Source organism: Cyanobacteria bacterium FACHB-DQ100 (assembly GCA_014695195.1).
In the GTDB taxonomy this organism is placed as follows: Bacteria; Cyanobacteriota; Cyanobacteriia; order Leptolyngbyales; family Leptolyngbyaceae; genus Leptolyngbya.
Genome location: JACJNW010000041.1, coordinates 57672 through 115342 on the forward strand (window position 1 = coordinate 57672; position 57671 = coordinate 115342).

Sequence of the window (57671 nt, forward strand, 5' to 3'; positions counted from 1 at the left end):
TTTGCTTCGTTATTATCGACGCAAATCACATGATGACCAATGTGAGAGAGGCACGCACCCGTGACCAACCCAACGTAACCCGTTCCAATAACGCAGACACGCATAGTCTTAAACTCCTCAATCAAACAACTTGTAACCGGACTCGATATTCTTCCTTTCGTTTAGCATTCCCACCTGCAACGCCCTTTATTAATGCGTCACGATGCTTGCACCGCCCTCCGAGTTGACTCTAGCGGGGCTTCAGACACTTCCATCCGGCTGCGAAAATCAGCGATCGTGCGCTCTAGTCCTTCCTTCAGCGGGATCGTCGGTTGCCAGCCGAGATGCGTTTGAGCGCGAGTGATGTCGGGCTTGCGGCGGCGGGGATCGTCTTGGGGTAAGGGTTCAAATTTCAAAGCTGCATCAGGGTTGACCATTTCTTGCACGGCTTGAGCCAGTTGCAGAATGGTGTATTCTCCGGGATTTCCTAAGTTGACTGGGCCAATAAAATCGCCGTTCATCAAGCGATAAAGACCGTCAACCAAGTCAGAAACATAGCAGAAACTCCGCGTTTGAGAACCATCACCGTATACCGTTAGGGGATGACCTTTGAGCGCTTGCACAACAAAGTTGCTGACCACGCGACCATCGTTTTCGAGCATTCGCGGGCCGTAGGTGTTGAAAATGCGAGCAACGCGAATATCGACATCGTTTTGACGGTGATAGTCAAACGCGAGGGTTTCAGCGACTCGTTTGCCTTCGTCATAGCAACTGCGAATTCCGATCGGGTTGACATTGCCCCGATATTCTTCAGACTGGGGATGTACTTCGGGATCGCCATACACTTCGGAGGTCGAGGCAAGAAGGAATCTGGCTTTGATTCGCTTGGCTAAACCGAGCATGTTCAGCGTTCCCATCACGTTGATTTTGATTGTTTTGACGGGATTGTACTGATAGTGTACAGGCGATGCAGGACAGGCAAGGTGATAAATCTGATCGACTTCAAGCCGAATGGGTTCTGTAATGTCGTGGCGAATTAGTTCAAAATTGGGATTTCCTAGCCAGTGTTGAATATTGCGTTTGTGTCCGGTGTAGAAGTTATCGAGACAGAGAACTTCATGCCCCGTATTCATTAGACGATCGATCAAGTGGGAGCCAATAAAGCCCGCACCACCAGTAACAAGAATTCGCATAAGTCCAAAATTCGCGTAGATTGCAAACGAGCAAGGGTAGGAGTAGCTGTTACTCAAGAGATGAGTTGAGCAAATCCCCGTTTGCCAGAAGTGTACCCATTAAATTAACAGGCAGCACGACAGCAATCCGACCTGGAAAGGGGTGAGCTACGTCCGGGCTTTTCCCAGAAAGATAACAGAAACTTCCGGGATAGCACGCTTTATTAGATAGAGTTCATCGAATCTTCAACCGTTAAAACAAAAATTGCCCCTATTTCTGCGTAGGGGCAATCCGAAATTATGCTGAAACGTTTAGCTCTGTTCGTTTGACAACCGTAAAACCGCCATGAACGCTTCTTGGGGCACATCGACGGTTCCAATCGCCTTCATGCGTTTTTTACCTTTTGCTTGCTTTTGCAGCAGTTTTTTCTTTCGGGAGATGTCACCACCGTAGCATTTCGCCAAGACATCTTTCCGCAGAGCGGGAATATGTTCGCTGGCGATGACTTTGCTGCCGATCGCGGCTTGAATCGGAATTTTAAACTGATGACGGGGGATCAATTCGCGTAGCTTTTCAGTGAGAGCGCGCCCGACTCCGTAGGCTTTATCGCGGTGAACGATCGTGGCAAGTGAATCGACGGGATCACCGTTAATCAGAATGTCTAGCTTCACTAGAGCATTTTCGCGGTAGCCGATCAGTTGATACTCCATGCTGGCGTAACCGCGCGATCGCGACTTCATCTGATCAAAGAAATCGGTGACAACCTCTGCCAGTGGTAGTTCATAAATCAGCGTAGTGCGTCCGGGCGTGAGATACTTCATATCCTTGAAGACACCACGGCGATTTTGGCAGAGTTCCATCAATGTCCCAACATAGGTTTCGGGCGTGATGATATCGACTTGAACATAGGGTTCTTCGATTTTTTCGCGCTCTGTGGGAGAAGGCAGCTTACCAGGGTTATCAATCAGCAGAATCTCACCTTTTATGGTTGTAACTCGATAAACCACCGAAGGGGCGGTAATAATCAGGTCAAGATTGTATTCGCGCTCTAGCCGTTCTTGCACAATTTCCATGTGTAGCAAGCCCAAAAAGCCACAGCGGAACCCGAATCCCATCGCGCTTGAGGTTTCCGGCTCGAAATTGAGGGCAGCATCATTGAGCTTTAATCTATCGAGGGCTTCGCGCAGTTCCGGGAATTGGTCGGCATCGGTCGGGAACATGCCGCAGAAGACCATCGGTTTCGCCTCAATGTAGCCCGGTAAGGGTTCGGGAGCTTTTTTGGCAGATAGCGTAATCGTGTCTCCCACTCGTGCATCCTCTACGGCTTTAATCGAAGCAGCAAAGTATCCCACTTCGCCAGCGTGTAGGGATTCGACTTGGACTTGAGTGGGAGAGAGAACGCCAAGTTCATCGACTTGGTATTCCTTGCCGGATGCCATCAGGTAGACTTTATCGCCCCGCTTCACCTGCCCATCCATCACCCGGAAGTAGACAATCACGCCGCGATAAGCGTCGTAGTAACTATCGAAAATTAGCGCTCGTAACGGTTCTTTGGTCGTGTCTTTGGGCGGCGGGACTCGTTTAACGATCGCTTCTAAAATATCCGGGACACCAATTCCTTCTTTTGCCGATGCCATAATCGCTTCAGAGCAATCGAGACCAATCACCTCTTCGATTTCTTGCTTGACGCGATCGGGTTCTGCACCCGGCAAATCAATTTTGTTCAGGACTGGAATAATTTCGAGATCGTGTTCGAGTGCCAGATAAACGTTAGCAAGCGTTTGTGCTTCTACACCTTGAGAGGCATCGACAACTAGCAACGCGCCTTCACACGCCGCGAGTGATCGCGATACTTCGTAGGAAAAATCGACGTGTCCAGGGGTGTCGATTAAATTTAGTACATATTGCTGCCCATCTTTTGCGGTGTAGTTCATTCGAGCCGCTTGGAGCTTAATAGTGATCCCGCGTTCCCGCTCCAGATCCATATTGTCGAGGAACTGTTCTTTCATGTCCCGCGCAGTTACGGTTCCCGTTTCTTGAAGTAAACGGTCGGCAAGCGTGGATTTGCCATGATCAATGTGAGCAATGATGGAAAAATTTCGGATGCGGTTGACGGGTACGTCAGTCATAAACTTCAGGGGGATTGGCGGCACTGTAGGACAGGCATTCTCAGAAATTTGACTCTTGATGAGGATAGATTTCTGAATCAGAACGCTTAAGATATTTTAAACCTTTCTTCACGGAGTTCGAGAGTTTGAGACGCTAAGAAGAAGAAATGTCCCGGTTTGGGGCAGAACGAATTTCAGCTTACTTAAACTCACCTGTGAAAAAATGTTAAAACTTTGTTGAATCGATGCAAAAACGGTACATCCATAGTTTACAGGCAGGATTTCTCAAAGCGCAGGTGAATTTTAACTCTCGATCCGATTCCTTTTCAGATTTAGCCACTGACCTTCATGCTGAAGGTTGACCGACACTATGAACGATCCTAAACTTCAAACGCCCGATCGATACAAAACCGAGCTTGCGATTCAGATTGATTCTGATTTGTTGGAGCAAATCCAACATCTGACGAACGATCCGAGCAAGGTGGTTGAAGTGGCATTGCGGCAATGGCTGAGAAGCGAACTTTACCGCGATGAGGATAATGCCCGCACCTTGCCGAGAAACCCGCCTCTTCCTCCGAGGGGCGAGTGGAACGATTAGGTGCTGTAATCTAGGCACGGTTGCTTGATGTCTGCTTTTTTCCCCGGTCAAATGGTCACTTCCGTGAATCTTTCTAGCTCTTTGTCTGACTCGATTGACTCGTCTGTATCTTCTGATTCGATTGCGATCGCTGATATCGCAGAGCTGATGATGACGCAAGATGCAGCAGGAGTGCTGCTGGCGTTTCACTGGCGTGAAGTGAGTGAGGCTGAGGCAAAACAGTGGATTGGTAAGCCGATGGGCGCAAGATTTGCGCCGGTTTCTTGTGCACCGTATTTGGAGCGATTAAAGCGGGTACTGACTTCTCAAAAGCCGGAGCAATTTCGCTGCTTGTTTGAGTGGGGCGATCAGACGATTCTGTTTGATCTGGTGATGAGTCCAGTGATTCTACCTAATGGGACAGCGGCGCTAGTCATCGTCACCGGAGAGCAGGTGAATGACCTGGATGAAGCGCAGTCGCCCTTACAGGCGGTAGAAGTCTCGCGAGAAACAAATCTCGATCGCTACCAGCAGCTTTTAACTCAGATTGTGTGGAATGCCCGTCAGAATTTGGAGCTTCCAACCATTTGGCAGGCGACAGTAGACGGGTTAGGAGCAGCGCTTGATGTCAGCCGCTGCATTATTTGTCCGTATGATCCGAAGCGATCGGCGATTGAAGCTGTAGCGGAATTTCGCCAAGATTGTCTGAGTTCGCTGAAAGGTACGGTGTTTCAGCTTCAAGACGATCCGCTGCTTCAGAAAGCTTTGGCGACTTTAAAGCCGATTCGAGCCGTGCGGCAGGTTCCCGAAGAGGTGAATCCTGCTCCAGAAGCCGATGTTCCGCAAACGCGACTGTTGGTGGCAACGCACTATCAGGAGCAGCCGAACGGGGTGATTATTCTTGATCAGTGCGATCGCGATCGCGTTTGGACGCAGGCGGAATTGGAGTTTGTTCAGGAATTGGCGGATCAGGTGGGTACTTCGATCGCTCATGCGGCTTTGCTGATCGAGCTTCAACGAGCGAACGATAGTTTGATGCAGAAGCACCGCGAATTAGAGGAAGCGCGACACCAAGCTGAAGAAGCATCTCGGCGCAAAAGTGAGTTTTTGGCGAATACGTCGCATGAATTGAGAACGCCGCTGAACGGGATGATCGGCTTTTTGAAGCTCATTCTCGACGGGATGGCAGAAGATCCCCAAGAGCAGCGGGAATTTATTGAAGAAGCGCATCGATCGGCAATTCACCTGTTTAATGTCATCAACGACGTTTTAGATATCGCCAAAATCGAAGCTGGAAAAATGCAGATTGAATGCAGTCCGGTGAGCTTGCAAGAGTTGCTAGATCAAGTGGAGAACATGACTCGCACTCAAATTCGCCAAAAGAATCTCAGCTTTGAGGTGCAGAAACCTCAAACTCATGATGAAATTGTATTGTTTGGGAATTATCAGCGATTACTTCAGGTACTGCTCAATTTAATGGGTAATGCAATTAAGTTCACCAACGAAGGTGGCATTACCGTGAGTGCAGAAGTGATCAAAAAGCGGATTGTTGTTCAGGACGAAGAACTACCTGGACTGGTGAAGATTCGAGTTGCGGATACTGGCATTGGTGTATCGCTGGATAAGCAAGATAAGCTTTTTCAGTCATTTAGTCAGGTGGACGGCTCGTTGACGCGGCAGTATGGGGGCACTGGGCTAGGGCTAGCAATTTCCCAAAAGCTGGTCGAGGCTATGGGAGGCGTCGTAAATTTCTACAGCATGGGTGAGGGTCTGGGATCAACTGTTACTTTTACCATTCCGCTCTATCAAGAGCCTGTGATGATTGCAGCGAATTGAATTGACGATCGCTGACATGAAATTTTTGCCCTGCTCGATTCACGCATTGAAAAGATGCAGTAACAGCCTGTACAAATGATTTAAAGAAACGTAGAAATTTACATCACCCAAGCTGCTTTGTTAGCCGATAATCATCGTGGAGGGAATGGAGGTCGTTCACTCTGCCAGGTTTTTCCGCTATCGAAACTGGTAAATACAGCTTTAGGAAGATAATCTTTCCTTGCCCATCCTTCTGATACTTCAGCCCTTAAAGCGTTTTCTTGAAGAAAAAAGTTCACACAGACATCAGTTTCTGGCTTAAACAATTTTCTAGCAAAATCCCTAGTTTCCGTAAAACTGTTACCTCCATCAGAACTGTAAAGAGTGCCTGCAATCAAAACCTGTTGCCCTATTTGCTGAAATGATTGTTCACAGCTAGATCCACAACCTCCGATGCCGTCGCCCTCAACTACCAAGGTCGGAAATTTGAAAATTGGAGAGATCTTGAGTATTCGAGCATGGCACGCCCAGTGGTAATCTATGAAGCCAACTCTATATTCACGAGTCACCAGTCTCAAATGAAGACCTTGCAGGGTTCTGAAGTTGCAATGATTGCTGAAAGAGCCGTTGGTTGAGCAGAGGAAAATAATGCAGCCCACAAGAGCAAGAAGAATAGACCAGCTAAATCTTTTTACATGCTCAAGCATTTGAAAGCCTAGTACAGGATGCTGTTTTAATAATACTTTTGAACTCCAGAATTAGATGATTTTTCCTGTAAAAATCCCCCACCCGAAGGCGAGGGATTTTCTTATTTACCTACCACATTCAGTTCGATCAACCGAACTTACCTGCGGTCGCTGCAATCACGAAGGCTGCATACGTCAGTACGTAACCTGCGGTGAAGTGAACCAGACCGACTAACCGACCTTGAACGATCGACAGAGCAACTGGCTTATCCTTGAATCGAATCAAGTTTGCCAACGGAGTGCGCTCATGGGCCCACACCAAGGTCTCGATCAATTCTTGCCAGTAACCACGCCACGAGATCAAGAACATGAATCCGGTCGCCCAAACCAGGTGTCCTAAGAGGAACATCCAAGCCCAAACTGCCAGGTTATTCATGCCATACGGGTTGTAACCGTTGATTAGTGGAGCCGAATACTGCCACAGGTAGTCACGCAGCCAACCCATCAGATAGGTCGAACTTTCGTTGAACTGAGCCACGTTACCAGACCAGATTGCGAGATGCTTCCAGTGCCAGTAGAACGTTACCCAACCGATCGTATTCAACATCCAGAACATCGCCAGATAGAAGGAGTCCCATGCAGAGATATCGCAGGTACCGCCACGACCCGGACCATCGCAAGGGAATGCGTAGCCAAAGTCTTTCTTATCGGGCATCAGCTTCGATCCACGAGCATCCAACGCGCCCTTAACCAAGATCAAGGTGGTGGTGTGCAGACCGAGCGCGATCGCGTGGTGAACTAAGAAGTCACCAGGTCCAATGGTCAAGAACAGCGAGTTCACGCCGCTATTGATTCCATCCAACCAACCGGGCAGGTAAGCTGCACCAGTGTTAGACGCAATGCTATCCGCGTTCGACAGTAGGGTGTTGAAACCATACAGTGCCTTACCGTGGGAGGCTTGGATGAACTGAGCGAACACAGGCTCGATCAGGATCTGCTTCTCAGGAGTTCCGAAAGCAACTACCACATCGTTGTGGACATAAAGACCCAAGGTGTGGAAGCCAAGGAACAACGATACCCAGCTTAGGTGCGAGATAATCGCTTCCTTGTGACCCAGAATCCGTGCAAGCACGTTGTTCTTGTTTTGGTCTGGATCGTAGTCACGAACCCAGAAGATTGCGCCGTGTGCGAAAGCTCCAACCATCAGGAAGCCTGCAATGTACTGGTGATGGGTGTACAGCGCAGCTTGTGTGGTGAAGTCCTTCGACATGAAGGCATAGGGCGGCATCGAGTACATATGCTGTGCCACCACGGAAGTCACCGTACCCAAAGCACCCAGGGCAAGACCCAATTGGAAGTGCAGCGAGTTATTTACGGTGTCATACAGACCTCTGTGACCTTCGCCCAATCCACCAGCAGGGGGGATGTGCGCGTTCAAGATGTCTCTGATGCTGTGACCGATACCAAAGTTGGTGCGGTACATATGACCAGCCACGATGAAGATCACCGCGATCGCGAGGTGGTGATGAGCCATGTCGGTCAGCCACAGCGATTCGGTTTGCGGATGGAATCCACCGAGGAAAGTCAAGATTGCAGAACCCGAACCTTGAGCCGTTCCGAAAATGTGGTTCGCAGTATCAGGGTTTTCTGCGTACACGCTCCAGTTGCCTGTGAAGAACGGTGCAAGACCTGCAGGGTGCGGCATCGTGGACAAGAAGTTGTTCCAGCCCACGTGCTGACCGCGAGATTCGGGAATTGCAACGTGAATCAAGTGACCTGCCCAAGCCAAGGAGCTAACTCCAAACAGACCCGCCAAGTGGTGGTTCAGACGCGATTCAGCGTTTTTGAACCAAGCCAAGCTTGGACGGAACTTCGGCTGGAGATGCAGCCAACCTGCGAACAGGAGAACTGCGGACAGAATCAGCAAGAAGATCGAACCTTGGTATAAATCACCGTTGGTTCTCATACCGATCGTGTACCACCAGTGGTACAGACCAGAGTAGGAAATATCAACCGGATAGTTCGCGCCGCCTTGCGTAAACGCTTCGACTGCGGGTTTACCGAATTGAGGATCCCAAATCGCGTGAGCGATCGGGCGGACATTTAGAGGATCTTTGATCCACTGAGGGAAGTTGCCTTGCCAAGCAACGTGAAAGAGACTACCAGATGCCCAGAGGAAGATGATCGCCAGATGTCCGAAGTGAGTTGCAAAAAGCTTTTGGTAAAGCTTTTCTTCTGTCATTCCGTCGTGGCTTTCAAAGTCGTGAGCAGTAGCGATTCCGTACCAAATCCGACGAGTTGTAGGATCTTGGGCAAGGTCTTGACTAAATTTTGGGAACTTAGTTGCCATAGCTGTTTGTTAATCCTCGCTCATCGTCATCCGATGGAAATTGACCGAGCTAGGAAGAATGCCCATGTGGTGACAATTCCGCCTAAGAGGTAGTGAGCAACGCCCACAGCCCGTCCTTGAATAATACTCAATGCACGCGGTTGGATAGAGGGTGCAACTTTGAGTTTGTTGTGCGCCCAAACGATCGACTCGATCAGTTCTTGCCAGTAGCCACGTCCGCTAAACAGGAACATCAAGCTGAATGCCCAAACAAAGTGAGCGCCCAGGAAGAGAAGTCCGTAAGCCGACAGTGCTGAACCGTAGGATCCAATCACTTGCGCCGCTTGTGCCCACAAGAAGTCGCGCAACCAACCGTTGATTGTGATTGCACTTTGAGCGAAATTACCGCCCGTTACGTGATCAACTGTTCCATCCGGCGCAACTGTACCCCAGACATCGGATTGCATTTTCCACGAGAAGTGGAAGATTGCGATCGACAGGGAGTTGTACATCCAGAACAGACCGAGGAACACGTGATCCCAACCAGACACTTGGCAGGTGCCGCCACGACCCGGGCCATCGCACGGGAAGCGGAAACCAAGGTTGGCTTTATCAGGAATCAAGCGTGAGCTACGTGCAAACAGTACGCCCTTCAAGAGGATCAATACCGTGACGTGAATCGTGAAGGCGTGGATATGGTGAACCATGAAGTCCGCCGTACCCAGTGCGATCGGCATCATGGCAACTTTGCCACCGACCGCGATTGTTCCACCACCAAACGCATAGCTAGCAGGAGCCAAAGCGTTGGGAGCGGTTCCACCCGGAGCCAGCGTGTGGAGGTTTTGAATCCACTGCGCAAACACAGGTTGGAGTTGAATTGCGGTATCCGAGAACATATCTTGCGGACGACCCAAAGCGCGCATCGTGTCGTTGTGAACGTAAAGACCGAAGCTATGGAAGCCGAGGAAGATACAAACCCAGTTCAAGTGGGAAATGATGGCATCCCGGTGACGCAGAACGCGATCGAGGTTGTTGTTTTGGTTCACAACCGGATCGTAGTCGCGCACCATGAAGATTGCCGCGTGAGCCGCACCACCGACGATGAAGAATCCACCGATCCACATATGGTGCGTGAAGATCGACAACTGAGTTGCGTAGTCAGTTGCGAGGTAGGGGTAAGGCGGCATCGCATACATATGCTGTGCAACGATGATGCTCAAGGAGCCAACCATTGCCAGGTTGATTGCCAGTTGCGCGTGCCAGGAGGTCGTCAGGTTTTCATAAAGACCTTTGTGACCTTCTCCAGTAAACGGACCTTTGTGTGCCTCAAGGATTTCCTTGATGCTGTGACCGATACCCCAGTTCGTGCGGTACTGGTGTCCAGCAATCAGGAACAACACAGCGATCGCCAAGTGGTGATGTGCGCTATCCGTCAGCCAGAGTCCGCCTGTAACCGGATTCAGTCCACCTTTGAAGGTGAGGAAGTCTGCGTACTCGCCCCAGTTGAGGGTAAAGAAAGGAATTAGACCTTTAGCAAAGCTGGGGTAGATGTCTGCCATCAATTGGGTGTTCAGGATGAACTCATGAGGCAGAGGGATCTTGTCCGCAGGAACTCCGCGATCGAGGAGTTCGTTAATCGGCAACGCCACGTGGATCTGGTGACCCGCCCAAGCGAGTGAACCGAGTCCGAACAGACCCGACAAGTGGTGGTTCAGCATCGACTCCACATTCTGGAACCATTCCAGTTTGGGTGCGCGCTTGTGGTAGTGGAACCAACCTGCAAACAACATCAAACCAGCCATGACCAAACCGCCGATCGCGGTGACATAAAGCTGGAAGGTGTTTGTAAAGCCAGCCGCTCTCCACAGTTGGAAGAATCCAGAGGTGATCTGAATTCCGTGGAAGCCGCCGCCGACATCCGCGTTAAGAATTTCTTGACCGAAGATGTTCCACACAACCTGAGCACTGGGTTTAACTCCAGTGGGGTTGGCGAGCCATGCTTCGTAGTTTGAAAACTTAGCGCCGTGGAAGTACATTCCACTCAACCAAATGAACACAACGGCTAAGTGACCGAAGTGTGCGCTAAAAATTTTGCGAGAAACGTCTTCTAAGTCGCTTGTATGGCTATCGAAATCGTGAGCGTTAGCGTGGAGGTTCCAAATCCAGGTGGTGGTTTTGGGCCCTTTAGCTAGGGTGCGATCGAAGTGTCCCGGCTGACCCCATCTCTCAAAAGAAGTGGGAACGGGATCTTTATCAACGACCACCCGTGCCTTCGCCTCGCGCTCCGGTGGGCTAATTGTCATTGAGACTCTCCTCTCTCTAGACAAGGAACGAGTTATCCCTATCCGGCAACTGGTCTCAAACCCTTCTGTTAAGCTCTGGCTGCGGAATGACTGAGGTTGATAAGACCTAGTTGCGTTGTCGCGGTTAATGCAGGCTTCGAGCTTGGCTTGAGGTTCCAGGATTCCCGTGAATTCGGGATGTGTGCCTTCGTGGGTTCTCAATGGGTCATTATAGGGCTTTCATGAAAACGTTTCCGAACGTAATTAACAATAATTCAAAGTTCTGGATTTCTTGACGGTGCTTGGGTCTCAGGCTCCGAGCAGAAATAAAAAGTCAAGAGTTTGTCGCTTAACTTTACATTGCTAAAGGATTGGAATTCGTAATCAAATTAATCGAGCACAATTGATATTTCCTGCTCTTTCTATTAATAAAACGTTGTAGAAGTTCGAGGTGGTGGACGATCGAGCCGTTGATCTCCGCGTTTTTACTCAAACTACTCAACACGGTACCCCAGCTTGAGGTAGAGCAATCACACGTACCTGTGGCAGCTTGGTGCTCTTCGTTGCGGGAAGCGTGCTGTATCCAAGTAATTAAAGAGATACTTCGATCGTCGCCTCTGTGCCTAAATTTTCCGCTATAGTGCCGTAGGAACAGCGATCGAGTTGTACGGCAATGTCCTGAAACCTCTAAGCTGTTGGCTGTTCGATTAGGAGAGATACCTGGTGTTTGGGATCATGCGCTGGCGCGGGACGGCTAGAACTCTTTCAGTCTCATTAGTATTAGCAATGCTGCTCAATTTGGGTGGAGTTGCGCCGAGTTTGGCGGCTCCGAAAGGTTCGGCAAAATTGGCAGGGAGGATTTCAGAAGCATCGCCGCCAGAAGTCATTCAGCAATTAAAGCCCTTGCTGGACAAGTATCAGCCACAGGTGTCGATCGCTTCTCCACGCCCAAACGAGGTGGTAGACGACAATACTGTTTCTGTCAAATTTAATGTTAAAGATCTGCCCTTATACAAGGACGCAGAGCTGGGTTTAGGACCGCATCTTCATGTGTTTCTAGACGATCAACCGTATCAAGCGGTTTATGATGTGAGTCAGCCGCTTGTTCTTAAAGATTTAGCAGCAGGAACTCACACAATTCGTGCGTTTGCAGGTCGTCCTTGGCATGAAAGCTTTAAGAATGATGGGGCATATGCTCAGACGACGTTTCATGTCTTTACAAAAACGCCAAGCAATAGTCCCGATCCAAAACTGCCGCTACTTACTTACAGCCGCCCACAGGCAACCTACGGGGCAGAACCTGTTCTATTAGATTTCTATTTGACGAATGCGCCGTTACACATTGTCGCGCAGGAGGATAGTAAAGATGAGGTTGCGGATTGGCGCGTGAAAGTGACGGTGAATGGCGATAGTTTTACGCTTGATCGCTGGCAACCGATCTACTTAAAAGGCTTCAAACCGGGCAAAAACTGGGTGCAGCTTGAATACGTAGACGACAAGGGCAATCCGGTTCAAAACGTTTACAACAACGCCGCACGAATATTTAATTACGAGCTGAACGGACAAGATACGCTGTCGAGATTAGTTCGAGGTGAAATTCCGTTTGATCAGGCGGTGTCGATCGTTGATCCCAATTACAAGCCGACTGCCGAACCCTCAGCGCCCGAACCGACTCCAGTTCCGGTTGCACCAGCCGTCGAAAAAGCTCCAACCGAGCCAGAGGTAAGAGAAACCCCGCAACCAATCGAAGAAGCTCCAAAACCTGCTGAAACTCCAAAACCGCAAGGGGGATTCTTTAATCGCTTTAAGCGATCAGAACCGAAACCGAGCGTTGCCCCTAGCCCAGAGCCATCGCCTGAACCGGAAAAAGCGATCGCGCCTGAGCCAGAAAAAGTAATTGAGCTTCCTGCAAGTCCTGCACCTGAACCAGAAGCGCCTGAGATCGGCGCGCCTGTGGCTCCGGCAGAAAAACCTCAAGGTGGCTTCTTTAATCGCTTTAAGCGTCCGGCTGCACCTGTTATTGCGCCAAGCCCTGAACCTGAAGTAACAACGGAGCCAGAAAAGATTGAGCAACCTGAAGTATCTACACCTGAAACACCAGTCATAGAGCCAGAAGCGGAGAAAACACCAGAGTCAATTCAGCCTGCTCCAGAAGCAAAGGAAGCGCCAAAGGGTGGATTCTTCGATCGTTTCAAGCGTTCAGAATCAAAGCCTACAGTCGTTCTTCCGTCTCCAACTCCAGTTCCTGATGATCTGACTGCGCCGGAAGCTGCTGAACCTGTGGAAGCTGAAACTGTGGAAACGGAGCCTGCTGAACCAGAACAGATTGAAATCAAGCCTGCTCCAGTCGCTCCAGTGGTGAAGGAAGCACCGAAGGGCGGATTCTTTGACCGATTTAAGCGGTCAGAGTCGAAACCTGAGATTGTCTTACCTTCTCCTACCCCGATTCCCGATGATCTATCTGCCCCAGAGATGGCAGCACCGATAGAGACAAAACCTACTGAAGCAGAGGGAAGACCCGAACCGCTCGGAACTCCGGTGCAAGAGGCAAAGCCGCCTGCCGTTCAAGAGCCTGTTAAATCCGCTCCTGAAGCAACCTCCTCTGAGTTTGAGCCACAAACCGAACTCGAACGACGATTGGGAATGCCACTTAAACCCCGTATTTCTCAGCCTCCTGTTAATCCACAGCCTGCGCTATCCCCGGAGAGCGCTGAGTAACAGAGTTTCATGGTTCGCGCACCAGAGTTTCCAAAAGATTTAGCGTGGCTCAATGTTCATCGTCCCCTGTCTCTCAAAGAGTTTCGGGGACGCATTGTTTTGCTGGATTTCTGGACATACGGCTGTATCAATTGCGTTCACAGCTTGCCGGATTTGGGATATTTGGAGCAGAAATATAAAGATCGCTTAACTGTTCTCAGCATTCATTCAGCAAAATTTGAGAATGAGGGCGCGATCGAGAACATTCGGCAAGCAATTCTTCGATACGAAATTACGCATCCTGTTTTAGTCGATCAAGACTTTAAAGTTTGGCAATCTTACGCAATTCGAGCTTATCCAACTTTTATTTTGATCAATCCGAAAGGATATATTGTGAAATTGATCGCAGGTGAAGGAAGGCGCGATCTCTTAGATCAAATAATTCAGGAATTAATCGAAAACAATGCGATCGAACCTCAGTCGATCTCGTTTGCGCTTGAGGAATTTCCGATCTCTCCGCTTGCGTTTCCCGGTAAAGTCTTGGTTAAGGATTGCTTATTTATCTCAGATACCGGACATCATCGAATTGTAATGAGTTCGATCGAAGGCGAGGTTCTTCACATTATCGGAAGTGGAAATTCAGGATTACTTGATGGTGAATTCGATCAAGCTCAATTTTCAGCACCGCAAGGAATGACATTCGATCGCACAAATCAATTACTTTATATTGCTGACACAGGAAATCATGCGATCCGCTGTGTTGACTTGAAGGCTAAAACAGTTAGCACGATCGCAGGAACCGGAAATCAAAGCAGAGTGATTTATCCCCACGGTGGGAAGGCTTTAGAAGTTGATTTAAATTCACCTTGGGATTTAGAAAAAATTGGCGATCGTCTATTTATCGCCATGGCAGGCGCACATCAAATCTGGGAAATGCAAGCCGATAAGATCGAAACGTTTGCGGGAACTGGAGCCGAAGCAAGTTTCGATGGTGCCATTCAAGAAGCCGCATTTGCTCAACCCAGTGGGATTACAACAAACGGAAAAGAACTGTTTATTGCGGATAGCGAAACCAGTTCAATTCGATCGATTAATCTAGAAACAAATCAAGTAAAAACAATCTGTGGGGGTGGCGATTTGTATAATTTCGGCGATGTTGATGGAATTGGAGAAGCCGCACGATTGCAGCATTGTTTGGGCGTTGAATTCAGTGAAAATCTTTGGATTGCGGATACTTACAATCACAAAATTAAGCGGATTGACGCGAATGGATTTTGCCAAACGATCGCAGCAGATTCGCTCAATGAGCCTTCTGGAATTAGCGCAACAGCAACACATTTATTTATTGCTGATACAAACAATCACGTAATTCGGAAATTGAATTTAACAACATTAGAAATGGCAACAATCAAATTTCCTAATCTTTGCGCTCCAAACGTCTGCCTACCCAACTAAAAAAGGGCATTCCGAAGAACGCCCCTCACACATTGAAGAAAGAACTTAAAGAAACAACTTTATTGCGCGTTTTGGCGATACCAGTCGATCGTATTTCTCAACCCTTGCTCAAAACTGACTTCAGCAGTAAAGCCAAACCGCTCTTTTGCTCGCTCAGTATCCAAGCAGCGACGCGGCTGACCATTCGGCTGATCAGTTTCCCAGACAATCTCGCCCTTGAACTCCATCAGGTCGCAAAGTAAAGTAATCAAGTCACGGATTGAGATCTCCTCACCTGTGCCCAAGTTCACCGGATCGGGATCGCTGTACTTTTGAGTTGCGATCCCGATTCCCCGCGCTGCATCATCCACATAGAGAAACTCACGGGTCGGACTGCCATCTCCCCAAACGGGAAGCTGGCTTAAACCTTGCTGCTGAGCCTCATGCACCTTCCGCACTAATGCCGGAATTACATGAGAACTACGCGGATCAAAGTTATCTCCAGGTCCGTAAAGATTTACAGGCAGTAGATAAATGCCGTCAAATCCATACTGCTGGCGATAAGACTGAAGCTGTACTAACAGCGCTTTCTTCGCAATGCCATACGGTGCATTCGTTTCTTCCGGATATCCGTTCCAGATGTCGTCTTCCTTGAACGGAACAGGTGTGAATTTAGGGTAAGCGCAAATCGTCCCCGCACAGACGAACTTCTGTACGCCTGCTTCATAAGCAGCGTGGATTAATTGCGTTCCCATCATCAAGTTGTCGTAGAACAACTCAGCAGGTTTTTCACGATTGAGTCCGATGCCCCCAACATGTGCCGCTAAGTGAATCACAACATCTTGCTGATCCACCGCTCGTTGGCAATTTTCCATCTTGCGGAGATCGAGATCTTGCGATCGCGGCACGGTAATTTTTTGTGGACTTGCCCCTGCTTCACACAGTTGACGTACCACCTGACGACCTAAAAATCCTGCTCCACCTGTCACCAGAATGCGCTTATTTTCGAGACTTAAAGTTGTTGAGGTCATGGCTGAATTCTATGTAAGTTTTCCTAGAAGGACACCCCAATCAAGCTTTGACGAATGGTTGCGTAATCCTCGACCTTAGAGTGCCCATTCTCAGCGGAGCTAATTCCCAAGGCTTGTAGGTCAGCATCGACCATCAGGTGCACTAGCTCCTCAAACGTCACCGAAGGCTCCCATCCCAATTTCTCCTTAGCTTTTGCGGGATCGCCAATGAGCAGATCCACCTCAGCGGGACGGAGATAGCGCTCATCGAATTCCACATAGTCTTGCCAATCGAGATTTACCCGTCCAAAGGCAATATCGAGAAACTCGTGTACCGAATGCGTTTCACCAGTTGCAACGACATAATCGTCGGGCTGATCCTGCTGCAACATCAGCCACATTGCGCGGACGTAATCCTTGGCATAGCCCCAGTCGCGCTTAGCATCGAGATTACCCATGTAAAGCTTCTTCTGCTGTCCGGCAACGATGCGAGCAATGGCACGGGTGATCTTGCGGGTGACAAAGGTTTCGCCGCGACGGGGAGATTCGTGATTAAACAGAATTCCGTTGCACGCGAACATATTGTAGGATTCGCGATAATTTACAGTTTGCCAGTGTGCGAACACCTTCGCGCAGGCGTAGGGACTGCGGGGATAGAAGGGAGTTTCTTCGGTTTGGGGCACCGCTTGAACCTTTCCATACATTTCAGAAGAACCCGCTTGATAATAGCGAATCTCGTTTCCGGTGCGTTGCTGATAGTCACGAGCAGCTTCGAGAATTCGCAGTGCCCCCATACCAACGGCATCGGCCGTGTATTCTGGCGCGTCGAAGCTGACGCGGACATGGGACTGAGCGCCTAAGTTGTAGATTTCTGCGGGCTGAACTTCTTCGAGAATCCGACGCAGCGTCGTCCCATCTGTAAGATCGCCGTAATGTAGAAATAACCGCGCACCTTCGACATGCGGGTCTTCATAAATGTGGTCAATGCGATCGGTATTGAAGGTCGAGGTTCGGCGAATGATGCCATGAACCTCATACCCTTGTTCTAGTAACAGTTCTCCTAAGTAAGAGCCGTCTTGACCCGTGATCCCCGTTAACAGTGCGCGTTTACGTTGCGTCATTCTTTGCTTTCCTCACCTGCAATTTACAACAGACGGTTGGACACTTTTTAGTGCTGAGTTGTTTCATTAAAGCCGGAGTTTGGTCATCCGAAACAAGCTGTACCTAGTTAACCCTAAGCTCAGCGCAAATAACACCCAACATTACCGCGAAAGAGCCGTCTGTGTATTAGAAAGCCGTGGATTTACAGAAAATTTGCTGGGTTTGTTCCGCAAAATTCTTCTCCTACAGCAGTCTTGAGCGTTTTATCACGCATGAAATCCATGTCTTGACCAATCGGGCAAGAAACGCGAAACAAATGTGACAACACTGCTAACCCTTACGACGACTATCGTGAGCATCCGGATCACTCACTGAATCTAAATATCTGTGTGAATTTAATAAGCTCCGTTGTTTCTAGGGAAGATGACGACACCGATCGTTTTGACGATAATCCACAAATCTAGCCAGAAATTGCGGAAGCTGGCGTAGTACACATCAATTCGGATGCGCTGAGGATAGGGAATATCATTGCGCCCTGAAACTTGCCATAAGCCTGTGATTCCAGGACGGATTGTGAGCACCGTTTCGATATGGATTCCGTATTTAGGGAGTTCTTCAACGACAAGCGGACGTGGGCCAACGACGCTCATATCGCCAACTAAAACATTCCAAAATTGGGGAAACTCATCTAAGCTAGTAATTCGCAAAAAGCGACCGATCCAGGTAATGCGGGGATCGTACTTTAGCTTGAAGTTCGTTTCAAACTCTTGGCGCATTTGAGGCGAGGTACTGATTAGATCGCTCAGCATCTCGTCGGCGTTTCGTACCATCGTTCTAAATTTGATACAGCCAAATCGTTTGAAGTTTTTTCCCACTCGTTCTTGAACGTAGAAAACTGGGCCTGGAGAACTCAGGGCGATCAGTAACGCCAAAATCAAATACACAGGAGAAAAAAGAACGAGAACGGAGAGCGAAAACGCGATATCGAAAAGGCGTTTGACAAGATCGCTATCAAGCACGTCCCAGCTTTTGAAAATCAAAGGTTTGCGACGCTTGAAGATCGACCGAATCCGCTTGCCGGAAATCAATTGGCTATCGGCAGTCATCTTACTCCTTACTATTCCACACCACACACAGTCCTGATCATAAAGCCATCGACTCGTTTAACGTCAGTTTTGCTCCCTGTTCAGGAGGATTTTAGCGAATCGAGTCGGATTTGCAGTCGGGTTTGAAAGTCTTGATAAGCTCGATCGATAAAATTAAGATACCGTTCTTGAAACACTTCCGGGTGAAATTTGAGCGCGTGGAATCGAGCAATTTCGGGCTGAAAGAAAGATCGATATTGCTCGAAAGCGTGAACCGCTTCGACGATCGCGGCTTCTGTTTGCGCGGGAAATAGAATTCCAGTGCCCTGCGAGCCGGATGTCCGTAAGTCTCTCACAGTTTCGGATGTTCCGCCTGCGCCGTAGGCGATAACTGGGGTTCCACAGGCTTGTGCTTCGACCGGAGCGATACCGAAATCTTCATAGGCGGCATAGATAAATGCCTTTGCTTGCTGCATATACTGCTCGACAACGTGATCCGGTTGCCATCCTAAAACCTGAATGTTTGGCTTAGCAATTTTTTGAATTTGCTTCAGTTCCGCGCCGCTGCCGATCACAACTAAGGGGAGATTCAGCTGATTGAATGCTTGAACAATTAACGATATTTTCTTATAGCCAACAAGCCGTGAAACGGTCAGGTAGAAGTCTTGTTTTTGGGATGCAAATGAGAAGCGATCGACATTCACAGGCGGATAAATTACTTCTGCTGATCGCCGATAACAGCGCCAAATTCTACGAGCGGTGTGCTGAGAATTGGCAATAAAATAATCAACGCGATTCGATGAAATGACATCCCATTGTCTTAATTGATGCAGCAAATATCGAGTCAGAATTCCAGAAATTCCGCGGCCTGCGCGACTATCACGGAGGTAATCGAACGTCATATCCCATACATATCGCATCGGTGCATGACAATAGCAAATGTGGAGTTGTTGAGGTGAAGTAAGAACACCTTTAGCAACTGCGTGATAGGAAGAGAGAATGATGTCGTAATTCCGCAGGTCGAGTTGTTCGATCGCGATCGGCAAAAATGGCAAATATTTTTGTACTCCACTTCGCGCAAAAGGGAAATTTTGTAAAAACGTTGTGCCAATTTTCCGCTGATATAAGTAGCTTTTCGGGTTCACTGATTCAAAATCAATTAGCGCATACAAATCGGCATCAATATGCTTCAAAATCTCTTGAACCACGAGTTCTGATCCACCCGTTGCTTCTGGGGTGAGCCACTCATGTACCAGCGCATACTTTAATTTCACAGCAGAGCTTCTCTGATATCACGCACAAATTTTACCGTTTCAGGAGCGCTGATTTCTCAGATTGACTGAACCGAATCGGGCATACAGTTTTACGGCTATGAAGACAACAAGAAACAAGCAGAATTGAACTAAAACGATGCTTGGCCCTGACGGAAAATTCAGTGCGCCAGAAACAACCATACCCGCGATGCTGCTCAATGCACCGATCGCTACCGACCATCCTAAATATGGCTTAAATTGATGACTTAATAATTTGGCGGTTGCGGCCGGAATGACCAAAAACGCATTCACTAAAAGAATACCGATCGCTTTAATTGCCACTGCTACCGTTAACGATAAAAGCACCACAAATAAGTAACGGTGAAACTGAATTGAGACTCCTTGAACCTTAGCAACCGCTTGATTGAGGGTGAGAAGAATTTGTTGGCGCAATGTTGCAAGCAGAATAGAGACGCTGATGATTAATAGCAAACCGGTCAGCGAAATATCTGTCCAAGTGACCGCAAGAATATCACCGAACAGAAGATTCATTAAATTTCCACGATACCCTTGAATAAACGTTGTCAGAATTACACCGATCGCTAATGCGCCCGACAGCACAATATTAAGAACGCTGTCGCTCCAAAGATCAGTTTGATCAATCAAATAAAGTACCGCTACCCCAAAGATTAGCGTGAACGGAAGCAGCGTCCAAGTTGGATCGACTTGAATCAGAACCCCGATCGCAGTCCCTACTAGCGCCGCATGTCCAACTGCATGAGAAAAAAACGACAACTGACGCAGCGCTACAAAACTGCCTAAAAACCCACACAGCAATCCCATTAAAATTCCAGCAATGATCGCTCGCTGCATGAATGGATACTGCAATAAACTGACTAAGTTAGTGGTGATGTCGGTAGCGGCTAAAACCAGATCCATAAGTTTGAAGCAAATTGTCACGGGACAGTGCAATCTCTGGTTTACCTGTGCAAATCAGCGATCGATTAAGACATAAAACATAATCACAATGTCGATTTACCATATCGAGGTCGTGCGAAACCTGCAAGACCGTCCAATTCTCCTCGCGCTGGAGTTCATTTAATAAGCTGAAAAATTCTGCTTCACCTTGCACATCTACTTCTGCAAAGGCTTCGTCCAAAACCAATAACTTACGCGGTGTGACAAGACAATACGCCAGGAGAACGCGCTTCAGTTCACCACCGCTCAAGGTTCCGATCGCTTGATCGCGTAAATGTAGCGCATTCACTCGTCGTAATGCTTGAGCGATCGCTGCTTTTTGAGTTCGACCGCTCTGACCAAGTGCGACAAGTTCATTCACTGAGATCGGGAAGCTGCGATCGAAAATAAAATTCTGCGGCATATAACCGATTTGCGATTGTAAGCTTCCAAGACGGCGAATCGGACGACCGAAAAGCTCGACTGTGCCTGCCGCCTTGGGAATGAGATCCAGAACGGCTTGAACGAGGGTACTTTTTCCAGAGCCATTTGGACCGACGATCGCCGCAGAACTACCCGCCGGAATCTCAAACGAGACATTTTCTAGAGCGGTGTATCGTCCCCGCAGCACCGTTAATCCTTCAACTTTGAGAATGGAATTCATCACTTGAACGCGGCTTCTAAGGTTTGTAAATTTGATCGCATAGCGGTGAAGTAATGCTGAGGGTTCGTGTCTCCAGCTTCGAGGGAATCAAGGGGGCGCAATTTGAGGTTGAGATCTTTTGAAAGCCCGTCGAGGAGTTTGTTATCGACTCCGGGTTCGCTGAATAGAGCTTTGGCTTGAAATTGTTTTACGGCATCGATCGTTTCTTTGACATCTGCCGGAGACAGTTGATCTTCGGGAATTTTCACCACGGCAACTTGCCTTAAGTCGTAGCGCTTTGCCAGGTAGGGAAAGGCATCGTGAAAAGTAATGAAGGTGCGATCGCGAAACTTGCCTAAGCGTTGCTCAAACTCAGCGTTTAAAGCTGCCAACTGTTGTAGATAAGCGGTGGCGTTTGCTTCGTATTTGGCTTTGTTTTCTGGATCAGCAGCAATTAGTCCATCACGAATATTTTCAACTTGCTGTTTTGCTAGAACTGGATCAAGCCAAACGTGAGGATTGCCAGCAGCGTGAGCGTGACTGTGTTCTTTTCCGGTTTCAACAACTTGAGAGAGCTGGTCGATCGATTGAATGCCTTGACTGGCATCGACGATTTTCAGCTTTGAATTTTGTGCGCTTTTAATCGTACTTTCTAAAAATTCTTCGACTCCCAAGCCGTTTTTAACCACAACATCGGCTTGGGCTAAAGCTTGGACATCCGCAGGGGTGGATTGATACTCGTGGATTTCGGTTCCCGGCTTGATCAGGATATCTACTTGAGCCGCATCTCCCACGACCGCTTTCGTAAATAGGTAAACAGGCAGAAACGTTGCGATGACGCGCAGTTTTTCCTCTGTGTTTGCGGCGGGAGAGGGCTGTACGATTCCATTCGTTTGTGATGACGGGGACTGAGTACAGCTACCCAGTAGTGCAGTTCCAGACAGGAGCAGCAAGGCAGCGAGGAGTTTAACTGATCGGGAGCAACTTGAGTTCCTGCTCATGGGGAAAACAAACCGAGTGAAAGGACTGTTTTCATCCTACATTGAGAATGAGTCTCATTTTACGTGTTTACGATCGTCTTAAACAGGAGCAGCAAGTAGCATTATTAACCCTGTAAATCGGGTTAATTTAGTTGAGGGCTGGTATGAGGTCTTTTTATAGAGGAAGAATTCTCTTCTTTGTATGATGCGCTACAATCAGCACTAAGCAATACAAGTAAGAATAAATAAAAAAGCCAACTTCGCTAAAAGCTGGCTTCGGATTAACCTGTTGTCGTTTCACATTGGAGAAAACCCTTCTGCGCGTTTCCCAAACTTGCAGGGGTTTCATAGAGTAATAATCCCTATCTGTTGAACATTGTAACAACATACACAAATCTTTTGTCACGAATCTTTATGACCTCCTGACATATTTCTAACTAATGGCAGATTTAGCTGAGCAAAAGATTAACTGATGGGTTGAGCGATCGCCACAATTTCTCTACCTTGCTGTGGTTGTCCCCAAATGACCCGCTCCTGTTTGTAGATCACGGTTCCAGGCTTTGCGCCTTTGGGTTTGTAAACGTTTTTTGGCTCGGTGTAAACGACAGGAACTTGCTCACTTTGACGGGCACGACTGTAGTAGGCGGCTAAATTTGCGGTGAACTGGAGATCTTTTTCGTCGGCGATCGCTCCTGGTTCCAGTCGCAGTAGAACATGACTGCCCGGAATCTCCTGAGTATGGAACCACAAATCATATTCGGTCGCGGTTCGGAACGTGAGCTGATCGTTCTGTCGGTTGTTGCGTCCGATCAGCAGTTCAAACCCGCTAGGCGTTGTGTAGCGGTGCGGCTGGATTTCGGAGTCTTGCTGGGCGACGGCTTTACGATATTCGGAGCCTTCGAGGTAGCCTTCTTGAACCAGTTCATCGCGGATTTCTTCCAGTCCTTTCAGGTCGTCTGGGGTTTCGTATTTTTCAAACTGAGCGATCGCGGTTTCGATCTCTTCTAAATAAGAGATTTCTGCTTGTACGGTTTCGAGTAGGGGTTCGATCGCGGCGCGAGTTCGCTTTAATTTCTGGTGCTGCTTGTAAAGGGCTTGAGCGTTGAGAACAGCGTTTTTCTCAGGATCGAGCGGAATGGTGACAGGCTCTTCTGTCTCGAAATCAGCAAGCTCGATCGATTTCATTCCCGGTTCCCACTGGTGCAGGTTTGCCATCAGGAGATCGGCTTGCTGCTTGGCTTGATCAGCGCGATCGGAGCGATCTAATCGACTTTCAAACCCTGCCGCTTTCGTTCGCAGTTTACCGAGAACGTTGTTTAACTTTTGGGTGATTTGATGGCGAAGTTGAGTAAATTCCTGCTGGTTGAGTTGATCGCGGTAATAGCGATCGATCATTTGCTGCACGCCAATTTGATCGTGTCCCCAAACCACCGTGTAGCCCTGCGGTGTAAAGCCAGAATGGAATTGATCGGCGTCGATCGCTTTTAACCAAAACTGCCAGCACTCGAATAAGCGTTGCCATTCTGGGCCTGTGAGAGTATCGGTCGATCGATCTGGATCAAGGTCTGCTGCTTGCAACATCGATAGAACGAGCGCAGAACTTAACCCGCGATAGGACTTCACTAGATTTTTGCGAATTGCGCCCGGAACAAGACTAATGCGCGAACGCCATCGATCGATTGCTTCTGCTGAGTTTGGAGCCGGATCGAGTCGAGGGGGGGGAAGTTCATACGGTTGACCCGTTTGAATTGGGCGCACACTTGACTGATTAGAACTGACCTGATGCGCTGCGGTGACGATCGCGTTGTCTTGATTGACTAAAATTGCGTTGCTATATTGCCCCATGACTTCGAGATACAGATGCCACAAGGCAGGCTCGCCCGGACGATGGGCAAACTGAAGATCAATCGCTCTTTCCCAGGGTGAGACAGGCTCGATCGCAACGAGTGCTAATCCGCCTAACTGATGGCGTAACTGCTGACTAAAGGTGAAGGTATCTGGATCGCGTGGGGGCGGATCGCTGGAGTGAATTCGGGCGGCTTGGGGATGCCAAGACAACGTGAGCCAGCCGCGTTTTTTTAGGGTTCGTAAGGCTAATAGAACGGTGTAGCGATCACGCTGATAGGCTTGCTCAAATCGGGCGGGGAGCCATTGCGATCGTAGTTCTGCACAAATCGCCATCAGCGTTGTGTAATCAACTGGCTGCATTCTTTCACCTCTTCACTTCTCTCTATATTCGCAACTCTGGAGTTGAATGCGGGGGTTTAGGCACAAATTAGAGGGCGCAATCATCGATAATCATGAAATTGCGTGTTTGCCTCACTCGCTATCTAATGATTTTTTTCTTCCTGATTTTTCTGCTGCTGCGGCTTATCTTCTGGTTTACAGCGTTTCCAAATCCAGATGAGGCTTATTATTGGCTGTGGGGACAGCATTTAGATTGGTCTTATTATGATCATCCGCCTTTAGAAGCTTGGGTACAAGGCGTTTTTGCAACAATTTTTGGACGATCGACGTTTACGCTCAGGTTGCCAAATCTGTTCAGCAGCATTGCCTTCTTCTACACTTACTATTTAATTGTACGGTATCTCCACAAAGATTTGGATATTCGAGCTGTGGTGCTGTTTGTATTGGCATCGCCGCTCTATTTTATATTTCTAGGGTTTGCGTGGCACGATCATCTACTGATTACGTTTTCGTTAATTTCGGCATACTTATTTATCCGATTTCTCGATCGCTATCTTGCGGATGGACGCGGAGAAACTTGGCGATTGTATGGAAGCGCGATCGCGCTTTCGTTGGCGATACTTTCTAAATATAATGCGGTGTTTGTTGCGGTTGGTTTTTTCGCGACGTTGATTACCAATGCTCGATTGCGTTCGCTGTTTCGCGATCGACGACTTTATATTGCAATTGCGATCGCGTCAACTGCTCTGATTCCAATTTTGATTTGGAATTTTTCTAATGATTTTCAATCATTTCAATATTATGTTCAGCGTAGTGTAAATCCTGTTATTCCTGGAATTAAGATTGGTTCGTTTCTTGGATTTACTTTAGTTTCGTTTTTTGTAATTTCGCCTTTTTGCTGGATTGGGTTTTATCGCTTGTTGAAAACTCGCTTACCTGTTAATTCGATTTATCCGATCGTTGCATTTTGGGTATTTGCGATCTCATCGATCGTACTGACGATCATTTCTCTAATCTCAGCAGCATTGTATTACTGGAACATTACAGCCTATTTACTGCTATTTCCTTTGCTGCCGTTTGTACTCAAGAGACCAAACGCTCACGCCATCTATGGATTGATTATTTCAACGTTGCTAGTCATTCACTATACGGTGTTACCGCTTTCGGCGTTGATTAGCAAAGACGTTGATCCAGATTCGCGAATGTTGTTTGGTTGGCGAGAAGTTGCAGCGATCGTTCAGTCTGAATCTCAAGCGCTAAGCAATCCACTATTGATGACTTCTGACTATCGCTCTGCGTCAGCATTAGCTTATGAATTGAACAATCGGAATGTGATTGCAGTGAGCGATCGGATTGATCAGTTTGATTTTTGGTATCGCGACTCGAAACCTTTGCAGGGTAAAGATGCGGTGATTGTTTCGGATGATTGGTATCCGGCGGAATTGATGGTACTCTCGAAGTTCGATCGAACCTCCGAACCTGTGACTGTTTCAGTGAAGCGCTTCGGAGTTTGGATTAAAAACTACTACGTTCGCAAAGGTTATAACTTTAAGCCCTGATGGATTGTATTCACTTAACTGAAATTCGCGGCTATGGCTACACGGGCGCACTGCCAGAAGAACAGGTTTTAGGGCAGTGGTTTGAGGTGGATTTAACGCTTTGGTTGGATTTGGCAACGGCGGGGGAGAGCGATCGACTAACCAATACTTTGAACTATTGCGATGCGATCGAAGTGACTCAGAGATTGATCAAAACATCGCGATTCAATTTGTTAGAGAAATTAGCCACTGAAATTGCACAAGCGGTCTTGCAATTTGATCAAGTCGCTCAAGTGCAAGTGAAGTTGACGAAACCTGCGGCTCCGATACCGGATTTTGGGGGGAAGATTACGATCGAGATTGTGAGAAAGAAGCGATGAGGGATTAAGATCGGACTGACCCCTAAGGCTTTCTCGTTCAATGAGCATTCAAGCGAAAGACTATCCCTTTGCTCAGGAATTTATCACGGATGCAGAAGGGCAAATTCGTAAGGTAGTGATCGATATTGCAGATTATCAAAAGTTGCTTGAAGTGCTAGAAGACGAAGGATTGTATCGCGCCATGATAGAAGCACAGCAGGAAATTCCCTTAAGTTTAGAGGAAGCACGCAGGGAAATGGCAGCAGAGTGAAGGTTGAATACTTGCCTAAGTTTCTGAAGGATTTGAAGGCGCTTAGAAGTAGTCCTGTGTTTGAGGCGATCGATTCTCTGGTGTTGGAGCAGATTCCGAATCTTGAAAGTTTTGATGAAATAGTAATCTGAGCAGACTCAAAGGATCTGACGATCGTTTCGGATTCGTGTCGGAGATTATCGCATCGGCTTATTTTTTGATGGGGAAACAGTGACGTTTGCGCGTGTATTGCATCGCAGCAACATTTACCGATATTTTCCTTAACCTAGCGCGATCGCATTTCAGGTTTTGGCAGGACTGCGATCGATTGCCCAAGCGCCAGCGATTTTTTCGCCACGCTTTTCTTTTTCGGCAAGTTCGAGGGTGATGCTTGACTGTTTTACCGCAAATCCTTCTACTTAACTCGCACTTCTAATCGCGATCGTGTTCCTGCTCTCCCAACTTAATTTCTCAATTCCAAAATTGATTTTTCAACTCCAAAATTGATTTCTCTAAAACCAGGTTTATTTCTCTAAAACAAAGATTGATTTCTTGATTCCTAGATTGATTTCTTGATTCCTAGATTGATTGCTTGACTCCCAAACTGATTTCTCTAAAATCAGATTTGTTTCTCTAAAACAAAGATGGGAATTCGAGTTCCTGTACCAATTTTCGCTTTATCGGGAATATTAAAGCTGCTATTCCAACCACACTAAAAAAGGAGAAAATGAATGGCAGGTGTCGATACGAGTAAGCGTCTACGAGATGCTGTGATTCAAGACGACGTAAAAGCCCTTCAAGGAGCCAAAGGCTTTAAAGATTACATTGCACTTCGCCCCGAAGCGAAAATTTCAACGCTATGTGATCTCGAAGAAAAGATGCGACTAGCACAAGAAGCCGAAATTCAGGCAAAAGCCTTATACCGGAGCGCCAGTGATGCTGCCCAGAAGCTTGAATGGGAATTTCACAATGCAGTCCTCAGCATGAAGAAATCAGTCCTAGCTCAATATGGCGCAGATGCAAATGAAATCGAAGCCATCGGCTACACCAGAAAATCAGACCGCAAGCGCCCACAGCGTCAAACTGCGGCTACCGCTACGCTCAAAAGATCCTAATTGAAAAGCGCGATCGCGCCCCCCGATCGTTTCATCTTGCACAATTGCACTCTCTCACGCTTCAACCAGTAGAGTTCTTTGTCTTTCCAATCTCACAGCGCTGCACAAAACGCTTGAATTCGCGTCCAGATACGATCGACCAAATCCCCCGCATCCGAGTCAAACCATTCAATCTCCGGCACTGCCCGAAACCAAGTTCGCTGCCGCTTTGCAAACTGCCGCGTATGCAACACTGTTAACTGCTCCGCCTCGCCGAGCGAAATCTCACCGCGTAAATACTGCCGCATCTCTGCATAACCCAAAGTATTTAACAGCGGCAACGCTTCACCATATTTTTTACACAACGTTTCGACTTCGGTGACAAATCCCATTTCAATCATCTGTCCGGTGCGTTTCGCGATCCGTTGCTCCAATCGATCGCTCTCCAATCCAATCTGCAAAATCGGAAACTTCGGCGGCTCTTCCCCCTGCTGCTCAGAAATCGGGCGACCCGTCACATAAAAGACTTCCAACGCTCTCAACGTCCGCACCTGATCATTGGCATGAATTCGACTTGCCGCGATCGCATCGACTTGCTGCAACATCGCATACAGCGTTTTTTGCCCTAACTGCTCAAGCTGCGATCGTAATTCTGGTTGCGGCGCAACTCTGGGAATTTTCATGCCGCGTGCGATCGCTTTAATATATAGACCCGTTCCACCAACGAGAAATTGCAGACCACCTCGATTCAAAATCTCTCGCGCCTGCATTTGATAATCCGCCACAGTGAGCGTCTCAATCGGATCGCAAATATCAATCAAATAATGTGGCACTCGATTTTGCTCTTGCAGCGTCGGTTTTGCCGTTCCAATGGTAAACTCTCGGTACACTTGCCGCGAATCTGCGCTGAGAACGATCGACTCTAAGCGTTCGGCAAGTTCGATCGCGACTCCTGATTTCCCCGTTGCCGTGGCTCCAGCAATTATAATAAGTACAGGCGTATTGTTAAATATTCTTGATTCATTCTGAAAATTTTGAGTCAAAATAGACCGATCCATCCCACTTTCAAAATTCGCCTGAAATCGCGCTCAAACCGCTTATAAGGCTTTTGTGCTATAATTTTGGAAGAATTTGCCTTCTCAAGTTCAGTTTGCTCTTCAGCTTGATTTTATCCCGCACTTCTGCTACACCTCGCCCTAAAGAACGCTTCCTATGACGACAAACTACGATGCCCAACAGATCCAAGTCCTCGAAGGTCTTGAAGCCGTGCGGAAACGTCCCGGTATGTATATCGGCAGCACTGGCCCTCGTGGATTGCATCACCTTGTTTACGAGGTTGTTGACAACTCGGTCGATGAAGCACTCGCGGGCTATTGCAAAACGATCGACATCTCCATCAATGCCGATGGCTCCGTCAGCGTCACTGACGACGGACGCGGCATCCCAACTGGAATCGTTGCCAAAACTGGCAAGTCCGGTCTGGAAACTGTGCTGACAATTTTACACGCTGGCGGTAAGTTTGGCGGCGGCGGCTACAAGGTTTCTGGCGGTCTACATGGGGTCGGCGTTTCTGTCGTGAACGCGCTTTCAGAATGGGTCGAAGTCACCGTCTGGCGCGACAAGAAAGTTCACCTCCAGCGATTCGAGCGGGGTGCCGCAGTCGGTGAGATGAAGGTGGAACCATATCCCCAATCCCGAACAGGAACATCCGTGACATTTTTGCCGGATGCCACAATCTTTACTGAGACAACGAAGTTTGATTACACCACGCTTTCTGGACGCTTGCGAGAATTGGCGTACTTGAATGGCGGAGTCAAGATTACATTTAGCGATCGTCGTCCCGATTCCGAACGTGAAGAAACTTACTTCTACGAAGGTGGGATTCGGGAATACGTGAGCTACATGAACCGCGAGAAGCAACCGCTTCATGAAGAAGTGATCTTCGTTCAAGGTGAACGCAGCAACATTCAAGTTGAAGTAGCACTGCAATGGTGTGTAGATGCTTATACCGATAACATTATCGGATTTGCAAACAATATCCGCACCGTGGACGGTGGAACGCACCTAGAGGGATTAAAAGCAGTTCTAACGCGAACGCTAAATTCGATCGCCCGCAAACGCAACAAAATCAAAGAAAACGAATCCAACCTTGCAGGCGAGAACATCCGAGAAGGCTTAACGGCTGTGATTTCGGTAAAAGTTCCCGACCCAGAATTCGAGGGACAAACTAAGACAAAGTTAGGCAATACTGAAGTTCGCGGAATTGTCGATTCTCTGGTCGGTGAGGTGCTAACCGAGTATCTCGAATTTCGTCCGGGTGTGTGCGATGCCATCATCGAAAAAGCGGTGCAGGCGTTCAAAGCGGCAGAAGCGGCGCGTCATGCACGAGAAATGGTACGCCGTAAGTCGGTACTAGAGTCTTCCACGCTGCCCGGAAAGCTAGCAGATTGTGCCACACGCGATCCGAGTGAGTCAGAAATCTACATCGTAGAAGGGGATTCTGCGGGTGGAAGCGCCAAGCAAGGACGAGATCGACGGTTCCAAGCAATCTTGCCTTTACGCGGTAAGATTCTCAACATCGAGAAAACCGACGATGCCAAGATCTACAAGAATACTGAGATTCAAGCCCTGATCACGGCGTTAGGTTTGGGAATCAAAGGCGAGGAATTTGATGTCTCTCAGTTGCGTTATCACCGCATCATCATCATGACCGACGCGGACGTAGACGGAGCGCACATTAGAACTTTGTTGCTGACCTTCTTCTATCGTTATCAGCGCATGATGGTGGATCAAGGTTATGTTTACATTGCTTGTCCTCCGTTGTACAAAGTCGAGCGCGGACGCAATCATTACTACTGCTATAGTGAGCGCGATCTACAAGAACGCTTGTCGAGCTTCCCAGACAATGCCAGCTATCACATTCAGCGCTTCAAAGGGTTGGGTGAAATGATGCCGCAACAGCTTTGGGATACCACGATGAATCCCGAAAGTCGCACACTGAAGCGAGTCGAAATCGAAGATGCTGCCGAAGCCGATCGCATCTTTACGGTGCTGATGGGCGATCGTGTGGCTCCTCGCCGTGAGTTCATCGAAACCTACGGATCGAAGATGAATCTAACCGACCTCGATATCTAAACTCGATATCTAAAAAAACAGCAGACAGCAACTATCCTTACTGGCATCGGTTGCTGTCTGCTGTTTTAAGGTAGTGCGCGTTATCCAGAAGCTTTCAAGCTAGTACCTAGAATTAATCCGACGGAAGTCATGCAAAGGGAGAAGACATCGCAACGCTCGTAGCCAAGCGTTCTAAGCGAACATCTGACTCAAACACCATCTCTTCGGGTTTGTAGCGCATTGTGATCTTGTTGCCGCTTACTTTTAATACAGTCGAAAACTTGACCGATCGCTGATCAGGAATGGTAAAAAGCCGATCTTTTCCTCTCGATAACTCTCGCATAAACACATCAAGTTCTTTTTCGCGATTAGATGGACGTCGATAAAACGACTGCAACCGCCGCCACAGTTTAGGAAAGATCGGAGGCAATTCTGCAAGGTTAGGCGGAACATCAACTTGAAATCCCTCGGTTGAGCGATCGGCAGACCAGAGTCCTCGCTTTGCGGCTCGTGCCTTCTGAGTTGCAGCTACCATCTCATCGCGCAACTCCTTATAAAGCGTGTCATAAAACATCGGGTAGACATGACCCTCTTGGAGCAATCGATAATTGACGCTTTGACGCAGCAAGTCCGCGTCAAGTTCATTCCCTCTGCCGTCGTTGTCCCAATCTGGCGGATCGCCCGTAAAGACAAAACAAACAGGTCGTCCATTGCCATCCGCATTTCTAGATAGAATATATCCGGGCAATCCAGATTTATCGCCGCCGAGTAACTTGATATTCTGTTTCGTTGCGTCTGAAGAGAAGGGTCGAATCGCCGCTTTTTCGAGGGCATCAATTGCCTCGTATCGAAGCTGAACTTGCCCGCCACCCTTGAATTCGACTCTCCCCTCTAGCTTGTCAAATAATGTATCGTCCTCTGCCTGAAACCGAACCGAGTCGCCATCAGGCTCGCCACTGGTCGGATCAAACGTTCCTCTAATTAATACAAATGGCATAATCTTGACCTCATTGTTGAAGGTTCGATCGTTCAAGAAGGAATACAATCAGAGCGCATCTGATTTCGTGTAAAAAGCTTGAATGAATTGCACATCAAAGCAGTCACTTCTCAAGGCATCGATCCTAACAAGATACAGGCTGTCTGCTAGATGCGATCGTCGTCTGCCTAACAGTAAATCGCATCTAGCAGAGCAACTACGCCTCGACTAATTGATTCTCCTGCCGCAAACAAGCCTCAATGAATGGATCAATCTCTCCATTCATCACATCTTGTACCGCAGTTGTTTCTACATTGGTTCGCAGATCTTTCACCATCTGATACGGATGGAACACATAGTTGCGAATCTGCATTCCCCAAGCTGCCTCGACCATATCGCCCCTGATTTCAGCAATTTCTTTGGCGCGTTGTTCCTCGGCAATAATTAACAACTTGGCTTTAAGAATAGCCAGGGCTTTTTCTTTGTTTTGAAGCTGCGATCGCTCCTCAGTACAGCGCACCGCTAAACCCGTCGGTTTATGCACAATTCGCACCGCCGTTTCCACTTTGTTGACGTTTTGCCCCCCTTTACCGCCAGCGCGTGAAGTGGTGATTTCCAAGTCTTTCTCCGGAATGTCCAGTTGCACCGACAAATCAATCATCGGCATCACTTCCACTCCAGCAAAGCTGGTTTGCCGTTTATCGTTCGCGTTAAACGGGGAAATTCTCACTAAGCGGTGAGTGCCTTTCTCCATCTTGAGATAGCCGTAAGCATATCGCCCATCAATTTCAAGCGTCGCAGATTTGATTCCAGCTTCGTCGCCTTCGGACATTTCCATCAGGTGAACTTTGTAGCCATGCGCTTCGCCCCAGCGGGTATACATTCGCAGCAGCATTTCTGCCCAATCCTGAGCATCCGTTCCACCTGCACCTGCATTGATCGTTAGAACTGCGCCCTTGGTGTCGTAAGTTCCAGACAGCATCTGCTGGAGTTCCCACTGATCTAGATCGCGCTTTAGCTGATCGGTCTTGGCTTCGGCTTCTTCGAGCAGAGATTGATCAGATTCAAGTTCGAGAAGTTCGATCGTCGCTTCCGCATCTTCAAGATCTGATTTCCAGCGATCGAACTGTTCGAGGTGCGATTTGTATTCGTTTAATTCTTGTAGCGTGCTTTGGGCATTGGTTTGATCGTCCCAAAAATCAGGTTGAGACGCGACTTGTTCTAGGTCTTGAATTTTGGCGGTCAGGGCAGGAACGTCAAAGATAGTCCTGGGTTTTACCCAGGCGCGACGTGAGCAATTCGACATCCCGTTTGAGCGAGGCAGTATCCATACCGTTTGACACTAAGACAGCATTCTCGATTGTAGCGATTGGGGCGCAGATTCAACCGTCTTTCTCAGCAAAGTCGAGGCGATCGCTAACAATTGCTCTGGCTCGATCGGTTTCGCTAAATGTGCCTGAAAGCCTGCATTGATCGCGTGTTTCTGAGCAGTTTCACCCGCATAAGCCGTCAGCGCGATCGCAGGCAGCGCCATTGAGTGCGATCGAACTCGTCTGAGCAATTCATATCCGTCTAGCTCTGGCATTCCAATATCGCTCACCAGGAGATCAATTTTCAGGCTGCTCAATTTCTGCAGCGCTTCGGTCGCAGAAGTGGCAACGAAAACTGAGGCTCCTGCTGTTTCTAGCACGAAGGCGGCTAAGGCGTTGGAATCGCGATCGTCATCCACAACCAGAATGCGATAACCTTGCAGCGATTGCCCGATCGGATCTAGGGATGGCTCTGCGGAATTGACCACGCGATTGACGACAGGCAATTTCGCCGTAAAGGTTGCGCCTTGTCCTTCCCCTGCACTGTAAGCACTCACACTTCCACCATGTAATTCAGTCAAATACCGCACGATCGCTAAGCCTAATCCCAAGCCCCCAAACGATCGAGTCGAGGAGCCATCTTCCTGACGGAAATAGTCAAACACATACGGCAGAAACCTCGACTGAATGCCTTTTCCAGTGTCGCGCACTTGAATCTGAGCAAAGCCTTCTGACTCGGTGAGCGAGACAACGATCAAACCTTCTGCCGGAGTGAACTTTACGGCATTTGAAAGCAGATTCCAGACAATTTGCTGAAGTCGTCTAGCATCGCCGATCACAGGTTTTGCCGCATCAATCCGAGTTTCAATCTTCAAAGATTTTGCATCGGCTGCCAGTTGAACCGTTTCGATCGCAGCAGAAATTATCTCGCTTAGATCGACGGGTTCTTGCGCTAGATGCAGTTTTCCTTGCAAAATGCGCGACACATCGAGCAGATCGCCGATTAATTGGGTTTGCAGTTTGGCGTTACGTTCGATCGTTTCGAGCGCCTTTTGCGTTTGCGTTGCGTTACATTTACCCGATCGCAGCAAACTTACCCAGCCCAAAATCGGATTCAGGGGCGTTCGCAGTTCGTGAGATAACACCGCCAGAAATTCATCTTTGAGGCGATTCGCGCGGTCTGCTTCTTGGCGGGCAAGCTGTTCTTTCAGCAAAATTCGATCGCGCTCTTGTTCGAGCCGGACGCGCTTGGAAATATCCATCACCATGCCGCTCACTCGGGTCAATCTCCCGGACGCATCACCCTGAACCGTGCCTCGGTCTTCGACCCAAAGCATCCCTTGATTATCCGGACGAATTAACCGAAAGCGTGACACATAGTTTCCGCCATCCTGAGTGACAGCCGCTTTGAGAGCTGCAAGATGCTTGGGCAGATCTCCGGGATGAATCAGTGATCGCACCATTTGGCTTGTAGAAATCAAATTCTCAGGCGCAATGCCTAAAATCTCAGTGGCATTGTTCGATTGCACCACTTCATCGGTTTGAGCATCCCAAGACCACGCCACCATGCGACCCGCTGAAAGTGCACCTTTCAAGCGTTCTTCGCTTTGTCTCAGGGCAATCTCCGTTTGCTTTTGCTCAGTAATGTCTGAGATGAACGCCGAAATGCCTGCGGGGGTTGGATAAACCCGATGTTGGAACCAGCGATTCCAAGCCGGGTAGAAAAACTCAAATTCTGCGACCTCCTGATCTCGCATCGCTTGGCGGTAGCAATGATACAGTTCACTCCCCACCAGATCCGGGAACATCTCCCAAATACAGCGACCGAGAAAGGCATCTTGGGTCAAGCCAGTGAGATCCAGTGAGGCTTGGTTGTTGTACACATAGCGCCAGTCTTGATCGAGAACAATAAACCCATCTCGAATGCTTTGCAGAATGGTTTCAACTTGAGCCTGTGCAACTTCGGCTTGCGATCGCAGCAATCGTTCGCGATCGGTCGTTTCTTGCCGTAAGCGCGACAGTCGCAGCGCGGATTCCACTCGCGCCATCAGTTCCCGCGCCGAAAAGGGTTTAACTAAATAATCATCGGCTCCGGCTCCCAAGCCTTCGACGCGAGCTTCTTCACCTGCCCGTGCCGACAGCAGAATGATTGGAATATCCTGCGTTTCGGGGTGCGATCGCAATTCTCGTAGCAGTCCGAAGCCGTCTAAGTTCGGCATCATCACGTCACTCAGAATCAGATCAGGTGCAGAGCGGCGAATCCGATTGAGCGCGTCTCTGCCATCGATCGCGGTTTCAACCGAATAAAACTGAGTCAGTAAGCCTTTTAGATAGTCTCTGAGATCCGCATTGTCATCGACAACGAGAACGCGAACAGAACAACTCGAAGCCTCAGATTCAGAAATCGCAAAGCCATCATCTTCAATCTCGGTTTCGATAGTCCAGCGCAATGCTTCCTGCACAAACGCATCAACTCGAACAGGGGTGGATTGGGGAGGTTGATCTTCAACTTGTTCTTTGGGTAAATGAGCATAACCCAATGGGATCTCCACCGTAAAGGTTGTCCCGATACCCACTTGACTCGCTACCGAGATCGTCCCTCCATGCTGATCGACTAACTCTTTCACTAGCGCCAGTCCAATTCCTGAACCTTCATAACTGCGCGATCGCGTTCCACTCACCCGATGAAATCGCTCAAACAATTGTGGCAATGCTTCTGGGGAAATTCCTACACCCGTATCGCGAACGCTGAATACAATAGATTCACCCACGCGACGCAGCGACACTTCAATCTCACCCTCAAACGTAAACTTGAATGCGTTTGAGATCAGATTGAGGACAATCTTTTCCCACATTTCCCGATCGACATACACCCGATCCTCACCTTCGCAATTGATGGTAAACCGCAGTCCGCCGCGCTCGATCGTGGTGCGAAACACACTCGCTAATTCTGCGGTAAATGTGGAGAGTTCGATCGGTCGATACACCGCTTGCACTCGTCCTGCCTCAATGCGTGAGAAGTCAAGCAGTGTATTCACCAGTTTCAATAGTCTTAAGCCATTTCGATGCACCGTTTCTAATTGCGATCGATGTTCCCCTGAACTGGTGGTCAACACTTCCTCAAGCGGGTTCAACATCAAGGTCAAGGGGGTGCGAAACTCATGAGACACATTGCTGAAAAACTCGGTTTTGGCGCGATCGAGTTCGGCTAACGCTTCGGCTCGTTTTCGCTCCAATTCATACGAATCGGCATTGGCGATCGCGGTTTCGATATGCCCCGCTGCCATGCGGAAGAAATTACGGTAATCGTTATCGCATCGCCGCCCCGGATTAATTCCAACCACCAACAGCCCACTGAGAACTTTTTGCCCCGATGCCCACAGCGGTAAAACGATCGCCTGCTGAAGCGGAGTGGCTAACACTCCCACCGGAATCGCTTCAAATTGTTCCGCTAAATTCTCAATCCATTGCGGCTGACGCTGATTGATTACCGTGTCTAGCTGCCAGAACGAATCAGACTGAGCATCGATCGGCAGCGGAGGGGCTGTTTCTGTCTGCGCTTGTAGCACGGCACCCCCAGCCTCGATCGTGTAAATCGCAGCAAAGGGAATGTCCGCTAGATTATTTCCCAAAGTGTCGATTGTCGCTTGGCAAGCTTGAGCGATCGTTCTTGCTTTTCCTGCTTGTGCTGCTAAATCTCGCAGTGTTGCCAGTCGGCGTTCCCCGATTACGCGCTCAGTCGTCTCTGCAACCGCCGTAAACACGCCTTCGACCGCGCCTGCTTCAGACAAAATCGGGCTGTAAGAGTAGGTATAGTAAGCTTCTTCTAGATAGTCGGAGCGCAAAATTGGGATGAGCAAATCATCTGCCCAGGTTGCAATTCCCGTCTCTAATACGCTGTATAACTGCGGCCCAACAATATGCCAATTCTCAGAAAAAATGTCTTCTCCTGGACTCCCCAACGCTTTCGGGTGTCGATTTCCCAGCACTGCTCGCCAAGCATCGTTGTAGAGCAAAATTAATTCTGTGCCCCACCAAATCACCATCGGGAAGCGGGAGTTTAAACAAATACTCACCGCTGTCCGTAGATTTGACGACCACTGCTCGATCTCACCTAATGGGGTTTCTGCCCAGTTGTGCGATCGCATCAACTGCGCCATCTGGGTTTTTCCCGGAAAAATTCGAGCAGACAACTCAGAGCAAGATTCGGGGATCATCGTCGCTTTAACCTCTGTCCGCCTAGATCTCATGCTGACGATCCTCAGACGAATGATCGGCGGCGCGAATGTACCGGACTCTGATTATTATCCAAACAACGGTAGATCCCCCAAATCCGTCATAAGAGCGATTCTGAATTGAAAATAAAATTCGTAGAAAATACTTCTTGCCTGCTCTCCCGATTACAGAGTTTTTGGCTTAATCCCTCACACTGCAAATTTTTGCGATCGTCGCTCCGAAGTCATCCCCCGATCCCGTGTATTACCTCTGATAGCGCGATCGCCTGATTGCCGGTTTAATCAGGTTTCGGTGGAGCTAAATTCTAGCCCTGTCACGATCCCACTCTAGAAACCATAGAGATAGGATCAGGGATAGCTTGGAACCCTTCGAGTATGCGCTTCCGTCATGAATAAAAAACTCTATTCTCTTATGCGCTCTCCCCTAAAGCTGATCTCCTCGATCGCCCTAATTAGCGCCCTGTCGTTGATGACTGGTATCCCCCTGCTACAAGCCTCTGCCGCCCCCATACGCGCCACCACTGAACTGCTTGATTATGCCTACCCCAAGTCGCTGAATTGGCGAGTCCGGCGCGACCTCGCTCGACGCATCGGCATTCCAGCTAAAGATCTGCGCGTTACCGAAGCCCAGCGCCAAACCTGGAAAGATGGCTGTCTCGAACTGTCTGCCCCCGATGAGTTTTGTACTCAGCAATTAGTCGAAGGGTGGCGGATTGTGGTCGCGCATAGACAGCAACAATGGGTGTACCACACGGATGCTCAAGGACAATCGCTACGGCTAGAGTCGGGCGATCGTCCCCTGCCGCGCAACGTCATTTTTCGATCGCAGTCTTCCGGGGGATTTGCCGGACAGAATTATGAAACCGTGCTGTTCACAGATGGTAGGATGCAGCAGAAGATCACCTTCGTAGGGGGTAAAAATGCCCCTGTTCGTACTTGGCGCGTTTCGCCTGAGAAAGTTCAGCAGTTTCGTCAACTCCTAGAGCGCGAACAGTTTCAAAGCTTTAATCACAAAACTTATCCTGCCACCGCCGGAGCGGCTGACTTTTTTGTGGTGCGACTGAGTAGCCCGATGGGAACCGTCGAATACGCCGATGTCGCGCAAGACAAACTACCGCGATCGCTCAAAACCATCATTCAAGCCTGGAATTTATTACGGTAGAAGGATAGATTGAGCTTTTGTTAGTTTTCCTGGGGCTTCCGGGTACGTTTCCTAAAGACTTTTACACGGGATTCCGAGGAGTTGCATGAGGCGGGAATTGAACCCCAAGCTCAAGCTGTTAATCGTCGACGATGAGCCAGATAATCTCGACTTGCTTTACCGTACCTTCCGACGGAATTTCGAGGTGATTCGGGCAAAAAGCGCGATCGAGGCGCTCAAAGTTCTAGACCAGCAGGGCGAAGTCGCGATTATTATCTCAGATCAGCGAATGCCCGAAATGCTGGGGACTGAATTTCTCAGCCGTACCGCCGATCGCTTCCCCGATACGATCCGGATTGTACTGACAGGATATACCGATGTAGAGGATCTCGTTGATGCCATTAATTCGGGCAAAGTGTTCAAGTACATCACCAAGCCCTGGAAGCCTCAGCAACTTCAAGTCGTCGTCGAGCAAGCCGCAGAAACCTACCGCGTTCTCAAGCAGCGCACTGCCGATCTGCGCCGCGCGCTCCGTCGAGAATCTTCGTTTAATGCCATCACTACCGCCATCCGCGAATCCCTTGACTATCAAAACATGCTGCAAACGATCGTCGAAACGATCGGAATCACATTTGAAGCAACCTGCTGTATTTTGCATCCGGTTGAAGGCGATGTGTTTCGAGCGCACTCGGCAATGTACTGCACTGAGTATGTTGCCTATGACACCTGCCACGACGATCGCGGCTCCAAACTGGTGCAAGAGGTCTTTCGCGATCGAGCTGTACGGCTCGAAGACGAGAATTCGCCCCATCTCGTCTTACCGCTGGCTTATCAGCAGGAACTACTAGCGATTTTGTCGCTGCACCGAGCGATCGCAAAACCGATGTGGTCGAGCGAAGACATCGAACTGATTCAAGTCGTGGCAGAGCAAGCTGCCCTAGCGATTTCCCAAGCGCGGCTCTATCGCCGCACCCAACAGCAAGCTGAGCAAATTCGCGCCGAGTTAGCCGTTGCCCGTCAGATTCAAACGAACCTACTCCGGCAGACCTTACCAAGCTCAGACAAGCTAAAAGTGCAAGCCTGTTGCCACCCTGCCCGCGAGGTAGGAGGCGACTTTTTCGAGGTCTATCAGCATCCCCAAGGCGACCTGTGGTTAGCCGTGGGCGATGTTTCTGGCAAAGGCGTTCCTGCTGCTCTATTTATGGCAAGCGCCATTTCAGTGCTGCGGCGAGAACTGTCTCAGGAACCCCCCCCTGATCCTGATCAAGTGATGCGAAATTTGAATAGTATTCTTTCAGAAGATTTAATGGGAACAAATTGTTTCATCACAATGGTTTTAGCCAGATACACGCCTGGTACTCATCAGCTTGTCTACGCCAATGCGGGACATATCTACCCCGTGGTTTGGTCAAAGCGGACGATCGCATCAAATTGCGATCCAACTTATCTCAAAGTGCGAGGTGTCCCTCTGGGAATTTTACCAGACTGGAAAGCCGCCGCAGGACAGTTAACGCTAACGAGTGGCGAAGTGCTGTTGCTTACCAGTGACGGCATTACCGAAGCCACAATCCGATCGGACGATCCATCGAACCCCTCGATCGCGTCAGCCGGTGCAATGCTGTGCCAAACCGGACTTTGGAAGTTACTCCAACAAGCCGGAGAGCGCCTGGATCTCAAGCAGCTTCTAGCCCAAGTTCAAGCTCACAACTCAATTCAAGAAGACGACCAAACGATTCTCTCCCTGGAGGTTTTGTGACCATGCGAACTGAGCTTCATGTTCCAAGCGACTTAAAGTTTTTAGGGGTGGTTGAGCGGTGGCTGCTCGATACCTTGGAAGCTGAGATTGGCAATCAGGTAGATTGGTCGCGCCAGTCGAGTCGGCTTCGGTTGGCGCTCGTTGAAGCCTACTCGAACGTTGTGAGACACGCACACTACAACCGACCTGATCTGCCTGTGATTTTGCGTTTGGAGTTGAAGGGGCGGGATTTGGCGATCGAGATTTGGGATCACGGACAGGGGTATGACCTCTCGACTTATCTTGCACCCTCGCCCGAAGCGATGCAGGAGCATGGCTATGGCTGGCTGATTCTAAATCGGCTGATGGATCGAGTGGAATATCAGCTACAGGTGAATGGTCGCAACTGTTTGAGGCTGCAAGCAAATTTGATGGAAGACCATTCGACCCAGCACTCTCATTGTTCTTGAGGCAGTTGAAGGTCGATTTCTCCTTTGGTCGTAAACAGCGATTTCAGCACTTGGCGTACCGATCGGCTCCCCGCTTCATGCACCCAAATCAGCGGAATCAGTGCCGTAAACCTGACAACCGTAGATAACGCAAACAGTCCAGGCAGCCCCCCATACTGTACCAACTGAGCCAGAAATCCGCCTGCGGTCGTTCCCAAGGCACCACTCACTCCGGCGATCGCGGCTGCGAGTGCAAAATAAGTCGATTGATTCCGAACCGGGGCAATGCCCAGTTGAATATTGTTGTTGCAGAGGTCGATCGCTGCCCAAGTGCCCCCGCCGAGGATGTGCAGCAGCGGCAGCCACACCCAGAGCGATAACGCATCGGTTCCCGTCCCCAGCCAGAAGATCGGGGTCAACGCTACCAAAACACCAACGGTCAGCAGCAAAAATCGATTTCCCACACGATCGGCAAGTTTACCCCAGACGATCAGCATTAATAAGTTTGCTGCTGAAGAAAGACTGCTATAGATCGTCACCCAACTGACATCTAGCCCCAAGTTATCAAGCAGGTACAGGTTGAAAAACGGCGCACTCAGATTGACCGCAAACATCCAGGCGCTGAAGTAAATCAGAAATCGCACGAAGTTGGAGTCTTGCAGCACAGACGCGATCGGCGTTTCTGTGGATGTAGGTAAGGCTTTCTGCTGCTCTTGTGGATTCACGTCTTTCATAAACCACTGAAATCCGAGACTGATTAATCCCGCCACGATCCCAATTAGCAGAACGATGCCATAACCAACGATCGAACCTGCGCCAAACCGTGACACCACAAACCCTGCTAGCGGTACACAGAGCAAGCAGGTTAAATTCGCAGCACTATTCCGAATGCTGAAATACCGTCCGCGCAGCTTTTTCGGCACTAACGCCGCCAGCCAAGACACCCAAGCAGCACCGCCCAGCGCTCCCAGAAAGTGCGTAACCGTGAGAATTGCAAGCGTCCACAGCACCATTGCATCCTCAGTAATTTTGCCCCAGTGGAAGGCGGCGATCGCGACAAGCAAGAGCAGCCAAATCAGGCGCGATGGTGTATAGATGGCGAGACAGTAATGGTGGCGGCTGCGAGCGCGATCGCCTAGAATTGCCCCGATCGGCTGAATCAAGTTCGCCATCATTGGAATCGAGGCTGAGAGTCCAATTTCAACCGGACTGGCGTGAAGTTCCACCAGAAAGTTACTTAACAGAACGCCGCCTGCAATGTTAGAGAAAATGGTCGCAAACACGCCATCGATCGTCGAAGCGCGGAGGCTCGTTCGGATTTCGGCTTTGGAGAACTTCGATTCGGGCTGAGCCGCAAGCGAAAACACAGGCTCACTGCCTGTAATTGGCTCAGGGGATTCGATAATGTGGGTAGGAGAAGGTGTAATTGGCGCTAAATCCACTGCTGACCTCGTACAATCCATAACCTGCGTCGGGGCATACAAAACCTATCTCGACTATGATGTCACCTAATGTCTGATTGATCGTTCGAGAAAAATCGGGGGCGATCGTGTCAGAACATAACTTTCGTATAAGTATTTGTTACATCATCTAAAAAATACTCTGCCTCTAGGGACACATTTATGAATCCTGTAGATTTAGCTTTTACATCAGCGCTCGAACAAGCGCGTCTGATTCGGACAAAAGAGATCTCTCCAGTTGAACTCACGCAGCTTTACCTCGATCGCATCGCACAGCTTGATCCCCAGTTGGGCAGCTTCTACACCGTGACCGCAGAAGGCGCGATCGCCGATGCTCGATCCAAAGCTGAGCGCCTGTCAGAGCCAGAGTTACCGCCTTTTTTCGGAGTGCCGATCGGCATTAAGGATCTCAATCCAGTCGAGGGAGTTCCGTGTTCATATGGCTTGAAAGTTGCGCGGAACCAGATTGCAATGCAGGACGATCTCGTCGTCACCAGGCTCAAACAAGCAGGATTCATCATTCTAGGGAAGACTGCAACTTCTCAGCTTGCTTCCTTTCCTTACACTGAAGCGCCCGGATTTCCCCCCGCTCGCAATCCTTGGAATTTGGAGTATACGCCGGGTGGCTCAAGCGGTGGGTCGTCTGCGGCAGTTGCGGCGGGGCTTTGTGCGATCGCTCAGGGCAGCGATGGGGGTGGCTCAGTGCGAGGCCCGGCGGCGTGTTGTGGATTAGTTGGACTCAAACCTTCACGGGGTCGAATTTCGATGGCTCCGATCGGTGAGGCGCTCGGTGGATTTGCGGTGAATGGAGCTTTAGCGCACACGGTTGCAGATGCTGCCGCATTTTTGGATGTGACAGCCGGGTATGTCACAGGTGATCCATATTGGCTGCCTGATCCTGAGACTTCTTTTCTGGAGGCGACCCAGCGGCAACTTGAGCCGTTACGAATTGGATTAGTCGCTGAGATTGAGCCAATCGGTAAGGCTGATTCAACTTGTGTGCAAGCGGTCGAAAAAATCGCGCATCTGCTTGAAGCAATGGGGCATACGATCGAGCCTCTAACTCTCGATTTTGGCGAAATGATTGAGCCGTTTACGCTGATTTGGCGGACTCAGACGGATGTTGGAGTTCCGCCATTTCTATTAGAGAAGGTCAATCGCTGGCTGTGGTGGCGGGCGAAGTTCACGTCTGCGGGACGGTATGCGAAATCGCGCCAACAGCTTCAAATTTTTGCTCGTAAAGTGGTGGAATTGTGCGATCGCTTTGATGTACTACTGACTCCAACTTATATGTACCCGACCATCCGAGTTGGAGAATGGGCAAAGTTGAGTCCGGCAAGCACAATCGATCAAATCATCCGGTGGATTGCGCCTTGTCCCGCGTTTAACGTCACGGGTCAACCGGGCATTAGTATTCCAGCTGGATTTGATTCAAATGGAGTACCGATCGGGGTTCAGCTTGTGGGACGACCCGCAGATGAGGCGACAATTTTAGCCTTAGCTGCACAAATCGAGCAGGTACAGCCTTGGATCGGAATTCGACCTGCAATGGCGCAAATGTAATACCAATTTGATTCGTGATTGTTTTGATTCGTGATTGCTGCGTGTTATTGATCATCGCGTCTCCACCATTCACAAATGGAACGAATCGGTGATTTGCCCCTTTGTTTTTTAAGTTCTTTAAATTGGTATCATTCTCAACCCCTAACTAACCCCATTTTCAAAGCACGAATAATTGCCTGGGTGCGGCTCGTTACTTCCAATTTATGGAAAATTGCCGTTAAATGCGCCTTCACGGTTGCGATCGAAATGTATAGTTGAGATGCAATTTCATCATTAGAAGCCCCCTGCACTAACCAATACAGCACCTCTTGTTCGCGATCGGTTAAATGCAATTTTGCTTTGTTCTCTAGTGCTTTCCCGTTGTAAAACCAGAACATCTGAAAAAACCGAGTCGCCAACGCCGGAGAAAGATAAATCTGATCGTTCAAGACAGTTGTAATTGCACTAAACAATTCCGTTGCCAGTCCATCTTTAACCACATAGCCATTTGCGCCTGCTTGCATTGCTCGAAACACCCATTCCTCTTCCTGGTGTCCCGAAACGACTAGGATCTTCGATCGGTGTTCTAGCTTCGAGAGTTCCGTGAGCGTCGAAATTCCATTGCCCTGTGCTAATTCCATGTCGAGAAGAATCAAGCTTGGACGCTGCTCGGCTGCGAGTTGTACCGCCTGATCCGAGGAGGTCGCTTCAGCCACGACCGTAAATGTGCGGCCACCTTCAGGTGTGCCAGAGGCAGCGCAATGGCTGCTGTAAAACTGAAGCAGCGTTTGCAGCCCTTGACGGAATTTAGAGTCGTCGTCAACCAGTAACACAGGAACTTGAGCAGAAGAAAGCATGATGAACTCAAAAAATCAAATTCTAAAGGGCTGGGACGATCGAGAGCCTGGGTTGCTGGCGGGGTAAGGTCAACGAGAATTTCGCACCTCCGCTCGGTAAGTTGCTAGCCCAGATGCGCCCTTGATGCGCCTGAATGATTTTTTGAGCGATCGAGAGTCCTAGTCCAGTTCCTTCGGGGCGACGAGAATAAAACGGCGTGAAGACCTGCTCTAAATCAGCCTCAGAAAGTCCTGCACCTTGGTCTGAGACCTCAATCAGAATCTCCTGCTGCACGATCTGCCAGGTGCAGTGAATGGTGCTGCGATCGGGACTGAAGTAGATAGCGTTTGTGATCAGGTTATCGAACACTTGTTTAAGCTGCCACGCGTCTACATCGAGCAGCATTGGAGAGCGGGAATAGTGAACTGTAATTTGTTTTTCCGTTAACCAAGGCTGGAGCTGATTGATACTCCGGGTCAGAATTTGGCTTAAGTCGTGCGGCTCGATTCGTAGAGGTTTTTGCTGAGCCGATAGCTGCTTTAAGTGGCGATGAATGTCTTGAATCGAAGATTGAATTGACTCAAGATACGATCGCGCCTGCCGCTCCGGGACAGTCGATAACAGCATCTCCGTGTAGATCTGGATCAGTGCGATCGGGCTTTTAACTTGATGTTCGATTTGATGATTGTTGTGTTCAATTTGCTGTTGAGTTTGGCGTTGTCTATGCAATTCTCTTACGGTTGAAAGATGATGATTTAGAAGCGTTGCTGTGTTCTCAATAAACCGCTTTTGATCGGTTGTAAGCAGCTTTGTGGTTGCAATCAGAAGATATTCTGGTTTAGTTTGGCTCAGAGAACAGACATAAAATCGTCCCGGTGATTTGACCCGCACTTTTTTGAGACAGCCGATCGGGTTTTTTGTCCACCAAGCCTCTGAAGCCAGATAAGTCCGTGATTCAGCATCTAAAATCGACCAGCGCTCCCGCCCAAACACAAAAGATTGGCGCTTTGATTGATCCGGAGATTGGTAAACGAGGCGGATTCCAGCATCCGGCAGTTGTGAAAGCACTTGTCCGACTTGGAGCCGACAGAATACCTGGAGTGGAGAATCAGCAGAAATAGGTTCGATCGTCTGTGCGGAGGACATCGCGATCGCACGAGTAGAAACAGGGGGAACAACAGCTCGCATAACACTACACACACCAAAGGACCAGGAAAACACAAGCAAAAACGCGCCTGTTCAGGAAAGAAAACTGAATCAGTTGCAGCTTAAGCACATTGATAAAAAACCATACTTTCAGCCAATCTGATCACCGGAAATTCCTTAAACTTCCCTAAAATCTCCTGTACTATCTCAGTAGTTTCTCGGAGGGAGGGTGTGAGTTCCCACTCTATTTTGCAAAGACTAAATTTTGTCAGCGCATTTTCCTGGGGCTTCTGCCGTTTTCTATAGCGCTTCCGTTTAAGTTTCAACCGATGCCGTGTTTCAACTCCGACTAACGGCTAAGGCAAATTCTGTGGGACGATCGACTCGAAGTAGGGAAATCCGCACTCGCTGAGCGGCAAGCCTCACTGAACAAAATAGAGACGCAAAGCGCGATCGTCGCGCACAATAAAGAGCATTCCATCTTCTAAGAACACTGGACGAGGCTTATGACGACGATCTTAGAGCAGGGAAATATTTCAATTCATACTGAGAATATTTTCCCGATCATCAAAAAGTGGCTGTACTCGGATCACGAGATTTTCTTACGTGAATTAGTTTCTAACGCAGTGGATGCGCTTCAGAAGCTCAGCATGGTGTCTCGCTCTGGTGAGTTTTCTGGGGAGTTGGGGGAGTCGGAGATTGTAATTACGATCGACAAGCCCAACAAAGCGCTGTCGATTTCAGATACTGGGATCGGGATGACTGCGGATGAGGTGAAGAAGTACATCAACCAAGTTGCGTTCTCCAGCGCAGAAGAGTTTGTCGAGAAGTACAAAGCCAGCAGTGATCAGCAAATTATCGGTCACTTTGGTCTTGGCTTTTATTCGTCGTTCATGGTGGCGCAACAGGTTGAAATCGATACGCTGTCGTACAAAGAAGGAGCGCAGGCGGTTCATTGGAAATGTGATGGTTCCACTGAATTTAGTCTTTCAGATTCACAGCGCACAGCGCGAGGTACAACAGTTAAGCTAACGCTACAGGATGAGGAATTAGAATACCTGGAGCCGCATCGGATTCGTCAGTTAGTGAAGACCTACTGCGATTTTCTACCATTTCCGATTAAGTTAGAAGTTCTGGCAGCCGAAGGTCAAGAAATGACCGCGCCAGAGCAAATCAACCGTCAGAAAGCACCCTGGAAAGAATCCCCCAGCAATCTAACGAAAGAGGACTATTTAGAGTTTTACCGCTATCTCTATCCGTTCCAAGAAGATCCACTGCTTTGGGTACATCTCAACACGGATTATCCATTTGTGGTGAATGGCATTCTCTACTTCCCCAAGCTCAAGCCGGATGTTGATGTGACCAAAGGACAGATCAAGCTGTTCTGTAATCAGGTGTTTGTCAGTGATAACTGTGAGGAAGTTGTCCCGCGATTTTTGCTGCCGTTGCAAGGGGTGATTGATAGTGTTGACATTCCGCTGAATGTGTCTCGTAGCTTTTTGCAGAACGATCGCACGGTTCGTCGCATTGCAGACTACATTGCCAAGAAAGTGGGCGATCGGCTGAAGGAACTGTATCGCGACGATCGAGAAGCTTACATTCGTAGTTGGCAAGATTTAGGTACGTTTGTTAAGTTCGGCTCTCTCAACGATGACAAGTTCAAAAAGCAAGTTGAGGACACTCTGATCTATCGCACAACATTCAGCGGTGATGATCAACCGAAAGTTGAAGTGCAAACGCAGGAAGGGGATGTTTGGCAAGAGACTGCATCTAGCAACGCGGTAGACGGAAAAACCTACACGACATTGAAGGAGTATCTGGAGCGCAACAAAGAGCGGCATGAGAATCGAGTGTTCTACTGTACTGATGAAGTGACACAAGCAACATATGTTCAGTTGCACACTAGTCAGGGCTTAGAAGTGCTGTTCATGGATTCATTCATCGATAGTCACTTTGTCAGCTTCTTAGAACGGGAATACTCGCACATCAAGTTCTCGCGGGTTGATGCGGAACTTGATGAGACGCTGATTGACAAAGACAAGTCCGAGATTGTTGATCCGAACACGAATCAGACGCGTAGTGAACAGATTAAAACGCTGTTCCAGACCGCATTAGGCAAGCCGAAGCTAACGATTCGCACGGAAGCACTCAAAGGAGATGCAGCCGCTCCTCCTGCAATGGTTCTGTTACCAGAGCATCTACGCCGAATGCAGGAAATGAGCGCATTGTTGCAGCAACAAGCGATCGAGTTCCCCGAAGAACATATTCTGCTGGTGAACACTTCGCACCCAATGATTCAGAATTTGATCGGTCTGAGCCAAGGTGCGATTGTTACGGGGTCTTCGAGTTCTCCATCGGCTGAGCTTGCAAACATGATTTGTCACCATGTGTATGACTTAGCATTGATGGCACAAAAGGGCTTTAATGCTGATGGAATGAAAGCGTTTGTTGAGCGATCGAATCAAGTGCTGACGAAGTTAACCGATCGTGCTCTAAGCTAGTGACTGTTCGTTAAACAAAGCCCACTGAGGAGATTATTCTTCTCAGTGGGCTTTGTTATTAGGTAATGCTCATCAATACCTCAATCAAGGTTTGATTCTGTTCATCGGTTCCAACTGTAATTCTAAGCTTGTCATCTAATCCAGGTTGTTTGAAGTACCGAACTAAGATTCCACGCTCTTTTAATGCTAGATAAATCTGTTCTGCATTGTTCTGCGGTTGAGTGAGAAGAAAGTTCGTTTGAGAGTTACAGACCTTCCAGCCAAGGTTTTTAAGATCGATCGCTAACTTCGCTCTAGATTGTTTCACCTTCTCTGCACATTCATTTTTATAGTTCTGATCGCGCATTGCAGCAGTTCCGACCAATGTTGCGATCGCATCAATGTTGTAACTATCTTTGATCTTGAACAATCCGCTTAATAGATGAGGTTGTGCGATCGCAAATCCAAGCCGCAATCCTGCAAGAGAATACCCTTTCGAGAGCGTCCGCAGAATCAATACATTCTCAAACTCACGCACTAACGGTAAAGCGGTTTCTTCAGCGAAATCAACATACGCTTCATCAACCACTAAGACACCTGTTAATTGTGCGGCAAGCTGTCTTAGATCGGATAGTGCAACACTATGACCTGAAGGGCTGTTCGGTGATGCAATGAAGGTAATTGCACCTTGAGCCGCGATTAGTTCATCTATCGGGAATTCGTAGCGATCGCCATACGGAATCTCAACGCGATCGGCAACCTGCATCTCAACCAAAGCCCGATACAGAACATAAGTTGGCATTGGATAAACTACTTTGCGTCCAGGTTCCGCACAAGCCCGCACAATCACATTCAAAAGATCATCACTTCCGTTGCCAACCATGATCCAATCTTTCGGAATGCCTAATGCTTCGCTGGTCGCTTGTCTAAAATCGTTAGCATACGGGTCTGGATAGCGTCTGAGCCATTCGGGATCGAGAGAGCGCAGAACTGCGATCGTATCTGGTGATGGTGGATAAGGATTCTCGTTCGTATTGAGCTTAATGATCGGAGTTCCAGGTTTGGGTTGCTCGCCGGGAATATATCCGGTCATGGCATCAACGCTAGCTCGAAAGAAAGAAGGCATAATGATTTGCGCGATCGACATTTCTCAGCTTAGCGGTTTAAGTCGCTGGAGCAGACCATTCGCAGAAGACATCAATGCCAATGTGGAGGATGTAGAGCGCGATCGCGGTTGCAATGGCGGAATCGATCGGCAGGGGAACACCGGAAAGATTGACGAGGATAGTAATGATTTGTGAGGAGACAAAGTTAAATTAGAGTTGCCAGTATAAAAATCTGCTTGAACGCATGACTAAAGTTATCAATCAACACTATGTTCCTCAGTCGTATCTGAAAAATTTTAGTTCTGATAGAACTCAGATTTTTGTTTTCGACAAGTTCAAACAGCACAGCTTCATTAGCAATGTTAGAAATGTTGCCAGTGAGCGATTTTTCTATGATTTTCCGCAAAGGGTAACTCAGCCGGAAGATGTACAAGTAATTGAACGATTCTTTTCAGAATTGGAAGCAAGGCAGGACAGGTTTTTGCGCCATCTTCAACGTAAGATCAATGGTATTTTTGCTCTTCGGCTTAATCCCGTCACAATCGGCAAGACTTATACATTTAATGTGCTCACGCTTGATCAGAAAGAGGATTTAGCTCTCATAGCTGCAATTCAACTTCTTAGAACCAAAGAGTTTAGGAAGTTTATTGTTGAGATGCATCAAGCAACACAAGATTTAAGAGATCACGTTTTAGAAAAAGGCGTTCTTGATCATCTTGATCAGTTTAAGGAACTGCACGCAGTTCAGATTTCCGAAGAGTTTGCAGAAGCATTTAAGTCTCTAGTTCTGGAAGAGTGTGCTGCAAATTTAGCCAATCTGTATAGCGAGGGTCTAGCTGTACTACATGCTAAAGCTATTCTTGATTACGCTAAAGCTATTCTAGAAATTCTACGTAACCATATTTTTATTATTGGTATAAACGATACAACACAGCCATTATTTACATCAGATCATCCGGTTGTTCGCCGTCCTTATCTTGCCTCTAGCGGTCTTGATTCCGAAGGAATTGAAGTCAATTTTCCTATCAATAGCAAGGCAATTGTAATTATGAGAGACAAGAAGTATTTTCATAGGTATGCAGATAGGGAAAGTAAACTTTTTCCACTTACTTTGGAAGATATCGAGCACTACAATATGATGCAAGTCTGTGAGAGTAATCGATTTGTTTTCTGCGGTGAAGATAAGTTTGAGTTAATTAGAGCAATTTGTAGAGATCGACCAGAAGTATGCTCAGAGAGTAGAAATCGAATCCAAGTTAGAAGAGTTGAATCAACTTTCAATACAAGAGAGTTTTAACATATTGTAGTTGAATAGCAGAGCGGTGGCACTAAACCGCAGGCTAACAACGCCCGTGAACCCGACTGTTGAGAGGTTATTGGTTGAGTCCGAAAGTCTATTCGCGACGGGTTACGGGCATCGTTGGGCAGAGTCGCCGAAAAACTGAGAGAGCTTAAACAGCCCGGAACACTACCAGCAAGTCCTGCAAATCAAATTCAACGATCGCTACTCCCAAGCCCGCACCTATCACTGCTTAGGATCACTTGCAGAAGCAGAAGAACAGTATGCAGAGGCAAGAGCAAATTATCAGTAGGCGCTAGAGAGATACATCGAGTTTGGCGATGACTATTGGGGGAATATCGTCCGTGAAGTAATTGATCGCTTATCAGATTGAATGCGATCAGAGGGTTGAGAACTGCGATCGCCCCCTACTCATGAGTAGCAATTTCTGAAATCAAACCGACCAGTCTTCAGCTTGTAGTTCAGTGATTCGTTCAAAATCTGAGAGATTGCGAGTTAGAACGATCGCCTTCTGACTAATTGCGATCGCTGCAATCATTGTTGCTGAATGTCCCTCACCCAAAATCCCGCTCTTTGGGGAGCGGGATTTTTGATCTAACTCCCTTCCCCCACAGGAGAAGGGTTAGAGATGAGGGCGGTTCGGGAGATCAGGTCAAACATTACCGGGTTAATCGCTTTTAACCTGCTCGCTTGCGCTTCGCGTAGCGAACCAATTCAGAGCAAAAGGGAATTTACAACCCCTGCAAGCTAGTGGATTCCATCTGCTGTAGGATAGCGTCAAGATTTGCTACTGCAGCAAGATCGCCACGAGTGCGCGCGAGATCCCGTGCTTGGCGAATATAATCTCTGCTTTCCATCTTCCGTCCTTGCTGGAATAGCACAATACCCATGTTGAAGTATGCCTCAGGAGCGTCTGGCATAACACGAATCACTTCAGCAAATGCAGCCTTTGCTCCATCCAGATCACCCTGTTCAGTCAGGAATACGCCGCGATCGAACTCATTTTGAATTGCCACAATATCGTTCGCATCACTGATTGCTCCAAACCCTGAGGTCGTGCTTTGATGCATCTGATCAATTGACTCTATACCCGTTTGGTCAGGTGCAAGGGTAGAACCAAGGTTTGTTGACGTTCCCGCTGTCATTGTGGGATAGGTGTCTTCAATAATTCCCGCCTGACCATAGGGTTGGTCGGGCATCACATCCTGTCCCATGTTTGAAGTTGTGCCAATATTGCTGGTTGAGCTAGCGGTATCTTGAGTTGCCCGTTGAACAGAATCTGCCACATTAGAAGCCGATGACTGAACACTCTCAGACACGCCTTCCATAGCCTGTGTCATTTTAGGTTGAGCATCTTGCGCTGCACCCTTAACCGATTGAGCCGCTTCCTGAACACTCTCAGACACGCTGTCCATAGCCTGTGTCATTTTGGGTTGAGCATCTTGCGCTGCACCCTTAACCGATTGAGCGACTCCTTGCACTGAATCTGCAACACTGGCAGCAGATGATTGAATGCTCTCAGCCGTTTTGTGAACAGCCTGCTTAACCTCAGGTCGAACATCTTCGATCGTCCCTCGGACTGAATCAACTGTCTCAATCACTGAAGGACGGCTCTCCTCGATCGTTTCTGTCACCGCATGAATCGTTTCGGTTACAGCAGGACGAGCCTCATCAATTGTTTCTCGAACTGAGTCGATCGCGCCTACAACCGAAGGCTGTGCTGCTTCAATGTTGTGTCGCACTGCATCGACTGTACCGATCACAGAGGGTTTGATATCCTCGACCGTCTGTTTTACTTCATTGACCACTTCACCGATCGTGGCATCAACACCTGATGCTGCTTCCCGTCCAACATTAGCACCCGCAACACCACCAACCACTGCACCAACAGCAGCCCCTAAGCGTCCGCCAACTAAGCGACCAATGATGGCTCCAGCTAACCCTCCACTTACAGTTCCCAGACCCGTTGCCACTGTTTGAACTGGGTCTCGTGCTTGTGGCACCTCATTCACCTCATTCAAAGAGGATTGATTTTCATTCTGCTGATTGAACTCTATGCTGCTATCCGACATATTCTTTCTCCCTCGACTGATTTGTTAAAACTTCTTCTAATCGTTGCTATATCACAACCATAGCGACTGTTCTAAGGTTTTTACTCGACTTAAAGGGAGAGGTTAGAGATGAGTTTTTAACGAATTGAATTGCACTTGAGCAGGGGACTTTATTACCTAAAGCAGAATTTTTTACAGCCTTCACATTCTGCAAAGGATGGTTATGGGAATATTGCCGTGAAGCAATCAATCGATTATCAGATTGAATGCGATCAGAGGGTTGAGAACTGCGATCGCCTAATTTATCTTTGCGATCGTGGAACCGACACCAGCGATCGCGGAATCGAGCAAGGCTCCGTTTCAGTGTTCTACGCAGTGCGATCCAAGATCAGATCAATCAGATCAATCCGCAAAAGCGTCCGCTCAGTATTCTACGCAGTCAGATCAACCCGCTTATCGATTGAAGCCTTGATCTGGGGCATCGTTTCTGTGTTTCCCGCAGTAAGATTTACGATCAATGTGATCGTAACAACACTCCAAAGATCAAAAGGCTTGTTCCATACAACTGCTGAATCGTTTACGATCGAAGAAGACACCCACTCTGACCTATGAAATTCCTGTTAATAGCCTTAGTCAAAGGCTACCGAGTCGCCATCTCTCCACTCATGATGCCGACTTGTCGATTTCATCCCACTTGTTCTCGATATGCGATCGAAGCCCTCGAAACTCACGGCGCACTCAAAGGCACTTGGCTAGCAGCGGGGCGAATTTGTCGCTGTCATCCGTTCAATCCTGGCGGGTATGATCCTGTTCCGAAAAAAGACGCATGAAAGCTTATCAGACTGTTGCGATCGCAGAATGCAATGAGCCCTTAGTCGAAATTCCTGACCAGTTTGCGCGGGTCACGCCACATCCCTACGCAAAGTTGGGCGCACCGTATGGGGAGAAATCACCGTTCTTTGTTAGAGAGGAAATTCTCGATCGCTTACTTATTGCCGATGCTCACCTTCAGCATCTTCAACCCGGATGGAAGATTCAGATTTTTGATGCGTATCGTCCGGTCGCAGTCCAGCAATTTATGGTGGATCACACGCTGAAAGAACTGGTCAACGCAAACGGATTGAGTTTAGAAACGCTATCCACAACACAGCGAGAAGAATTTCAGCAACAGGTCTATCAATTCTGGGCAATGCCAAATTTAGATCCGGCAACTCCGCCGCCGCATAGTACCGGAGCCGCGATCGATGTCACTTTAATCGATGAAGCCGGAAGCGCGATCGACATGGGATCAGAAATTGATGAAATCTCAGAGCGATCGTTTCCGAATCACTTTGCAAACTCTGATTTACCGTATCATCGACATCGAGAAATTTTGGCAAATAGCATGATCTCCGCAGGATTTAAGCGCCACTGGAATGAATGGTGGCACTTTTCCTACGGAGATCAGATTTGGGCATGGCTCACGAATCAAGACAATCCGGGAGCCAATGCGATCGCCAAATACGGCAGGATTTAAGCCTCGATTTTCACCGAGAGAATGCGATCGTTGCCGCGAATCGCATTGACAATATCCATATCGCTCGTCTTACCAAACACCGTATGAACGCCGTCTAAATGCGACTGCGGTGAATGGCAGATGAAAAATTGACTACCGCCTGTGTTCCGTCCTGCATGAGCCATCGATAAGCTTCCAGCTTCATGCTTATTCGGATTAATTTCGCAGTTAATTTTGTAGCCGGGGCCTCCGGTTCCGGGCATTCCTGATGCTCCGTCACGGGTGTTCGGACAGCCGCCCTGAATCATAAAATTCGGAATCACCCGATGAAATTTCAAGCCATCGTAAAATCCTTTGTTTGCTAAATCAACAAAATTCTTTACGGTATTCGGCGCATCTTGATCAAACAACTCAAGATGAATGGTGCCTTTGTCCGTTTCCATGATTGCGCGTGTCATGATTGCGCTCCCTTATATTTTCAGCTTTTCCATCCTATCAAGGTCTTCACAATTGCATCACTGATGTTTGATGCGATCGTCCTAACTCTGAGGCGCACGCACCATTCCCGCCCCCACATCAAACGGGTCGAAATCCGCAGCAATTCCCTCTGAGGTGGCATTCCCAACAACACGCGCCATTAATTCCAGTGAGTTCAGCCGCCCGCTCCGCTTGAGTTTTTCTGCCCACAGTGCAGCCACCCCTGCCACATGCGGAGCCGCCATACTCGTACCATTCATCGCCACCAATCCACCGCCCGCTTTTGCCGACAGCACTTGTACACCAGGCCCTGAAAGATTGGCTCCGGTGTTTGAGAAGGGAGCGATCGTCAACCCAGACGTACCACGACCCAGCGCCGCGACCGAAATAATTCCCTCAGCAACCGCTGGAGGTGCAACCGCAATTTCCCAGTCTTTATTGACTTGGCGACGGCTTTCATTCCCGGCAGCAGCAACCAAAACCGCAGCCTGGGAAAACGAAGCGCGAGCACTGGCAAGCGCAGCTAAGCTTTGGAACAATTGAACATTAGCGCGGTAGCCTTCTAAGGCACGCGAGGTCGCCAGTTCTGTCGGTAAGCCTTGCTTGACAAAGTATTGTACAAAGCCAGGAAAATCAATGCCGAGCGACATCGAAATCACGTTCGCACCATTATCGAGTGCCCATAAAACTGCATCCGCAATTTGATCACTAGAGCCACCTTGCTCACCGATCACTTTTCCAATTAACGCTTTGTTGACTCCGGGTGCAACGCCAATCCGAATATCATCAACAGTGCGACCAAAGATCGTTCCGGCGCAGTGGGTTCCATGGCCGTCTTTATCGCCATCTCCCTCCCCGGTAAAGTCTTGTTGAATAATCTCAACACCCGCAAATGCAGCATGAGTCGCATCGATGCCGCTATCGAGAACGGCAACAACAATGCCATCTCCAGTAAAAGGTGAGGTGTCTGCTCCCACTGCCTGAACCCCCCAGGTTAATTGGGATGCAGTGGTCTCTGCTGAGCCTTCTGCTAGCCCTTCGACTTCTACAGGGCGAATTAGCTTCATTGGCATCGCAGGCGCGATCGCAACGACATCGGGATCGCGATTGAGCGAAGCGATTTCACTGCGTTCGATATCATACGTGCTAATTTGTGCGCTGGGAAAAGCAGCTTCTGCCGGATTGGATTGACCGGGGAACGCGGCGGGGCCTGCAAACAAATCACGGGTGGTCGATCGCAGGTTTCTTAGAACAATGTGTTTCGTTTTCATGAGTTGCAAGTAATAACGGACGAAGATGATTGCAATGGCTTTATTTCAAGCCAAAGCCTTAAAACACTATCCTCGACAAATCTAGATAGAAGTTTCTTGCATAATATTTCTTCGTCCGGCGATGAAGCACAAAACTTTAAAACTCTAAAAATCCACACCACGCTTCAGGTCAACTCCTCTCTCGGCATAGTGTTTGTGACACACCATTTCTGAGTGAACGGTTGCGAGGTCAAAATAAGCAGGCGGATTTTTACAGCGACCTGTGATCACAATCTCCGTATCGCGAGGTTTTCGTAACAAGGCTTGAACGATCGGTTCTTCCGGCAGCAGTTCTAAATCCACAGTCGGATTAAGTTCATCGAGAATAATCGTTTTGTACAATCCCGACGCGATCGCAGCTCGCGCAATCTCCCAAGCCCGTTCGGCTTCGACATAATCGAGTTCTTGTTGTTGACCGCGCCAGACGATCGCATCTCGCCCCGATCGCTGATGATCGACTAAGTTCGGATAACTCTGACGCAGTGCGTTAATGGCTGCATCTTCGGTATAACCCGCTCCACCTTTGAGCCACTGCATGATCAGGACTCGATGCGATTTATCTTGGCTGATTCCTTTACCGATCGCTTGCAGAGCTTTACCGAGTGCGCTGGTAGATTTACCTTTTCCTGCCCCGGTGTAGATTTCGATTCCTGCAATTCCTTCTTCTTTGGCAACGTGGTAATGCGGCTTCATTTCGGAGTGCAAATCCGCAATATCAATCAAAGCTTGGGGCGCAGCGCGACCCGTGACAATCACTTCCATGTGATCCGGTTTGTGCTTCAGCGTTCGCACCACTTCATCCACCGGAAGCAATCCTAAATCTAAAACCGGATTCAGTTCATCCATCACCACGACCGAGTAAAGCCCGGATGCGATCGCGCCCTTTGCCACGTCCCAGCCGCGCTGAGCTTCCTGTCGATCGAACTTGGTAATCTCGTCGGCTCCAAAAAATTCTCCGCGTCCGGTACGAACCTGGTCGATTAGATGTGGGAAAGCGCGTTGCAAAGCTTGAATCGAAGCATCTTCGTCATAAGTGCGTCCCGGCCCCTTGAGAAATCGCAGCAGTAAAACGCGAGTTTGGGACGCATATTGAATGCCCAACCCAATCGATCGCAGCACCACACCGAGCGCTGCTTGAGATTTCCCTTTACCCGCCCCATCGTAGATGTGAATCTGTCCGGTCATGCGTTCTGATCGCGCTTGTGCGGTGCGGATACCAACGCCTGCTCTAGTCATATCAATCGCCGTTTCTAAATGCAGATTTACTCTAACAGGTTTATCGAGGATGAAACATCGATCGTTGATGAGATTGATAAAGCACTCTGATGCAAAGTGGCTTGAAATATAAACTTCGCTCAACTTAAAGTGGGAGCAGTCTCAAATTCAAGGAGCACCAGAATGCAGGATTCGGTTAAGCCCTCGTTTACCCCATTAAATGAAACTGATCGCTGGTTTACCAATTTCAGCCGAAGCCATGTTGTGAAGGCATTGGAAACGGTTCAAGATTTGATTGTGGTTTCGCTGTGCCTCGGATTGTTCTGCGTGATGGTGATTCAGTTAAGAGCAATGTTCATTTCATTGCTGCCACCGTTGAACTTTCATGATGTTACTGCTGACATTTTGTTTTTGCTGATTCTGGTCGAATTGTTTCGATTATTAATTATCTATTTGCAAGAGCAACGGATTTCGATCGGGGTTGCGGTCGAGGTGGCGATCGTCTCTGTTCTACGAGAAGTGCTGGTGCGAGGAATTCTAGAAGTACATTGGACTCAAGTTCTTGCCACCTGTTCGTTTTTGATGGCGTTGGCATTCTTATTAATCGTGCGAGTTTGGTTGCCGCCAACCTTTAAGGGAATTGACCCTGAGAAGCGGTTCTCTGCACATCATCAAGAATTGGAAACTATCTCGTTGAATGGCAACGGACATCATCACTAGAAATGCTCAGCAGGCTCAGCAGAGGTTTGAAAGGC

The 57671-nt window shown here is 48.6% G+C and carries 46 protein-coding genes (1 of these 46 only partly in view); 20 read left to right on the top strand and 26 right to left on the bottom strand.

The annotated features are described in order from the left end of the window. From H6F51_24025 to lepA, 3 genes are all read right to left on the bottom strand, one after another. Nucleotides 1-104, bottom strand: the 5' end (the start) of a protein-coding gene (locus tag H6F51_24025) for a UDP-glucose/GDP-mannose dehydrogenase family protein (protein ID MBD1825539.1). 1309 nt of this gene lie to the left of the window's left edge; only the first 104 of its 1413 coding nucleotides appear in the window; it begins with the start codon at nt 102-104; its stop codon lies off the left edge, out of view. A 93-nt stretch (nt 105-197) separates the two neighbouring features. After that, entirely contained in the window at nt 198-1172 is a 975-nt protein-coding gene (locus H6F51_24030; protein MBD1825540.1) for an SDR family oxidoreductase, read from the bottom strand. Between the two features lie 291 nt (nt 1173-1463). Next, nucleotides 1464-3281, bottom strand: a complete 1818-nt coding sequence (lepA, locus tag H6F51_24035; protein ID MBD1825541.1) for an elongation factor 4 — start codon at nt 3279-3281, stop codon at nt 1464-1466. Nucleotides 3282-3630: 349 nt separating this feature from the next. Here lepA and H6F51_24040 point away from each other — a divergent pair, with 349 nt between their 5' ends. Together H6F51_24040 and H6F51_24045 are read left to right on the top strand one after the other, a co-directional pair. Continuing rightward, nucleotides 3631-3858, top strand: coding sequence for a type II toxin-antitoxin system CcdA family antitoxin (locus H6F51_24040; GenBank protein ID MBD1825542.1), 228 nt, complete (start codon nt 3631-3633; stop codon nt 3856-3858). Nucleotides 3859-3909: 51 nt separating this feature from the next. Further along, nucleotides 3910-5673 (top strand): GAF domain-containing protein, encoded by a 1764-nt coding sequence (locus tag H6F51_24045; GenBank protein ID MBD1825543.1) that lies wholly within the window; start codon nt 3910-3912, stop codon nt 5671-5673. Between the two features lie 131 nt (nt 5674-5804). On the opposite strand, the gene H6F51_24050 is transcribed toward H6F51_24045, so the two are convergent. The 3 genes from H6F51_24050 to psaA all read right to left on the bottom strand — a co-directional run bounded on the left by H6F51_24050 (nt 5805) and on the right by psaA (nt 10970). Beyond that, entirely contained in the window at nt 5805-6359 is a 555-nt protein-coding gene (locus H6F51_24050) for a hypothetical protein (protein MBD1825544.1), read from the bottom strand. A gap of 127 nt (nt 6360-6486) precedes the next feature. Further along, nucleotides 6487-8688 carry a photosystem I core protein PsaB gene (gene psaB, locus H6F51_24055; GenBank protein MBD1825545.1) on the bottom strand — a complete coding sequence of 734 codons (2202 nt, stop codon included), beginning with the start codon at nt 8686-8688 and terminating at the stop codon, nt 6487-6489. A 26-nt stretch (nt 8689-8714) separates the two neighbouring features. Next, the gene (gene psaA / locus H6F51_24060) at nt 8715-10970 is read right to left on the bottom strand and encodes a photosystem I core protein PsaA (GenBank protein ID MBD1825546.1); all 2256 of its coding nucleotides are present in this window, start codon (nt 10968-10970) and stop codon (nt 8715-8717) included. Between the two features lie 702 nt (nt 10971-11672). Here psaA and H6F51_24065 point away from each other — a divergent pair. Continuing rightward, entirely contained in the window at nt 11673-13667 is a 1995-nt protein-coding gene (locus H6F51_24065; GenBank protein MBD1825547.1) for a hypothetical protein, read from the top strand. A 9-nt stretch (nt 13668-13676) separates the two neighbouring features. Then, nucleotides 13677-15101, top strand: coding sequence for a redoxin domain-containing protein (locus H6F51_24070; protein ID MBD1825548.1), 1425 nt, complete (start codon nt 13677-13679; stop codon nt 15099-15101). A 59-nt stretch (nt 15102-15160) separates the two neighbouring features. On the opposite strand, the gene H6F51_24075 is transcribed toward H6F51_24070, so the two are convergent. The 8 genes from H6F51_24075 to H6F51_24110 form a co-directional block, all read right to left on the bottom strand. Then, complete coding sequence (locus tag H6F51_24075; protein ID MBD1825549.1) at nt 15161-16111, bottom strand: GDP-L-fucose synthase; 951 nt, start codon at nt 16109-16111, stop codon at nt 15161-15163. Between the two features lie 23 nt (nt 16112-16134). After that, a complete protein-coding gene (gmd, locus tag H6F51_24080; GenBank protein ID MBD1825550.1) occupies nt 16135-17211 on the bottom strand; it encodes a GDP-mannose 4,6-dehydratase in 1077 nt (358 codons plus the stop codon). 375 nt (nt 17212-17586) lie between these two features. Beyond that, the gene (locus H6F51_24085) at nt 17587-18297 is read right to left on the bottom strand and encodes a sugar transferase (protein MBD1825551.1); all 711 of its coding nucleotides are present in this window, start codon (nt 18295-18297) and stop codon (nt 17587-17589) included. 80 nt (nt 18298-18377) lie between these two features. Beyond that, nucleotides 18378-19550 (bottom strand): glycosyltransferase, encoded by a 1173-nt coding sequence (locus tag H6F51_24090; protein MBD1825552.1) that lies wholly within the window; start codon nt 19548-19550, stop codon nt 18378-18380. A gap of 39 nt (nt 19551-19589) precedes the next feature. After that, a complete protein-coding gene (locus tag H6F51_24095) occupies nt 19590-20468 on the bottom strand; it encodes a metal ABC transporter permease (protein MBD1825553.1) in 879 nt (292 codons plus the stop codon). Continuing rightward, nucleotides 20431-21150, bottom strand: a complete 720-nt coding sequence (locus H6F51_24100) for a metal ABC transporter ATP-binding protein (protein ID MBD1825554.1) — start codon at nt 21148-21150, stop codon at nt 20431-20433. The genes H6F51_24095 and H6F51_24100 overlap by 38 nt, the downstream gene beginning before the upstream one ends. Beyond that, on the bottom strand, nt 21150-22130 hold the full coding sequence (locus tag H6F51_24105; protein MBD1825555.1) for a zinc ABC transporter substrate-binding protein: 981 nt from the start codon (nt 22128-22130) through the stop codon (nt 21150-21152). Before H6F51_24105 ends, H6F51_24100 begins: the two co-directional genes overlap by 1 nt. A 444-nt stretch (nt 22131-22574) precedes the next feature. After that, a complete protein-coding gene (locus H6F51_24110) occupies nt 22575-24317 on the bottom strand; it encodes an NFACT family protein (protein MBD1825556.1) in 1743 nt (580 codons plus the stop codon). Nucleotides 24318-24442: 125 nt separating this feature from the next. On the opposite strand from H6F51_24110, the gene H6F51_24115 reads away from it, so the two are divergent. From H6F51_24115 to H6F51_24130, 4 genes are all read left to right on the top strand, one after another. Next, complete coding sequence (locus tag H6F51_24115; protein ID MBD1825557.1) at nt 24443-25855, top strand: glycosyltransferase family 39 protein; 1413 nt, start codon at nt 24443-24445, stop codon at nt 25853-25855. Beyond that, nucleotides 25855-26214: a dihydroneopterin aldolase gene (folB, locus tag H6F51_24120; protein MBD1825558.1), complete on the top strand. Its 360-nt coding sequence runs from the start codon at nt 25855-25857 to the stop codon at nt 26212-26214. Before H6F51_24115 ends, folB begins: the two co-directional genes overlap by 1 nt. Nucleotides 26215-26260: 46 nt before the next feature. After that, nucleotides 26261-26464 carry a hypothetical protein gene (locus H6F51_24125; GenBank protein MBD1825559.1) on the top strand — a complete coding sequence of 68 codons (204 nt, stop codon included), beginning with the start codon at nt 26261-26263 and terminating at the stop codon, nt 26462-26464. 710 nt (nt 26465-27174) lie between these two features. Next, nucleotides 27175-27558 carry a hypothetical protein gene (locus H6F51_24130; protein MBD1825560.1) on the top strand — a complete coding sequence of 128 codons (384 nt, stop codon included), beginning with the start codon at nt 27175-27177 and terminating at the stop codon, nt 27556-27558. A gap of 92 nt (nt 27559-27650) precedes the next feature. On the opposite strand, the gene miaA is transcribed toward H6F51_24130, so the two are convergent. Further along, complete coding sequence (gene miaA, locus H6F51_24135) at nt 27651-28595, bottom strand: tRNA (adenosine(37)-N6)-dimethylallyltransferase MiaA (GenBank protein MBD1825561.1); 945 nt, start codon at nt 28593-28595, stop codon at nt 27651-27653. A gap of 154 nt (nt 28596-28749) precedes the next feature. Here miaA and gyrB point away from each other — a divergent pair, with 154 nt between their 5' ends. Beyond that, nucleotides 28750-30672, top strand: coding sequence for a DNA topoisomerase (ATP-hydrolyzing) subunit B (gyrB, locus tag H6F51_24140; GenBank protein MBD1825562.1), 1923 nt, complete (start codon nt 28750-28752; stop codon nt 30670-30672). A 127-nt stretch (nt 30673-30799) separates the two neighbouring features. Here the strand turns inward: gyrB and H6F51_24145 are convergent, their stop codons facing one another. The 3 genes from H6F51_24145 to H6F51_24155 form a co-directional block, all read right to left on the bottom strand. After that, on the bottom strand, nt 30800-31648 hold the full coding sequence (locus H6F51_24145; GenBank protein MBD1825563.1) for a thermonuclease family protein: 849 nt from the start codon (nt 31646-31648) through the stop codon (nt 30800-30802). Nucleotides 31649-31844: 196 nt separating this feature from the next. After that, nucleotides 31845-32958, bottom strand: a protein-coding gene (gene prfB, locus H6F51_24150) for a peptide chain release factor 2 (protein ID MBD1825564.1) whose coding sequence is annotated in 2 segments (ribosomal slippage) — nt 31845-32885 and nt 32887-32958 — 1113 coding nt in all. Because the reading frame shifts where the segments join, the coding sequence is not laid out codon by codon here. Nucleotides 32959-32969: 11 nt separating this feature from the next. Further along, nucleotides 32970-37154: a response regulator gene (locus H6F51_24155; GenBank protein ID MBD1825565.1), complete on the bottom strand. Its 4185-nt coding sequence runs from the start codon at nt 37152-37154 to the stop codon at nt 32970-32972. 430 nt (nt 37155-37584) lie between these two features. Between H6F51_24155 and H6F51_24160 the strand changes: the two genes are divergently transcribed. The 3 genes from H6F51_24160 (at nt 37585) to H6F51_24170 (ending at nt 40518) form a co-directional block, all read left to right on the top strand. Beyond that, on the top strand, nt 37585-38334 hold the full coding sequence (locus H6F51_24160; GenBank protein ID MBD1825566.1) for a hypothetical protein: 750 nt from the start codon (nt 37585-37587) through the stop codon (nt 38332-38334). Nucleotides 38335-38419: 85 nt separating this feature from the next. Beyond that, on the top strand, nt 38420-40069 hold the full coding sequence (locus H6F51_24165) for a SpoIIE family protein phosphatase (GenBank protein ID MBD1825567.1): 1650 nt from the start codon (nt 38420-38422) through the stop codon (nt 40067-40069). A gap of 2 nt (nt 40070-40071) precedes the next feature. Continuing rightward, nucleotides 40072-40518: an anti-sigma regulatory factor gene (locus H6F51_24170; GenBank protein MBD1825568.1), complete on the top strand. Its 447-nt coding sequence runs from the start codon at nt 40072-40074 to the stop codon at nt 40516-40518. Here H6F51_24170 and H6F51_24175 read toward each other — a convergent pair. After that, a complete protein-coding gene (locus tag H6F51_24175; GenBank protein MBD1825569.1) occupies nt 40506-41960 on the bottom strand; it encodes an MFS transporter in 1455 nt (484 codons plus the stop codon). The two genes, H6F51_24170 and H6F51_24175, sit on opposite strands and share 13 nt — an antisense overlap. Before the next feature lie 159 nt (nt 41961-42119). Between H6F51_24175 and H6F51_24180 the strand changes: the two genes are divergently transcribed. Then, nucleotides 42120-43520: an amidase gene (locus H6F51_24180; GenBank protein ID MBD1825570.1), complete on the top strand. Its 1401-nt coding sequence runs from the start codon at nt 42120-42122 to the stop codon at nt 43518-43520. 134 nt (nt 43521-43654) lie between these two features. On the opposite strand, the gene H6F51_24185 is transcribed toward H6F51_24180, so the two are convergent. Next, nucleotides 43655-44356, bottom strand: coding sequence for a response regulator transcription factor (locus tag H6F51_24185; GenBank protein MBD1825571.1), 702 nt, complete (start codon nt 44354-44356; stop codon nt 43655-43657). A 22-nt stretch (nt 44357-44378) separates the two neighbouring features. Then, nucleotides 44379-45524, bottom strand: a complete 1146-nt coding sequence (locus H6F51_24190) for a HAMP domain-containing histidine kinase (GenBank protein ID MBD1825572.1) — start codon at nt 45522-45524, stop codon at nt 44379-44381. A gap of 464 nt (nt 45525-45988) precedes the next feature. Here H6F51_24190 and htpG point away from each other — a divergent pair, with 464 nt between their 5' ends. Continuing rightward, nucleotides 45989-47983 carry a molecular chaperone HtpG gene (htpG, locus tag H6F51_24195; GenBank protein ID MBD1825573.1) on the top strand — a complete coding sequence of 665 codons (1995 nt, stop codon included), beginning with the start codon at nt 45989-45991 and terminating at the stop codon, nt 47981-47983. Between the two features lie 58 nt (nt 47984-48041). Here the strand turns inward: htpG and hisC are convergent, their stop codons facing one another. Further along, nucleotides 48042-49088, bottom strand: coding sequence for a histidinol-phosphate transaminase (hisC, locus tag H6F51_24200; protein MBD1825574.1), 1047 nt, complete (start codon nt 49086-49088; stop codon nt 48042-48044). On the opposite strand from hisC, the gene H6F51_24205 reads away from it, so the two are divergent. Then, on the top strand, nt 49054-49263 hold the full coding sequence (locus H6F51_24205) for a hypothetical protein (GenBank protein MBD1825575.1): 210 nt from the start codon (nt 49054-49056) through the stop codon (nt 49261-49263). The two genes, hisC and H6F51_24205, sit on opposite strands and share 35 nt — an antisense overlap. A gap of 49 nt (nt 49264-49312) precedes the next feature. Continuing rightward, nucleotides 49313-50365 (top strand): DUF4238 domain-containing protein, encoded by a 1053-nt coding sequence (locus tag H6F51_24210; protein ID MBD1825576.1) that lies wholly within the window; start codon nt 49313-49315, stop codon nt 50363-50365. Nucleotides 50366-51099: 734 nt separating this feature from the next. Here H6F51_24210 and H6F51_24215 read toward each other — a convergent pair. Continuing rightward, nucleotides 51100-52440, bottom strand: coding sequence for a tetratricopeptide repeat protein (locus H6F51_24215; GenBank protein MBD1825577.1), 1341 nt, complete (start codon nt 52438-52440; stop codon nt 51100-51102). Between the two features lie 216 nt (nt 52441-52656). Here H6F51_24215 and H6F51_24220 point away from each other — a divergent pair, with 216 nt between their 5' ends. From H6F51_24220 to H6F51_24230, 3 genes are read left to right on the top strand one after another with little or no spacing between them, the layout of a single operon-like run. Then, nucleotides 52657-53031: a hypothetical protein gene (locus H6F51_24220; protein ID MBD1825578.1), complete on the top strand. Its 375-nt coding sequence runs from the start codon at nt 52657-52659 to the stop codon at nt 53029-53031. Further along, the gene (gene yidD / locus H6F51_24225) at nt 53028-53249 is read left to right on the top strand and encodes a membrane protein insertion efficiency factor YidD (GenBank protein MBD1825579.1); all 222 of its coding nucleotides are present in this window, start codon (nt 53028-53030) and stop codon (nt 53247-53249) included. Before H6F51_24220 ends, yidD begins: the two co-directional genes overlap by 4 nt. Further along, nucleotides 53246-53935 carry a D-alanyl-D-alanine dipeptidase gene (locus tag H6F51_24230; GenBank protein ID MBD1825580.1) on the top strand — a complete coding sequence of 230 codons (690 nt, stop codon included), beginning with the start codon at nt 53246-53248 and terminating at the stop codon, nt 53933-53935. Before yidD ends, H6F51_24230 begins: the two co-directional genes overlap by 4 nt. On the opposite strand, the gene H6F51_24235 is transcribed toward H6F51_24230, so the two are convergent. The 3 genes from H6F51_24235 to H6F51_24245 all read right to left on the bottom strand — a co-directional run bounded on the left by H6F51_24235 (nt 53932) and on the right by H6F51_24245 (nt 56937). Further along, the gene (locus H6F51_24235) at nt 53932-54372 is read right to left on the bottom strand and encodes a peptidylprolyl isomerase (GenBank protein MBD1825581.1); all 441 of its coding nucleotides are present in this window, start codon (nt 54370-54372) and stop codon (nt 53932-53934) included. The genes H6F51_24230 and H6F51_24235 overlap by 4 nt on opposite strands. An 81-nt stretch (nt 54373-54453) precedes the next feature. Beyond that, nucleotides 54454-55662, bottom strand: a complete 1209-nt coding sequence (locus tag H6F51_24240) for a S8 family serine peptidase (protein MBD1825582.1) — start codon at nt 55660-55662, stop codon at nt 54454-54456. A 144-nt stretch (nt 55663-55806) separates the two neighbouring features. Continuing rightward, a complete protein-coding gene (locus tag H6F51_24245) occupies nt 55807-56937 on the bottom strand; it encodes a cob(I)yrinic acid a,c-diamide adenosyltransferase (GenBank protein MBD1825583.1) in 1131 nt (376 codons plus the stop codon). A gap of 162 nt (nt 56938-57099) precedes the next feature. Between H6F51_24245 and H6F51_24250 the strand changes: the two genes are divergently transcribed. Continuing rightward, on the top strand, nt 57100-57636 hold the full coding sequence (locus H6F51_24250) for a phosphate-starvation-inducible PsiE family protein (protein ID MBD1825584.1): 537 nt from the start codon (nt 57100-57102) through the stop codon (nt 57634-57636). Nucleotides 57637-57671 lie beyond the last annotated feature (35 nt).

Bases quoted from the DNA above. Each gene is read 5' to 3' on its own strand.
- H6F51_24030 (MBD1825540.1), bottom strand. From the start codon at position 1,172: ATGCGAATTCTTGTTACTGGTGGTGCGGGCTTTATTGGCTCCCACTTG.
- lepA (MBD1825541.1), bottom strand. From the start codon at position 3,281: ATGACTGACGTACCCGTCAACCGCATCCGAAATTTTTCCATCATTGCT.
- H6F51_24040 (MBD1825542.1), top strand. From the start codon at position 3,631: ATGAACGATCCTAAACTTCAAACGCCCGATCGATACAAAACCGAGCTT.
- H6F51_24045 (MBD1825543.1), top strand. From the start codon at position 3,910: ATGGTCACTTCCGTGAATCTTTCTAGCTCTTTGTCTGACTCGATTGAC.
- H6F51_24050 (MBD1825544.1), bottom strand. From the start codon at position 6,359: ATGCTTGAGCATGTAAAAAGATTTAGCTGGTCTATTCTTCTTGCTCTT.
- psaB (MBD1825545.1), bottom strand. From the start codon at position 8,688: ATGGCAACTAAGTTCCCAAAATTTAGTCAAGACCTTGCCCAAGATCCT.
- psaA (MBD1825546.1), bottom strand. From the start codon at position 10,970: ATGACAATTAGCCCACCGGAGCGCGAGGCGAAGGCACGGGTGGTCGTT.
- H6F51_24070 (MBD1825548.1), top strand. From the start codon at position 13,677: ATGGTTCGCGCACCAGAGTTTCCAAAAGATTTAGCGTGGCTCAATGTT.
- H6F51_24075 (MBD1825549.1), bottom strand. From the start codon at position 16,111: ATGACCTCAACAACTTTAAGTCTCGAAAATAAGCGCATTCTGGTGACA.
- gmd (MBD1825550.1), bottom strand. From the start codon at position 17,211: ATGACGCAACGTAAACGCGCACTGTTAACGGGGATCACGGGTCAAGAC.
- H6F51_24085 (MBD1825551.1), bottom strand. From the start codon at position 18,297: ATGACTGCCGATAGCCAATTGATTTCCGGCAAGCGGATTCGGTCGATC.
- H6F51_24095 (MBD1825553.1), bottom strand. From the start codon at position 20,468: ATGGATCTGGTTTTAGCCGCTACCGACATCACCACTAACTTAGTCAGT.
- H6F51_24100 (MBD1825554.1), bottom strand. From the start codon at position 21,150: ATGAATTCCATTCTCAAAGTTGAAGGATTAACGGTGCTGCGGGGACGA.
- H6F51_24105 (MBD1825555.1), bottom strand. From the start codon at position 22,130: ATGAGCAGGAACTCAAGTTGCTCCCGATCAGTTAAACTCCTCGCTGCC.
- H6F51_24110 (MBD1825556.1), bottom strand. From the start codon at position 24,317: ATGCAGCCAGTTGATTACACAACGCTGATGGCGATTTGTGCAGAACTA.
- H6F51_24115 (MBD1825557.1), top strand. From the start codon at position 24,443: ATGATTTTTTTCTTCCTGATTTTTCTGCTGCTGCGGCTTATCTTCTGG.
- folB (MBD1825558.1), top strand. From the start codon at position 25,855: ATGGATTGTATTCACTTAACTGAAATTCGCGGCTATGGCTACACGGGC.
- H6F51_24130 (MBD1825560.1), top strand. From the start codon at position 27,175: ATGGCAGGTGTCGATACGAGTAAGCGTCTACGAGATGCTGTGATTCAA.
- miaA (MBD1825561.1), bottom strand. From the start codon at position 28,595: ATGGATCGGTCTATTTTGACTCAAAATTTTCAGAATGAATCAAGAATA.
- gyrB (MBD1825562.1), top strand. From the start codon at position 28,750: ATGACGACAAACTACGATGCCCAACAGATCCAAGTCCTCGAAGGTCTT.
- H6F51_24145 (MBD1825563.1), bottom strand. From the start codon at position 31,648: ATGCCATTTGTATTAATTAGAGGAACGTTTGATCCGACCAGTGGCGAG.
- H6F51_24155 (MBD1825565.1), bottom strand. From the start codon at position 37,154: ATGATCCCCGAATCTTGCTCTGAGTTGTCTGCTCGAATTTTTCCGGGA.
- H6F51_24160 (MBD1825566.1), top strand. From the start codon at position 37,585: ATGCGCTCTCCCCTAAAGCTGATCTCCTCGATCGCCCTAATTAGCGCC.
- H6F51_24165 (MBD1825567.1), top strand. From the start codon at position 38,420: ATGAGGCGGGAATTGAACCCCAAGCTCAAGCTGTTAATCGTCGACGAT.
- H6F51_24170 (MBD1825568.1), top strand. From the start codon at position 40,072: ATGCGAACTGAGCTTCATGTTCCAAGCGACTTAAAGTTTTTAGGGGTG.
- H6F51_24175 (MBD1825569.1), bottom strand. From the start codon at position 41,960: ATGGATTGTACGAGGTCAGCAGTGGATTTAGCGCCAATTACACCTTCT.
- H6F51_24180 (MBD1825570.1), top strand. From the start codon at position 42,120: ATGAATCCTGTAGATTTAGCTTTTACATCAGCGCTCGAACAAGCGCGT.
- H6F51_24185 (MBD1825571.1), bottom strand. From the start codon at position 44,356: ATGCTTTCTTCTGCTCAAGTTCCTGTGTTACTGGTTGACGACGACTCT.
- H6F51_24190 (MBD1825572.1), bottom strand. From the start codon at position 45,524: ATGCGAGCTGTTGTTCCCCCTGTTTCTACTCGTGCGATCGCGATGTCC.
- htpG (MBD1825573.1), top strand. From the start codon at position 45,989: ATGACGACGATCTTAGAGCAGGGAAATATTTCAATTCATACTGAGAAT.
- H6F51_24205 (MBD1825575.1), top strand. From the start codon at position 49,054: ATGGCATCAACGCTAGCTCGAAAGAAAGAAGGCATAATGATTTGCGCG.
- hisC (MBD1825574.1), bottom strand. From the start codon at position 49,088: ATGCCTTCTTTCTTTCGAGCTAGCGTTGATGCCATGACCGGATATATT.
- H6F51_24210 (MBD1825576.1), top strand. From the start codon at position 49,313: ATGACTAAAGTTATCAATCAACACTATGTTCCTCAGTCGTATCTGAAA.
- H6F51_24215 (MBD1825577.1), bottom strand. From the start codon at position 52,440: ATGTCGGATAGCAGCATAGAGTTCAATCAGCAGAATGAAAATCAATCC.
- yidD (MBD1825579.1), top strand. From the start codon at position 53,028: ATGAAATTCCTGTTAATAGCCTTAGTCAAAGGCTACCGAGTCGCCATC.
- H6F51_24230 (MBD1825580.1), top strand. From the start codon at position 53,246: ATGAAAGCTTATCAGACTGTTGCGATCGCAGAATGCAATGAGCCCTTA.
- H6F51_24235 (MBD1825581.1), bottom strand. From the start codon at position 54,372: ATGACACGCGCAATCATGGAAACGGACAAAGGCACCATTCATCTTGAG.
- H6F51_24240 (MBD1825582.1), bottom strand. From the start codon at position 55,662: ATGAAAACGAAACACATTGTTCTAAGAAACCTGCGATCGACCACCCGT.
- H6F51_24245 (MBD1825583.1), bottom strand. From the start codon at position 56,937: ATGACTAGAGCAGGCGTTGGTATCCGCACCGCACAAGCGCGATCAGAA.
- H6F51_24250 (MBD1825584.1), top strand. From the start codon at position 57,100: ATGCAGGATTCGGTTAAGCCCTCGTTTACCCCATTAAATGAAACTGAT.